Here is a 57671-nt window from a genome sequence, read left to right on the forward strand (position 1 = left end):
AGGCGTCCGCCGGGGACGCCGGGGCCGCGGGCGGACACGTAACATGGGGGTCGTGCCCGCGGCCCGCCGCGGTGATGTGACCTATTTGTGCAGGTGAGAGGGTAGAATGGCCGAGTTCATATACACCATGAAGAAGGTTCGTAAGGCGCACGGGGACAAGGTGATCCTCGACGACGTCACGATGGCCTTCTACCCCGGTGCGAAGATCGGCGTGGTCGGCCCCAACGGCGCCGGTAAGTCCTCGATCCTCAAGATCATGGCCGGCCTGGACCAGCCGTCCAACGGCGAGGCATTCCTCGACCCCGAGGCCACGGTCGGGATCCTCCTGCAGGAGCCCGAGCTCGACCCGGACAAGACCGTCAAGGAGAACGTCGAGGACGGCCTCGGCGAGACCATGGTCAAGCTGCGGCGGTACAACGAGGTCGCCGAGGAGATGGCGACCAACTACACCGATGAGCTCATGGAGGAGATGGGCGTCCTCCAGGAGTACCTGGACGCGGTCGACGCCTGGGAGGTCGACTCGCAGATCGAGCAGGCGATGGACGCGCTCCGCTGCCCGCCGGGTGACGCGCCGGTCACCAACCTGTCCGGTGGCGAGATCCGCCGCGTCGCGCTGTGCAAGCTGCTGCTGAGCAAGCCCGACCTGCTGCTGCTCGACGAGCCCACCAACCACCTCGACGCCGAGAGCGTGCTGTGGCTCGAGCAGCACCTCGCCAGCTACCCCGGCGCCGTCATGGCCGTCACGCACGACCGGTACTTCCTCGACCACGTCGCCCAGTGGATCTGTGAGGTCGACCGCGGCAAGCTGCACCCCTACGAGGGCAACTACTCCACCTACCTGGAGAAGAAGGCCGAGCGGCTCGAGGTCCAGGGCAAGAAGGACCAGAAGCTGCAGAAGCGCCTCAAGGCCGAGCTCGAGTGGGTGCGCTCCGGCGCCAAGGCCCGCCAGTCCAAGTCCAAGGCCCGACTGGCCAAGTACGAGGAGATGGCGGCCGAGGCCGAGAAGCACAGGAAGCTGGACTTCGAGGAGATCCAGATCCCGACCCCGCCGCGCCTCGGCAACGTGGTGGTCGAGGTCAACGACCTCCAGAAGGGCTTCGACGACCGGATCCTCATCAAGGACCTGTCCTTCACGCTGCCCCGCAACGGCATCGTCGGCGTGATCGGCCCCAACGGTGTCGGTAAGACGACGCTGTTCAAGACCATCGTCGGACTGGAGGAGCCGGACGCCGGCAGCGTCCGGATCGGCGACACCGTCAAACTCAGCTACGTCGACCAGAACCGCGCCAACATCGACCCCGAGAAGTCGGTGTGGGAAGTGGTCTCCGACGGCCTGGACTTCATCGAGGTCGGCCAGAACGAGATGCCCTCGCGCGCCTACCTCAGCGCGTTCGGCTTCAAGGGCCCGGACCAGCAGAAGAAGGCCGGAGTCCTCTCCGGTGGTGAGCGCAACCGCCTCAACCTGGCGCTGACCCTCAAGGTCGGCGGTAACCTCATCCTGCTGGACGAGCCCACCAACGACCTCGACACCGAGACCCTCGGCAGCCTGGAGAACGCCCTCGAGGAGTTCCCCGGTTGCGCCGTGGTCATCTCGCACGACCGGTGGTTCCTCGACCGGACCTGTACCCACATCCTCGCCTGGGAGGGCAACGTAGCCGAGGGCCAGTGGTACTGGTACGAGGGCAACTTCGAGGGCTACGAGAAGAACAAGGTCGAGCGCCTCGGCCCCGACGCGGCCCGCCCGAGCCGGGTCACCCACCGCAAGCTCACCCGGGGCTGACGTCCATGGCGACACCGGCCACCCGCGACACGGGCACCGCTCCGGCTCCGGCCGAGAGCGGTGCGCCGGGCGCCGTGCACCGGGTCCGCATCCCGTTGCGCATCTCCGACTTCGTGGGCTCGCACGTCAACAACGTGCGGTTCCAGGAGTTCTCCCAGGACGCCCGGATGATGTTCTTCCGTGAGAAGTTCGACGTCCCGGGATCGCGGGTGCCGATCGCCCTGGCGCGGTGGATGGAGATCGATTTCCGTCGCACTATCGTCATGGGTGTGCCCGAGGTGTGGGTCGAAGTGCGGACACTGCGCGTCGGCCGCACCTCGTACACCATGCGGACCTCGATCGGCACGGAGTCCACGGGCCCCGAGCCGTGCGCGGTCGTCGACACCGTCATGGTGGTGACGGCGGCCGACGAGACCACTACGTTGGAGATCAATCCCGAGGAGCGCGCCGCGCTGCTCGGCCACCGGGAGGATGCGGGATGACGTCACGCGACGCGACGGACGCCGGGACGTTCCGCTGCACCCTGCAGGTGCGGTGGGCGGACTTCGATCAGTACGGGCACGTCAACAACATCAAGTACATCGAGTACGCCCAAGAGGCGCGGATCCTGTTCATCCGCAGCCGCTTCGGGCCGTTCGGCCTCGGGAACCTCCCGCAGGTGGTCCGCCGGACCGAGATCGACCACCTGCGGCCCGTCCTGCGGGACTCCACGACAGTGGACGTGGAGATCGAGGTCGAGCACGTCGGCACCACCTCGTACCAGATCCGGCAGACGATCTACGACGCCGCGGGCGAGGTCTGCTGCACGCTGCGGGTGGTCATGGTCGCCTATGACACCTCCACCTCGTCGGCGGTGGAGATCCCGTCCGGGGTCCGCAACGTGCTGGAGGCCGCCCGTCAGCCGGCCGCGATCACGGACCAGGGGACGGCCGGGTGACAGACCAACTCGTCTACGAGGCCGGCGGCCCGCTGGGCGTGTCGGGGGAGCCGGGACGTCGGGTGTTCACCTCGGCGATGCCCGTCCGCTGGTCGGACCAGGACCTCTACCGCCACGTCAACCACGCGCGGATGATCACCCTCATCGAGGAGGCGCGGATCCCGTGGCTCTTCTCCGAGGGGCTGCCGACCGCCACGCTCACCGCCGGCGCGGTTATGACCGACCTGGCGGTCAGGTACCGCGGCCAGATCCGCCACGCCGACGGGCCCATCCGTGTGCGGATGTGGTGCGAGAAGGTCGGCGGTGCTCTGTTCGTGGCGCGACACGAGGTCCGCGCGCGCACCAGTCCGGATTCTGCGCCACCCGAGGTGGACTGCACCGCCACCATCGCCGCCTTCGACCTCGTCACCCAGCGACCCCGCCGGCTCACGCGCGACGAGCGCGGCTATCTCCTGGAGTTCCGGCACGGGGACGCGGCGTGACGGCGCCGGGGCCGATCCCGGCGCAGGGGGAGAGCGTGATCCGCATTCCGGATCCCGCCGACCGCGATGACGTGCGGACTCTCCTGCGTCGGCTCGTGCGGCTCGACGAGGCGGCCGTCGTCCGGCTCACCTCGAGCGGGGACCGGATGCGGGTGTGGGGCCGCACCCCCTTCGGCGCGCTCGTCGTCCGTGTCCTCGGCGGTTCGTGCCCCGGTGGCGACGTCGTCTGCGGCGCCGACCACCTGCTCACCGAGCTCGACGTCCTGCAGCGCGGCGACCTCGAGGGGCGTATCGATCCCGGCATGCCTCTGGTCTCCGCCTGGCAGGGGCTGCTGCCGCCCACGGACGGGTTCACTCGCGTCGAGGACGTGCCCGCGCAGGTCCTGCTCGATCTCACCGAGTCGGGGCGGGAGGCCGCGCGCGAGAACGCCGGTCCGGCCGGACTTCCGCCCTCGCTGCTCGATCAGGAGGCGTTGACCGTCCGCGCGGACACCGACCACCCGGTCGGCGTGGACATGCGCACGGTGTTCTCCGTGGTGATGTGCGGGTTCGTCCCGGAAAAGGCGGGCCGCGCCCCCGAGGGCGAGCCGGTCCGGGTGAGCGAACGCGGTGCCTGGCTGCGTCTGGACGCCCGCTACGGCACGGCGTTCCGCCGCACGGACGCCCTCACCCTCGAACCGCTGCGGTGACCTCCCCGGGCTTCTCGGTCTCGTGGCCGGGGCGCGGACGCGTCTCGGCCCCCGCGGAGCAGGGGCCGCCCCCACGGATCGAGGCGGTCTTCCCCGGCGAGCACGCCGGTGCCGTCCTCGTCGGCGACGGAGCGCGGATCGTCGAGACCGGGGAAGCCCTGGCCGGGCACGACCTCGCGCCCGTCGGCGCCGCACAGCTCGTCTACCTCGACCCGCCGTACAACCGCGGCGGCCGATTCGACTCTTATCACGACAACATGCCGCGCCTCGAGTGGCTCGACTACATCGAGAGCCGCCTCGTCGTGGCCCGCGATCTGCTCGCCGACACCGGGACCGTGTGGGTCCATCTCGACGACGCCGAGGCCCACCGCGTCCGCTGCCTGCTCGACGACGTCTTCGGCACCGACGCCTTCATCGCCGACCTCACGGTGGAGAGCAACCCCAAGGGCCGCCAGTTGGACCGGTTCTTCGCCGGGTCCCACGACCGACTCATGGTGTACGCTCGCGACCCCGAGCTCGTGCGGCTCGCCGGAGGCGTCGCCTCGGCGGTCGACCCCGCAGACTTCCCGCTCACGGACGGCGACGGCGTCAGCTTCAGGCTCCTGCCGCTGCGCAACACCAACAAGCGCTTCAACCCGCGCACCACGCCCACCATGACCTACCCGCTCTACGGCGATCCCGTGACCGGTGCCGTCTCCGTGGAGCCCGGCCCGGGCCTGGTCGAGATCCTCCCGGTGTTCGGCGACCTCACCCCGGCGGTGTGGCGCTGGTCGCGCGACCGGGCTCGCGAGCGGGTGGGGGACCTGGTGTGCCGCACCGTCCGGGGGCGCAGCGGCCCGCGCGTGGACGTGTACCAGCGCGACAGATTCGAGTTGGGCCGCATCAAGAAGCTCAAGACGATCTGGCTGGCCCAGGAGGTCGGCTCCACCGACACCGCCCGCGCCGAGCTGCGGGCGGCCGGGGTCGACGGGTTCCGCACGCCCAAGCCGGAGGCGCTGATGCGGCGGATCGTCGAGCTGGCCACCGAACCCGGCGAGTTGGTCGTGGATCTGTTCGCCGGATCGGGGACGACAGCGGTGGCCGCCCGCGGGCTGGGCCGACGGTGGGTGGTGGTCGAACGCAACCCCGACACCGTCCGCGACGTCCTGGTACCGAGGCTCCGGGCCGGTGACTAACGGAGCATGAGGCTGCCGCCGTCGACCATCATCGTCTGCCCTGTCATGTAGGACGCGTCGTCGCTGGCCAGGAAGACGAGGACCCGCCCGATGTCGGATTCGGGGTCGCCGAACCGCCGCATGGGGGTGCCCGCGAGCAGCTTCTTCTCGATCCCCGGGTTCGCCTCGATATACGCCTCGACGCCCTCGGTGAGCGCGAGCGGTGAGATGACGTTGACGTTGATCCCGTCGCGCGCCCACTCGTTGGCGGCCACCCGGCTGATCGCGCGGATCGCCTCCTTGGCGGCGGCGTAGGACGCCTGGGTGGGGCTGCCGTCGATCCCGGCGCCGGAGGCGAAGTTGATCACCGAGCCGTCCCGCTCCGCCAGGTGCGGATGCGCGGCCTTCATGAGCCAGAACGTGGGGTAGAAGCCGGTGTTGAACGACAGGTCCATCATGCCGCCGGTGGTCTGCAACAGCGGGGCCTGACGAGAGGCGTGCGCGTTGTTGACCAGCACGTCGAGGTGGCCGAAGGCGTCGACGGCGGCGGCGACGATCTTCTCCGCGTTGGCCTCCACCGAGATGTCGGAGTTCAGATACCGCACCGCGTCTCCGAGTTCGGCAGCGAGCGCCTCCCCGGCCTCGTCGTTGATGTCCACCACCAGGACGCGGGCGCCCTCGGCGACGAACGCGCGCGTGATGCCGCGGCCGATGCCGCCGGCCCCTCCGGTCACGAGGGCTGTCTTACCGGAAAGTCGCATATCCCGAACCCTTCACTGGTCAGCGCTGGAGCCACACGGCGGTGTCCGGTGGCAGTCTCCTCCCGTCGAGGGGGCCCGACGCGAGCACCACGTCACCGTCGGGCAGCTGCACCGCGTGACGCGTTGTATTGATCATGCACAGGACCGGGCCGTCCTCGCGCCAAAACAGTAGACACCCGTCAAGTTTGTCGTCCCACCCGACCGTCGAGGATCCCGCGGGAGGCCACGACCGCCGGATCTCGATCGCTCGCCGGTACAGCGCCAGCGTGGAATGGGGGTCGGCCTCCTGCGCTGCCACCGTCAGCGGCGCCCAGCCGTCGGGCATCGGCAGCCAGGTCCGCGGCGAGTCCGAGAACCCGTACGGCGGCCGGTCGCCGTCCCACGGGATGGGGACGCGGCAGTGGTCACGCCCCGTCTCGGCGTGGGCGGTGCGCTCCCAGGTCGGATCGGTGAGCCGATCGTGGGGGATGGAGTAGTCGCTGGGCAGGCCGAGTTCGGCGCCGTTGTAGACGAACGTGATGCCCGGCAGGGCGAGCGCGACGAGGAGCATGGCGCGGGCGCGCTCGGTGCCGATGGCGCCGTTGCCGTAGCGGGTTACCTCGCGCACGACGTCGTGGTTCGACAACGCCCATGTGGGGGCGGCGCCGGAGACGCGGGCGGCCTCGAGGGTGGAGTCGATCGCCTCCCGGATCGCCGCCGCCTCGAACGGGGCGCCCGTGAGGGCGAAGTGGAACGCGAAGTGCAGCTCGTCGGGCCGGAGGTAGCGCGCGAACCGCTCGACCGAGCCCACCCAGACCTCACCGAAGGCGGCGGTGCCGGGGTGGTCGTCGAGGACGCGCCGGATCCGTCGGTGGACATCGTGGACGCCGGGCTGGTCCCACCGTGCGTCACGGGTGTCGACGACGAGCTGCGCGATCTCCACGTCGTCGGGCAGGTCCGCCAGGTCGGCGGGTTTGGCGAGGCCGTGCGCGACGTCGATCCGGAACCCGTCCACTCCCAGGTCGAGCCAGAACCGCAGGGTGTGCTCGAGATCGTCGGCGACGTCCGGGTGCGACCAGTCGAGGTCCGGTTGTTCGGGGGCGAAGAGGTGGAGGTACCACTGCCCGGGCGTGCCGTCGGGCTCGGTGACGCGGGTCCAGGCGGGGCCGCCGAACACGGACGGCCAGTTATTGGGCGGCTCGGCGCCGTCCTCGCCGCGCCCGTCGCGGAAGTAGTAGCGTGCCCGCTCGGGGCTGCCCGGCCCGGCGGCGACCGCGGCGGCGAACCACGGGTGCTCCGCGCTGGTGTGGTTGGGCACGAGGTCCATGATGAGCACCATGCCCGCGGCGTGCAGTCGCTCCAGTAGCCGCTCGAGGGCGGCGACGTCCCCGAACAGCGGGTCCACGTCCCGTGGGTCCGAGACGTCGTATCCGTGGTCGGCGCCCGGCGAACGCATGATCGGCGAGAGCCAGATCCCGTCCACCCCGAGCGTCTCGAGGTGACCCACGCGGTCGAGGACGCCCTGCAGATCCCCCGTCCCGTCACCGTCGGAGTCGGCGAACGAGCGTGGGTAGATCTGGTACAGGACCATGTCGTCCCATGCTCGCCGGGCGTGCGCGGGGGACGGGGTCACGGCGCGTCGGCGGTGTTGACCATCATCGCGGCGGCGCGGGTGAGGTAGTCCACCAGCGCGGCGCGGTGCTCGTCGCCCAGGGTGTCGCGGTCGATCGTCTCGACCGCCGCGAGCATGTGGGTGAGCCACGCGTCGTGGGCGGCGCGGTCGACGACGTACGGGTTGTGCCGCATCCGCAGTCGCGGGTGGCCGCGTTGCTCGGAGTAGGTGGTGGGGCCTCCCCAGTACTGCTCGAGGAACATCCGCAGGCGGTCCTCGGCGGGGCCCAGGTCCTCCTCGGGGTACATCGGGCGCAGCACGGGGTCGTCCGCCACGCGGCGGTAGAACTCGTGGACGATCTTCCGGAACGTCTCCGCCCCACCGACCTCGTCATAGAACGTGCTGCTGCTCATGCCCTCCATGATGCCTGCGCGGTCACCCGAGGGCCGCCGGGGCGGACACCCGCGGGCCCCCGCGCAGGTGGTGGCGCCGCGCCGAACCCGCGCCCGCCCCGCCCGCCGCGACGCTTGCGGCGATATGGACGTACGCATGGCGGTTTTGGACGTAACCAGGCTGGTGATCCCGGCTCCGGAGCGACATGATTACGTCCAAATCTCGCCCCGCTGGGCTGCGCCTCGACACGCTGGGCCCCGCCCCCGCCGCGACTGGTCCCGGCAGGGCGGCCCGGCGAGCCCGCTCGCCTGTAAACCGCGCGAAGAGTTCACCGAAGGTGCATCATCGTTGCAGGCAAGGTTCACTGCGGGCCCGGTCGAGAATGGTGCACTGGGCTCGGAGCAGACGAGCGGAGACCGACCATGGGCACAGCAGTGCGCGAGAACTCGGAGTACCGACAACGGGGGGCTCGATCCCCGAAGCGACTTGAGCCGGTCCCGGACCGGCCGGTCCCGCTCGCGTCGGCGCCGCGCGTGCTGCTGCTCAACGCCAGCTACGAGGCACTCACCGCGTTGCCGGCCCGCCGAGCCGTGGTGATGCTGCTGGGCGGGAAGGCCGACGTGGTGCACGAGCATCCGGTGGAGGTCGTGGTGCGGTCGGTGGATACCTCGGTGCGCGTGCCCTCCGTCATCCGGCTCCGTGAGTACGTCCGGATCCCGTACCGCTCGCAGGTGCCGATGACCCGCGCCGCGCTCATGCACCGGGACGGGCACCGCTGCGGCTACTGCAACGCCAAGGCCACGACCGTCGACCACGTCGTCCCACGCAGCCGTGGGGGAGCGCACAACTGGGAGAACTGTGTCGCCTCGTGCGCACCGTGCAACCACCGCAAGGCGGACAAGCTCCTCTCCGAGCTGGGCTGGGAGCTCAAGGTGCCGCTCGTCGCCCCGCGTGGTCGAACGTGGAGGCTCGTCTCGCAGTTGCGGGAGATCGGCCCGTACTGGGAGGACTACCTCTACCTCGACGCCGCCTGATCCACGGCTCCGCGTCCCGGGGCCTCGGGTCAGGCGGGCGCGCCGGGACGCCCAGCCGCCCCCGGCGATGACGTCTCGCCCGCCCCGCGGTGCGCGCATGCCGCCATGGCGAGGGGCGGCTGTGGCCCGGTGGGTTAAACGCCGGTCAGTCGGCCTCGGCGGCGTCGACGGCCCGGGCCTTGAGCGCGCGGGTCATGTCCGCGGTCTGCTCGGCGATGATCCGACGCAGCGACGACGGCCGCGACTCGTCGGCGATCACTTGCTCGAACCGCTCCACGGTCTCGCCGTCGACCGCCCAGGAGGGGAAGATCCCCTCGGCGACGGTCTGCGCGAGGTCGCCGGGGCGGGCCTTCCACAACGCGGTGACGTCGTCGAGATAGCGCTCGCACAACCCGGTGAGCAGGTGCTCGTGGCCGGGCAGATCCAGCCCGAGGAGCGTGGCGCGGACGATCGCGTTGGTCGGGGCGTCGGCGCCTGTGGTCAGGATCAACTCCTCCGCTTCCTCCTTCGCGGCGACGGAGGGGCGAGCCGCCCGGGCGGTGGCGGCCCGGCGCGCCCCGCCGGCCGTGTCGTCGGCGGCGAGTTCGGCGTCGATGCGGTCGACGCCCTCGACGCCCGCTGCGACGAGCGCCGTGAGCACGGTCCAGCGAAGATCGGTGTCGACGACGAGGCCGGGCAGCCCCGCGTCCTCGGCACCCGCGTCGAGGAGCGTCCCGAGCACACGCTGCTGATCGATCCCGATCGGGCACGCACACAGCGCGGTGAGGAACGCGAGCTGGTGATCCGAACCCGGTTCCGCGTCGCGGGCCGCGGCGAGCATGGCCCCGGAGAACGTCGCCCACCCGGTCGCGGCCGCCCAGTCCGGGTCGGCGTAGCGCGCCAACGCGGTCTGCGCCTGGGTGAGCACACGCTGGACGACGCCGATCTGGGACTCGCGCGGGACGGCACGCGAGACCACCTCGACGAAGCGGCGGGCCGGGAGCCGCGCCTCCCGCGTCATCTCCCACAGCGCCGACCAGCAGAGCGTCCGCGCGAGCGGGTCGACGATGTTCTCCAGAGAGTCCAGGACGGTGGCCAGCGACCGCTCGTCCAGGCGGACCGAGCAGTACGTCAGGTCCTCGTCGTTGGGCAGGACGAGGTCGGGCACCGGTTGACCGGCCAGGTCGGCGACGACGGTCCGCTCGCCGGTGACGTCGAGTTCGGCGCGGGCCGTCCGCACGAGCGCGCCGGAGTCGTCGCGGTTGTACAGGCCCACGCCCAGACGGTGGGTGCGCAGCTCGCCAGCCCCCGGCGCGGCGGGACCCTGGACCACCGTCAGCTCGGAGATGCGGGCACCCGCACCGCTGCCGGAGACGGCCACGTCGACGGAGATCGGGTTGATGCCGGTGGTACGCAGCCACTGGTCGGCCCAGCCGGACAGGTCCCGACCGGAGGACTCCTCCAGCGCTGACAGCAGGTCGTCGAACTCGGCGTTGCCGAACGCGTGCTCGGCGAAGTACGCGCGCAGACCCGCGAGGAAGGGCTCGCGCCCGACGTAGGCGACGAGCTGCTTGAGCACCGAGGCGCCCTTGGCGTAGGTGATGCCGTCGAAGTTGGCCTCGACCGTCTCCAGATCGGTCATGTCCGCCGCCACGGGGTGCGTCGACGGCAGCTGGTCCTGGCGGTACGCCCACGACTTCTCCACGTTGGCGAACGTCGTCCACGCCTCCGTGTACTGGGTCGCGTCGACCTGGGCGAGCACGGAGGCGAAGGTGGCGAACGACTCGTTGAGCCACAGGTCGTCCCACCACCGCATGGTCACGAGGTCCCCGAACCACATGTGGGCCATCTCGTGGAGGATCGTCTCGTTGCGCCGCTCGTAGCGGTAGCCGGTCACCCGGGAGCGGAACACGTAGTCCTCGAGGAACGTCACCGCGCCGGCGTTCTCCATGGCTCCCGCGTTGAACTCGGGGACGAAGATCTGGTCGTACTTGCCGAACGCGTACGGCAGCCCGAACTCGCGGTGGTAGAAGCCGAACCCCTCCTTGGTCTCCGCGAAGAGGCGGTCGGCGTCGAGGTACTCGGCGAGCGAGGCGCGGCACAGCAGCCGCAGCGGGATGGTGCCGTGCTCGTCGGTGTAGGCGTCCTCCACCACGTGGTACGGGCCCGCGATGAGCGCGACCAGATAGGTGGACATGATCTCGGTCGGCGCGAAGCGGTGGACCACGCCGCCGCCCTCCGCCGGTGACTCCTCGGCCAGCGTGTTGGCCACCACGACCCACTTCTCCGGTGCCGTCACCGTGAGCGTGTACCTCGCCTTGAGATCCGGCTGGTCGAAGCAGGCGAAGACCCGCTTGGCGTCCGCCGTCTCGAACTGGGAGTAGAGATAGACCTCCCCGTCCGCCGGATCGACCATCCGGTGCAGGCCCTCACCGGTCGTGGTGTACGCCAGATCGGCGTCCACCACGAGCTCGTTGGACTCCTGCAGGTCCGGAAGGGTGAGGCCCTCCTCGTCGTCGTACCGGTTCTCCTCCCCGGCCGGGAACAGTTCCCGGCCGTTGAGGACCGCCGACCTGATCACGGCGGACCGCAGGTCGATGAAGGTCTCCGCGCCCGGGCGCGCGCAGGAGAACCGCACCACGGTGCGCGAGCGGAACGTGCCGGTCCCGGGCCCGCCACTGCCGTCGGTGAGGTCGATCTCCACGTCGTATGACTCGACGCTGAGCAGGTCCGACCGCGCGGCGGCGTCGGCGCGGGTGAGGTTGAGCGAGCGCATCAGTGGGACCTCGGTTCCTGGGGGTTCGTCTACCGCACCAGTCCTACCACCCGGACCCGACACGTAAGCGGCAGTGGCGGCACGCGCGCCGGACGGGGAGGATGGGGACATGACCTCCAGTACGCAGTCCACCACCCGTTCCGTCGACTTCTGGTTCGATCCGCTGTGCCCCTTCGCGTGGGTCACCAGCCGCTGGATCCTCGAGGTCGAGAAGGTCCGTGACATCTCCCTGACGTGGAACGTCATGAGCCTGTCCGTGCTCAACGACGGCCGTGACCTGCCCGAGGACTACTTGGAGAAGATGAAGCTCGGGTGGGGCCCTGTGCGCGTGGCCATCGCCGCCGCCAAGCGCCACGGCCAGGAGGTCCTCGGGCCGCTGTACACCGAGATGGGCACCCGCATCCACGACCAGGGTCGTGGCGTCGAGGACCCGACCGTCATCACCGAGGCGCTCCAGGCGGCCGGCCTGGACGCCGACCTCGCCGCGGCAGCTGGGACCGATGAGTACGACGACGAGCTGCGCGCCTCCCACCACCGGGGCATGGACCCGGTGGGCGACGAGGTCGGGACCCCGGTCGTCCACGTCGACGAGGTGGCGTTCTTCGGGCCCGTCCTGACGCGCATCCCGCGTGGCGAGGAGGCCGGCAGGGTGTTCGACGGTGCCGCGCTGCTCGCCGGGTTCCAGTACTTCTTCGAGCTCAAGCGCAGCCGCACGGAGGATCCGCGGTTCGACTGAGCGGCACTGTCGGCACCGGTGCCCCGGGGGTGGGCGCACCCGGGGCGTGGCAGAATCGCCGCCATGCGCATCTACCTGGGAGCGGACCACGCCGGCTTCGAGACCAAGAACGTCATCGCCGAGCATCTGAAGGGCTCCGGCCACGAGGTCGTCGACTGCGGCGCCCACACCTACGACGCCGAGGACGACTACCCGGCGTTCTGCATCGACGCCGCCCGGAAGGTCGTCGCCGATCCGGGCAGCCTCGGGATCGTCCTGGGCGGGTCCGGCAACGGTGAGCAGATCGCCGCGAACAAGGTGCCCGGCGCCCGTTGTGCGCTCGCGTGGAGCGTGGAGACCGCCCGGCTCGCGCGTGAGCACAACAACGCGCAGCTGATCGGCATCGGCGGGCGTATGCACTCGCAGGAGGAGGCGCTGGCGATCGTCGACGCGTTCCTCGACCAGGAGTGGTCGGGTGCCGAGCGGCATCAGCGGCGCATCGACATCCTCGCCGAGTACGAGCGCACCGGCGAGGCCCCCGCGGTCCCCGGGGCCTGAGTTCCACCGCGCTCGAGCACAGCGATGCCTGATTCCGCCGTGCCAGATCCTCACCGTGCCTGAGGGGCACACCCTCCACCGGCTGGCCCGCCTGCACACCGAGTACTTCGCAGGCGGGCCGGTCCGTGTGTCCAGCCCTCAGGGCCGGTTCGCGGACCATGTCGTCGTCGACGGCCGGTACTTCGACCGCGCCACGGCGGTCGGCAAGCACCTCTTCCACCATTACGAGGGCGGCCTCGCCGTCCACGTCCACTTAGGCCTGTACGGCTTCTTCGACACCCACCTGGTCCCCGAGGGGCAGGACCCGCCTGCGCCGGTCGGGCAGGTGCGGATGCGGGTGGGCGCGATCGCCGACGGAGGGCCGGCGCACTGGGTCGACCTTCGCGGACCGACCCGGTGCGAGGTGATCGCCGAGGCGGAGGTCGGCGACGTGCGTGACCGACTGGGCCCCGACCCTCTCGACCCGGACGCGGAGCCCGAACGGGCCTGGGCCCGGATCTCCCGCAGCGCGCGGCCCGTCGGCGCCCTGCTCATGGATCAGAAGATCCTGGCCGGGGTCGGCAACGTCTACCGCGCCGAGGTGCTCTTCCGACACGGGATCGCCCCGTTCCTCACCGGCAGGGAGCTCGACCGCGCCGAGTTCCACGCCGTGTGGAACGACCTCGTCCAGCTGATGGAGGTGGGCGTGGAGACCGGGGCCATCCACACCATCCGTCCCGAGCACGATCACGGAGACGTGCCGAGGCGGGGCGCCGACCGGCCGCGCAATTACGTCTACCAACGCGACGGCTGGGAGTGCCGGGTGTGCGGGGACGAGGTGCGTGCGGAGGCGATGGAGGCGCGGACGCTGTACTGGTGTCCCACCTGCCAACCGGGGCGCCGCGGCGGCTGACCGGGCGGGGTGACGGGATCAGCCCCGAACCCTCGGATGAGACGGGCGGGGCTCTCTGTGGAGCGGGTGACGGGAATCGAACCCGCGTATCCTGCTTGGAAGGCAGGGGCTTTACCATTAAGCTACACCCGCATCGGTGGCCTGACCTGGGGTTTCCTCCCCGGTCCCGCTCACGCTGTGACAACACTACCGGACGCCACGCGGCGCTCCCAACTCCCGGGCCGATAAGTCGGAATCGGCGCCGAGGTGGGCCTGTCGTACACTGGGCGAGTTGGTTTGGCGGCCCGGCGGATTCCCCGTGCGTGACAGCGGGGCGGTCGGCCGCGCGACCCACCGGGATGTGGCGCAGCTTGGTAGCGCATCCGCTTTGGGAGCGGAGGGTCGCAGGTTCGAATCCTGTCATCCCGACCAGCGGAGCCGAAAGACACGAACCCCCAGAAGACTTCCTAGGAGAACATCACCGTGAAGAGCACTGTCGAGCAGCTCAACCCGACCCGGGTCAAGATCACCGTGGAGGTGCCGTTCGCGGAGCTCGAGCCGGACTTCGCCAAGGCCTACAAGTCGCTCGCCGGCCAGGTCAACATCCCGGGCTTCCGTCCCGGTAAGGCCCCGGCCAAGCTCCTCGAGTCGCGGATCGGTCGCCCGGCCGTCCTCGAGCAGGTCATCAACGACATGATCCCCGCGCGCTACAGCCAGGCCGTCGACGAGCACGAGCTCGTGGTCCTGGCCCAGCCCGAGATCGAGGTCACCAAGCTCGAGGACAACGACGTCGTGGAGTTCACGGCCGAGGTCGACGTCCGCCCGGAGATCACCCTGCCGAAGTTCAAGGACCTCGAGGTCACCGTCGAGGCGCCCGAGACCGACGACGCAGCCGTCGACGCCGAGCTCGACAACCTCCGTGCCCGCTTCGGCACCCTCAAGGGCGTCGAGCGTGGCGCCACCAAGGGCGACTTCCTGTCCGTGGACCTGGCCGCGACCGTCGACGGCGAGCCGGTCGAGGACGCCTCCACCGAGGGCCTGTCCTACGAGCTCGGCTCGGGCACCCTCATCGAGGGTCTCGACGAGGCCGCCGAGGGCCTCAAGGCCGGCGAGTCGAAGGAGTTCACCTCCTCGCTCGTCGCCGGTGAGCACGCCGGCAAGGAGGCCGTCATCACGGTGACCGTCCAGTCGGTCAAGGAGCGCGAGCTGCCCGAGGCCGACGACGAGTTCGCCCAGATGGCCAGCGAGTTCGACACCCTCGAGGAGCTGCGCGCCGACCTCACCGAGAAGGTCGCCCAGCAGGCGAAGGCCGGCCTGGCCGGGGAGATCCGCGACAAGGTGCTCGACGCGCTTCTCGAGGCCACCGACGTCCCGACCCCCGACGCCCTCGTCGAGGCCGAGGCGCACCAGCAGCTGCACTCGATCTTCGGCGATGCCGCGCACGACGACGACATGATCAACTCCATGCTCGCCGCGGAGGGCACCGACCGCGAGACCTTCGATGCGGAGACGCTCGAGGCCACCGCCCGTGCCATCCGTAGCCAGCTCCTGCTGGACGCGGTCGCCGAGGAGGCCTCCACCGACGTCTCGCAGGAGGAGCTCACGCAGCACATCCTGTTCCAGGCCCAGCGCTACGGCATGGACCCCAACCAGTTCGTGCAGCAGATCCAGCAGGCCGGTCAGCTCGGCTCGCTGTTCTCCGACGTCCGCCGCTCCAAGGCTCTGGCCGACGTGATCCAGCAGGTCACCGTCAAGGACGCCGAGGGCAACATCGTGGACACCTCCGAGTTCTTCGGCACCCGTGAGGACGCCTCGGACGAGGACGCCGCCGATGAGGCGACCGACTCCGTCGACGAGTCGCGCGAGGACACCGACGCCTGATCGGCACGCCCAGTCGCACCCGGGGGCCGGGGACCACCACGCGTGGTCCCCGGCCCTCTCCTCGTCAGGGGCTGCCCCGGCGGAGAGCGGGGTCGGCCGACGCTGAGAGCGAACACCCGCCCCGGCGGGACGGTTCCGTCCCCGGCGTTGGTTAGTGTTTGACGTAACGGTTCCCCGGCCACCGGTCGGCCGGGCGCCGCGCGAGCGGTGAAGACGATGAGCGAAGGTAGGTTCCCCGTGGCCCAGAACGGTTCAGCGGCTCAGCCCGGTTCGACACAGCCCGCCCTCAACTCGCCGGGGTCCCACGGACTCACTCTCGGCGACTCGGTGTACGAACGTCTCCTCCAGGAACGGATCATCTTCCTGGGGTCCCAGGTCGACGACGACATCGCCAACCGCCTCTGCGCGCAGATGCTCCTGCTCGCCGCGGAGGATCCCTCCCGCGACATCGCGATGTACATCAACTCGCCCGGCGGCTCGGTGACGGCCGGTATGGCCATCTACGACACCATGCAGTTCGTCGAGTGCGACGTGGCCACCTACGGCATGGGTCTGGCCGCCTCGATGGGCCAGTTCCTGCTGGCGGCCGGGACGAAGGGCAAGCGCTACGCCCTGCCGCACGCCAAGATCATGATGCACCAGCCGTCGGCCGGCGTCGGAGGCTCCGCCGCCGACATCGCCATCCAGGCCGAGCAGTTCGCGGCGACCAAGCGTGAGATGGCCGAGCTCATCGCCTTCCACACCGGTCAGTCGTTCGAGCAGGTCACCGAGGACTCCGACCGCGACCGCTGGTTCACGGCCGAGCAGGCCAAGGAGTACGGCTTCGTCGACCACGTTATCTCGCGTGCGTCCCAGTCCGGCGGGTCCTCGCCGTCGTGATCGAGTCCTTCCCCGGCGGGAGCGCTCCCGCCGACCGTCCAGCCCCGCACACGACCACGGAGTCCCCGATGACCTCACTGCCGTCCTCGCGCTACATTCTCCCGTCCTTCGTCGAGCACTCCAGCTACGGCGTCAAGGAATCCAACCCGTACAACAAGCTCTTCGAGGAGCGCATCATCTTCCTGGGCACCCAGGTCGACGACGCCTCGGCGAACGACATCATGGCCCAGCTCCTGGTCCTGGAGGGCCAGGATCCGGACCGCGACATCACCATGTACATCAACTCGCCGGGCGGCTCGTTCACGTCGCTCATGGCGATCTACGACACGATGCAGTACGTGCGCCCGGACGTCGTGACGGTGTGCCTCGGGCAGGCCGCGTCGGCCGCGGCCGTGCTGCTCGCGGCGGGCACGAAGGGCAAGCGCGCCGCGCTTCCCAACGCCCGCATCCTCATCCACCAGCCGGCCACCGGCGGCATCCAGGGCCAGGTCTCGGACCTCGAGATCCAGGCCGCGGAGATCGAGCGGATGCGTCGACTCATGGAGACCACCCTCGCCCGTCACACCGGTCGTGACGCCGACCAGATCCGCAAGGACACGGACCGCGACAAGATCCTCACGGCCGAGGAGGCCAGGGACTACGGCATCATCGACACCGTGTTCGACTACCGCAAGCTGTCGGCGGGCAACTGACGCGGCGGCGGCGCGCCGCTCAGGGGAGCGGTGCGCCGTCGGGTGCAATGAACTGATCGCGCGGGGCGGCTTTTGTGGCCGCTCCCGCGTACCGTCGACTACGGGGCGTGACATCGACGCCCCCGGAATGCGAGGACGTAGAACTCATGGCGCGTGTGGGTGAGAGCGGCGACCTGTTGAAGTGTTCCTTCTGTGGGAAGAGTCAGAAGCAGGTCAAGAAGCTGATCGCCGGTCCCGGGGTCTACATCTGCGACGAGTGCATCGAGCTGTGCAACGAGATCATCGAGTCGGAGGTCGACGAGTCGCAGGAGGCGGGTCTCGACGCGCTGCCCAAGCCGGCCGAGATCCACGCGTTCCTCGACGAGTACGTGGTGGGGCAGGACGCGGCCAAGCGCAATCTCGCGGTGGCGGTCTACAACCACTACAAGCGTATCCGCGTGGGCGCGACCCTCGGACGTGGTGACGGCGTCGAGCTGGCCAAGTCCAACATCCTCATGCTGGGCCCGACCGGCTGCGGCAAGACCTACCTCGCGCAGACCCTCGCCAAGATGCTCAACGTGCCGTTCGCGATCGCGGACGCCACGGCGCTGACCGAGGCCGGGTACGTGGGCGAGGACGTGGAGAACATCCTCCTCAAGCTCATCCAGGCCGCTGACTTCGACACCAAGCGCGCCGAGATGGGCATCATCTACATCGACGAGGTCGACAAGATCGCGCGCAAGGCGGAGAACCCGTCGATCACGCGGGACGTGTCCGGCGAGGGCGTCCAGCAGGCGCTGCTCAAGATCCTCGAGGGGACCCAGGCGTCGGTGCCGCCGCAGGGCGGGCGCAAGCATCCCCACCAGGAGTTCATCCAGATCGACACGTCCAACGTGCTGTTCATCGTGGCCGGCGCGTTCCAGGGCTTGGAGAAGATCGTCGGCGACCGCGTGGGCCGCAAGGGCCTGGGGTTCGGCGCGGAGGTGGCCAGTAAGAACGAGCTGGACACCACGGACAACTTCTCGGAGGTCATGCCCGAGGACCTGGTCAAGTTCGGCCTGATCCCGGAGTTCATCGGGCGCCTGCCCGTGGTGGCGACCGTGACGAGCCTCGACCGCGAGGCCCTGGTGAACATCCTCGCCGAGCCGAAGAACGCGCTGGTCAAGCAGTACGCCCGCCTGTTCGAGATGGACGGCGTGGAGCTCGAGTTCACGCAGGACGCGCTCGAGGCAGTGGCCGATCAGGCGATCCTTCGCGGCACCGGCGCCCGTGGTCTGCGTGCGATCATGGAGGAGGTGCTCCTGCCGGTGATGTACGACATCCCGGGCCGCGACGACGTCGCCCGCGTGGTGGTCACCGGCGAGACGGTGCGCGACAACGTCCTCCCGACGATCGTCCCGGTCTCCGAGGAGGAGCCCCGCGAGCGCTCGGCGTGAGCTGACCGGCCGGCGGGTGGAGGAGATCCCCGCCGTGATCGAGGCGATGGAGGGCGTAGTGGCCCGCGGCCGCTTCGCCAAGGCCGCCCTCGAGATCGCGATGTTCGACGCGTGGGCCCGGTCGTCGGACGTGCCGGTTCGCTCGCTGCTCGGCGGCGCGGTGCGTGATTCGATCGAGTGCACCTGGGCGCTGGGCGTCATGCCGCTCGAGGAGATGGTCGCCGAGATCGACGAGCTGCTGGCGGCGGATCGTCACCGCAGTTTCAAGGTGAAGATGGGCGCGCTGGAGCCGGCGGAGGACGTGGCCCGCATCGCCGCGCTCGCGGATCGGCTGAACGGTCGCGCCGGTCTGCGGGTGGACATCAACGCCCGTTGGGACCGGTTCACCGCCAATGTGCATCTGCCCGCGTTGGTGGAGGCCGGGATCGAGCTCATCGAGCAGCCGACCCCCACCGAGCAGGTCGAGGTGCTCGCCGAGCTCAACCGGTCGCTGCCGGTGCAGTTCATGGCCGATGAGTCGGTCCAGTCGCCGCACGACGCGCTCGAGGTCGCCCGTCGGGACGCGGCCGGGGTAATCGCGGTCAAGACCACCAAGCTCGGTGGGCTCACCCGCGGCAAGGAGGCCGTGGCGGTCGCCCGCGCAGCGGGGATCGCCTGCCACGCGGCGACGTCCTTGGAGGGGCCGATAGGCACGGTCGCCTCACTGCACCTGGCCTGCGCGGAGCCCGGCTTCAACTACGGCTCGGAGCTCTTCGGCCCGCTGCTGCTGGCCGAGACGTACGTCACCGAGCCGATCCGCTACGAGGAGGGCCGCGTACACCTCCCGGAGGGACCGGGCCTGGGCGTGGAGCCCGACCACGACGCGGTGGAGCGGTTCACCCGCCGCTGATGACCGCCCCGACCCACCACTGACAAGCGCCCGACCCACACCACCGACAAGAAGGAGAGGCCGACAATGGCACTGTTCCACGTCCGCATGGACGTCAGGATCCCGCACGACCTGGACCCGGAGGTCCGCGCCGAGACCGTGGCGCGCGAGAAGGCCTACAGCCAGGAGCTGCAACGGTCCGGGAAGTGGCGTGAGCTCTGGCGCATCGTCGGCCAGTACTCGAACATCAGCATCTTCGACGTCGAGTCCGGCGACGAGCTCCACGAGATCCTCCAGGAACTCCCACTGTTCCCGTTCATGGACATCGAGGTCATGGCCCTGACCCGGCACCCGTCCCGGATCGACGGCTGACGGCGACATGTCGGACGCCCCCGGGGCGGAGCGCGGAACACGCGGTCCACCCCCCGGGGCGTCGTCGCTTCCCAGGACGTCCCGGCGGCGGGTGCGTTGTTCCGGGCACCGGGTGAGCCAGTCGGTGCCTCCCCTCCGCGACTACCGCGGGCATAGGCGCAGCGCGACCTCCGCGAGGTGCGCTGGTTCTTCGGCTCACGCTGCCTCTCCGTACGGAAATCCCGGGGGTGCGCTGCGGGAACGGACCTTTCCGCCAGCGCGAGTCGAAGGCGCAGCGCGACCCCCGCGAGGTGCGCTGGCGTAATGCCCGGGCGCGGCCTTCCCGGGGGGCTGCGCGCGGGTGGGCGGTTGCGGTCGCGGCGTCGGCGTCAGACCCGCTCGAACACGGCGGCGAGGCCCTGGCCACCGCCGATGCACATGGTCTCCAGGCCCCACTGCGCGTCCCGGCGGACCATTTCGCGGGAGAGGGTCGCGAGCATCCGGGCACCGGTCGCGCCGACGGGGTGGCCGAGAGAGATGCCGGAACCGTGCGGGTTGAGGTGCTCGGAGGCCGGATCGATGTCCCACTCACGCATGACGGCCAGAGCCTGGGCGGCAAACGCCTCGTTGAGTTCGATGACGTCCATGTCGGCCAGCGTGAGTCCCAACCGGTCGAGTGCTTTGGCGGTCGCGGGGACCGGACCGATGCCCATGGTCTCCGGGGCGACGCCCGCGACGGCCCAGGAGGCCAGACGCACGATCGGGGTCAGGCCGAGAGTTGCCGCCCTGTCGGCGGTGGTCACCACGCACATCGCGGCGCCGTCGTTCTGACCGGAGGCGTTGCCGGCGGTGACTGTGGCTTCGGAGTCCGCACGTCCCATGATCGGGCGCAGCTCAGCAAGCGCCTCCACGCTGGAGTCCGCACGCGGGTGTTCGTCGGTGTCCACGACCAGGTCGTCGCCCTTGCGCTGCGGGACGGTGACCGGGACGATCTCCTCGCCGAATGCGCCGGACCGCTGTGCGGCGACCGCCCGTTGGTGTGACTGGGGCCATGGCCGGCCGGGTCACGATCGTCCAGGCCGAGGAGGTCGTCTGCGAGGGTGAGATCGACCCCGCCGACGTCCACCTGCCCGGCATCTACGTCCAGCGCATCGTCGAGGTCGGACGCCAGGAGACCGGCGTGGAGATCGAGAAGCTCAGCAGCAACGGGGAGGATCAGTCATGAGCTGGACCCATGAGCAGATGGCCGCCCGGATCGCCGCGGACTTCACCGACGGCCAGTACGTCAACCTCGGCATAGGGATGCCGACGCTGATCCCCGACCACCTCCCCGAGGGAGTGCGTGTCACACTCCACTCGGAGAACGGGATCCTGGGCGTTGGCCCCTATCCGACCCGGGAACAGCTGGACCCCGAGATGATCAACGCCGGCAAGGAGACGATCACCGCCGCACCCGGCGCGGCGTTCTTCGGCTCCTCGGACTCGTTCGCCATGATCCGGGGCGGCCACGTCGACGTGGCGGTGCTGGGCGCGATGCAGGTCTCGCAGCACGGCGACCTGAGCAACTGGATGATCCCGGGCGCGATGGTCAAGGGCATGGGCGGTGCGATGGACCTCGTCCACGGTGCCGGCCGTGTGATCGTGATGATGGACCACGTCACTCGCAAGGGCGGTCTCAAGCTCATGGAGGAGAACACCCTCCCGTACACCGGAAAGGCCTGCGTCCAGCGGGTCGTGACCGATCTGTGCGTCCTCGACATCACCGAGGAGGGCTTCCGCCTGGTCGAGCTGGCGCCCGACGTGACGATCGACGAGGTCCGTCAGAAGACGGCTGCGCCGGTCCACGCCTGATCAGCGCCGCCCGCCCGGCAACTCCGCGCGCCGGGGAACTCCGCCCGCCCGCTCGCCCGCCGGGCGGTGCGGACGAGGTCGACGAGCGGGCACACGGTACGGGGTCGGATTCTCACTACTGTAGGGGCCGACCCCGTCGTCGTCCCCGGGAGGCCCTCGGATATGAACACCAACACCCCGGTCACCGTCACCGTCACCGGTGCGGCCGGCAAGATCGCCTATTCGCTGCTGTTCTGGCTCGCGTCCGGCCTGGTCTTCGGGCCGGGCACCCCGGTCCGCCTACGGCTCCTCGACATCCCGTCGGCCGTGGTCGCCGCCGAGGGAGTGGCGATGGAGATCGAGGACTGCGCGTTGCCGTTGGTCGACTCGATCGAGATCACCGACGACGTGACAGAGGCGTTCGACGGCGCGAACGCGGCGTTCCTCGTGGGTGCCCGACCGCGCGGGAAGGGCATGGAGCGGGCCGATCTCCTCACCGCGAACGGGGCGATCTTCCGCGAACAGGGGCGGGCGATCAACGACCACGCCGCCGACGACATCCGCGTGGTCGTCGTGGGTAATCCCGCCAACACGAACGCGTACATCGCCCACCGTCACGCGCCCGACGTCCCGGCCGGACGCTTCACCGCGCTCATGCGTCTCGACCACAACCGCGCGCTGAGCCAGCTGGCAACGCGGCTGGGGGCCCGGGTGTCCGAGCTCGACGGGGTGGTGGTCTGGGGCAACCACTCCGCGACCCAGTTCCCCGACGTCACCTATCTGACGCGCGGGGGCGAACCAGTCACCGCCGGGCTCGACCCCGAGTGGCTGGCCGACACCTTCATCCCGCGCGTCGCGGGCCGCGGCGCCGAGATCATCGCAGTCCGGGGATCGTCGTCGGCCGCCTCCGCGGCCGGTGCGGCGGTCGACCAGATGCGGGACTGGGTGCGTGGCACGTCCGGCGAGAGCTGGACCACCGTCGCGTTGCCGTCGGGTGGCGAGTACGGCACGGTCACCGGTGTGGTGACGGGGTTGCCGTGCCGCAGCCGGGGCGGCGAGTGGGAGGTCGTCGAGGGCCTGGAGATCAGCGATTTCCAGCGGGCCCGCATCGACGCCTCGGTCGCGGAACTGGTCTCCGAGCGGGACGCTGTGCGCGCTCTCGGCCTGGCGGACTGACCCCGCGATCCTCCACCGACCCTCGACACCGTGAAGTCCGACGCCGCGGACAGGTGGGCGTACGCGTGACGCCCGAGTGGCGAGGGGCCCCGAGGTGCCCGGCGCGGTATGCGCACCCACCGTCGGCGCGTGCGGGCACCCGGCCATGCCCGCGGCCCCGGCGGCGGCGCTCACGGCGAAGGCTGCCCGCAGGAACCCGCGCCTCCCCAGTCCGCGTTCCAGCGTCTCCGCCGCGTGATGTCCGGTGTGCTCCATGGTGGGTTCCTTCTGCAGACGATGTTCTCCGACAGCGACGCGCAGAAAGCCACGTGTCCGGTGTGTCGAACCGGTTTCACCGTGTTTCGGGCGAGTTCGGAGGACGGCCTAAGATGGCCGGGTGACCACTCCAGCCGCTTCCCCTCCGAACGCCGACCGCGCGGACGCCCTGCCAGCCTCCTGGAACCCAGGTGAGGTGGAGGCCGAGCTGTATCAGCGCTGGGTGGACGCCGGCTACTTCGAGGCCGACGCATCCAGCGGCAAGCCCGCGTACTCGGTAGTCCTACCCCCGCCAAACGTCACCGGCAGTCTGCACATGGGCCACGCGCTCGACCACACCCTCATGGACGTGCTCACCCGGCGCAGGCGCATGCAGGGGTACGAGGTGCTGTGGCTGCCCGGCATGGATCACGCCGGCATCGCGACGCAGACCCTGGTGGACCGGAAGCTCCGCGACGAGGGGATCGACCGGCACGAGATCGGTCGTGAGGCCTTCATCGAGAAGGTCTGGGAGTGGAAGCGTGAGTCCGGCGGCACGATCGGCGAGCAGATGCGCCGCCTCGGCGACGGCGTGGACTGGTCGCGCGAGCGGTTCACCCTCGACGAGGGCCTGTCCCGGGCCGTCCAGACGATCTTCAAGGAACTCTACGACCAAGGGCTGATCTACCGCGCGGAGCGACTGGTCAACTGGTCGCCCACGCTGCAGACCGCGATCTCCGACATCGAGGTCAAGTACTCCGACGTCGAGGGCGAGCTGGTCAGCTTCCGATACGGCTCGATGGACGACTCCGAGCCGCACCTGGTCGTGGCCACGACCCGTCTCGAGACCATGCTCGGCGACACCGCGATCGCCGTCCACCCGGACGATGAGCGCTACGCGCATCTGGTGGGCACCGAGATCCCGCATCCGTTCCGCGACGGCTGGACCATGCGTGTGGTCGCCGACGACTACGTGGACCCGGAGTTCGGCACGGGTGCCGTCAAGGTCACGCCGGCACACGACCCCAACGACTTCGCCATCGGCCAGCGTCACGGGCTCGAGATGCCCACGATCATGGACGCCACCGGCCACATCACGGGCACCGGCACCCGCTACGACGGCATGGACCGTTTCGAGGCACGTGCGGCGGTCCGCGAGGACCTGGCGGCGCAGGGGCGGATCGTCAAGGAGGTCCGGCCCTACCTGCACTCGGTCGGTCACTCGGAGCGGTCCGGGGAGCCGATCGAGCCGCGCCTGTCGCTGCAGTGGTGGGTCCGCGTCGAGGAACTGGCGAAGATGGCCGGCGACGCGGTCCGCGACGGCGACACGGTGATCCACCCGACGAGCCAGGAACCGCGGTGGTTCGACTGGGTCGACGACATGCACGACTGGTGCATCTCGCGCCAGCTGTGGTGGGGCCACCGGATCCCGATCTGGTACGGGCCCGACGGCGAGGTGGTGTGCGTGGGCCCCGACGAGGAGCCGCCCGCCGGGTACACGCAGGAGGCCGACGTCCTCGACACGTGGTTCTCCTCCGCGCTGTGGCCGTTCTCCACGATGGGCTGGCCCGAGCGCACCGCCGACCTCGAACGCTTCTACCCGACGTCGGTGCTGGTCACCGGCTACGACATCCTGTTCTTCTGGGTGGCGCGGATGATGATGTTCGGCACGTTCGTGGGCCGCCGGCTCGGCGGCGACAAGGCCGCGCCCGGCACGGTCCCGTTCACCGACGTGTTCCTCCACGGGCTGGTCCGTGACGAGCACGGTCAGAAGATGTCCAAGTCCAAGGGCAACGGTATCGACCCGTTGGACTGGGTCGACCGTTTCGGCGCGGACGCACTGCGGTTCACGCTGGCGCGAGGCGCGCACCCCGGCGGCGACCTGTCCGTCGGCGACGACTCCGCGCAGGCCTCGCGCAACTTCGCCACCAAACTCTTCAACGCCACCCGCTTCGCGCTCATGAACGGCGCGAAGGTCGGTCCGGTGCCCGACGCCGCGGATCTCACCGACGCCGACCGGTGGATCCTGCACCGTCTGGGGCAGGTGCGGGAGACCGTCGACGAGGCGTTGGAGCGCTACGAGTTCTCCAAGGCGTGCGAGGCCCTCTACCACTTCGCGTGGGACGAGGTCTGCGACTGGTATCTCGAGCTCGCGAAGGTCCAGTTCGGGAACGACGACGAGTCCCGCGCCTCCGAGCGGGCCGAGCGGACGAGGCTCGTACTGGGCCACGTCCTGGACGTGCTGCTGCGGATGCTGCACCCGGTGATCCCGTTCGTCACCGAGACCCTCTGGACCGCCCTCACCGGCGGTGAATCGCTCGTGATCGCGCCGTGGCCGACCGACGTGGTCCCGGCCGACGACGCCTCGGACGCGGTGCGGCGGGTGGGCGACGCCCAGACGCTGGTCACGGAGATCCGCCGGTTCCGCTCGGATCAGGGCCTCAAGCCCGGTCAGCGCGTGCCGGCGCGTATCGGTGGCGTCGACGGCGCGGACCTGCCGGCCGACCTGCTCGACCAGGTGGCCTCGCTCGCCCGCCTCACGCCGGCCGCGGACGACTTCACCGCCACGGCGTCGCTCGAGGTCCGGCTCGGCCTGTCGACGGTGGACGTCGAGATCGACACGTCGGGGACGATCGACCTCGCCGCCGAGCGGCGTCGCCTGGAGAAGGATCTCGCGGCGGCCCACAAGGAACTCAAGACCACGGGCGCCAAGCTCGGCAACGAGGCGTTCCTGGGCAAGGCGCCTGACCACGTCGTCGACAAGATCCGTGCCAGGCGTGACCTGGCGGAGGCCGAGGTCGCCCGGATCACCGCCCGGCTCGAGACGATGCCGGCGGGGAGTGGCTCCGCGTGAGTGACCGCAAGTGGCTCCCGCCCCACGATCCGGAGGAGGGATGGGACACCCCGACCGAGGAGGACGTCGCCGAGATGCTCGGCGAGGACGGGCTCGTGTCGGGCGTACCACTGGGCGGGCCCATCCCGGGGGACGAGGAGAGCGACGGTGACGACCACCTGCCGCCGCGCCCGATCCCCGAGGTGGGCAGCCCCGAGTGGCAGGCCGACACGGCCGAGCTCGCGGCGGTCGAGGAGAACCTGGCCACCCGCTGGCCCGAGTCCCGCCTCGAGCCGAGCCTGGACCGGATCGCCGAGCTGACCTCGATCCTCGGCGACCCACAGCACGCCTACCCCGTGGTGCACGTCGCCGGGACGAACGGCAAGACGTCGGTCACCCGGATGATCGACGCGCTGCTCCGGGCGCTCCACCAGCGCACCGGGCGCAACTCCAGCCCGCACCTGCAGAGCGTCACCGAGCGCATCGCGATGGACGGCGAGCCGATCACGGCGCGGACCTTCGTCGACACCTACCGTGAGCTGCAGCCCTACTTCGACCTGGTCGACCAGCGGTCCGAGGAGGCGGGCGGCCCGCGGATGAGCTACTTCGAGGTGCTCACAGCGATGGCGTTCGCCGCGTTCGCCGACGCTCCCGTCGACGTCGCGGTGATCGAGACGGGGATGGGCGGGACCTGGGACGCCACCAACGTCGTGCGGCCGGCCGTCTCCGTCATCACCCCCGTCGGCCTGGACCACACCGAGTACCTCGGCGAGGACCTCGCGACGATCGCGGGGGAGAAGGCCGGGATCATCCAGCCGGGACCCTCCGACGACCTGCTGCCGCGGGACCCGGTCGCCGTGATCGGCCGCCAGGAGCCCGAGGCCATGGAGGTGCTGATCCGCCGCGCGGTCGAGGTCGGCGCGGTCGTCGCGCGCCTCGGTTCCGAGTTCGATGTCGTGGAGCGGCGTCTCGCCGTGGGCGGACAGCAGCTAACCCTGCGCGGGCTCGGCGGCGAGTACCCCGAGGTGTTCCTGCCCCTGTTCGGCGAGCACCAGGCCGAGAACGCGGCGACCGCCCTGGCCGCGGTCGAGGCGTTCTTCGGAGCCGGGCCCGACAGGGCGCTAGATCCGGAACTCGTCCGCGCCGGCTTCGCCGCGGTCGACAACCCGGGCCGTCTCGAACGGCTCAGCTCCAGCCCCACCGTCCTGGTGGACGCGGCCCACAACGGCCATGGGGGTCGCGCGCTCGCCGAGGCCGTCACCTCGGAGTTCGACTTCAAGCGGCTGGTCGCCGTGGTCGCCATGCTCGACGGCAAGGACGCCGACGCCTTCCTCGCGGCGCTGGAGCCCGTGGTCGAGGAGGTCGTCGTCACCCGCTCGGCGTCACCGCGCGCGATGGAACTCGACGAGTTGGCCCGGATCGCGGAGGAGCGGTTCACCGCGCAGCGCGTCCACGTGGTGGACACCCTGCCCGACGCGGTCAGCGCCGCCCTGGATCTCGTGGGCGTCCCGGACCCCACCGCGGACGACGACGTCTCCGGAGTCGGCGTCCTCGTCACCGGCTCCGTGGTGACCGCCGGTGCCGCCCGCAGTCTGTTCGGAAAGGACGCACAGTGACCGACCCGACCCCCGGACCCCGGGGCACCGCACACGAGCCGTCGGTGGACCCGTGGAAGGGCCTGCGGGGCATCATGGCGGGGACCCTGGTGCTCGAGGCGATCGTCATCGGCCTGGTGCTCACGGTGATCGCACGGCTCGACGACGGCGCGCACTTCCAACCGTGGAAGGTGTGGTTCGTCAGTCTGCTGGCGATCGCGATGCTCGTGGCCAGCGGACTCCAGCGCAAACCCTGGGCGATCCCGATGAATCTGACCCTCGCGGCCCTGGCCGTGGCGGGATGGGCCGTGCACTGGTCGATGGGCGTCTCCGGCCTGTTGTTCGCGACCGTGTGGGCGTACATCCTGTTCCTGCGCCGCGACCTCGCGGGACGGATGGCCGGGGGATACCTGCCCAGTCAGCACGACTGAGCGGCCCCGCCGGGCGGCCCCTGCCGTGTGTGTGCTTGTAGCATTGCCGCCGTGACCGAGAGAACCTTCTTCCTCATCAAGCCCGACGGAGTCGAGCGCAGCCTGACCGGCACCATCCTGTCCCGTATCGAGGCCAAGGGACTCAGGATCGTGGCCATGGACATGCGGCGGGTGCCGCGGGAGACCGCGGCCGAGCACTACGCGGAGCACGCCGAGCGTCCGTTCTACGGCGACCTGCTCGAGTTCATCACCTCCGGTCCCGTCGTCGCCGGCGTCCTCGAGGGGCCCCGCGCGATCGCGGCGTGGCGGCAACTCGCGGGTGGCACCGATCCCGTCGAGAAGGCTGCCCCGGGCTCCATCCGCGGCGACTTCGGCCTCGAGACCCAGCTGAACCTCGTCCACGGTTCGGACTCCGAGGAGTCGGCGGCGCGCGAGATCGCGCTCTGGTTCCCTGCTCTGTAGTTCCCGTCGCCCCTGCAGCGCCAACGCTGCCCACGCGCCCGTCGGCCCCCGGCCCGACGGGCGCGTCGCCATTTCGTGGTGCCCGGACGGCGACGTGCCCGCGCCCGGTGTGGGAGAATGGTCGAAGCCCATCCTGGCGAGTGGACCACCAGTCCGCCCCGGAACGGGCGCCCGCCACCCGCGGCCCGGTTCGTCCCGGTACCGCGGACCACAAGACGTTGCCCCGCCACGGCGGGGCCGAGACCAGAAGACGCCCGACCCCGTGCGGCGGCGTGGGTCACCGGTTTCCCGGTGACGTGATCGCGCCCGGAGTCCGGCCGGAGGAGACACGTGTCGGATCCGAACCTGACCATCGACGACCTCGCCGCGCTGCCCGAGAGGATGCGCGCGCACGCCGCGGCCAAGGCCGTGGGCATGACCAGCAAGGAGTTCCTGGCCGCCATGGCCGGGATCGGGGTGGAGATCAAGAGCGCCCAGTCCGGCGTGACCCGCGACATGCTGCTGACCTGGTTCAACAGCCGTTCCGACGCGGCGGAGGCTCCAGCCGCGAAGAAGGCCCCGGCCCGCAAGACCGCCGCGAAGAAGGCCGCGGCGAAGAAAGCCCCAGCGCGCGAGGACGCCGCCGAGGCGACGGGAGTGGACGTGGCCCCCGCCGAGGGGGAGACGGCCGATACCCGATCCGCCCGGAAGGCGCCCGCCCGGAAGAGCCCGGCGCGCAAGACCACCGCCGAGAAGACCGCCGAGAAGGCCACCGCGGCGGAGAAGAGCGCCGCGAGGACCGCCGACGACAACGTCCCGGCCGAGGACACCCGCTCGGATGCCGCCCGCACCGGGGGTGGGAAGACCGACGCGAGGAACCGGCCGCCGCTGCCGGAAATCGCGATCGTCACCGGCGAGGTCGGCGCCGCCGAGCCCGGGAACCGCCGCCGTCGCTCCACCGCGACCCCCTCGTTCTCCCCCCTGTTCCTCTCTCCCGAGGACACCGCCGCGGCCACCGAGAGGTCCGACTCGGCAGCGAAGTCGGACTCCACGGCGCCGTCCGACTCGGCCACGCGGTCCGACCCCACTGCCCAGCCCGATTCCACCGAACAGTCCGACTCCGGTGAGGGCGGAACCCGTCGTCGTCGGCGTGGCCGTCGGGGCCGCGGCCGCGGGCGCGGTGAGGGCGGCGACGAGCAGAACGGCCAGGACACCACCTCCGGTCCGGACGCGGGTGCCGCCGGATCCGACGACGCGACCGGTGACGACGCCAACGACGCCGACGACCGCACCGCCGCCGCCACGGCGTCCTCCGGAGACGCCGACGGCGCAGACGCGTCCGACGACGCCGCGACGGCCGCCCGCGGGACCGGCCGCGACCGCTCCGACGACGCCGCGGACCGGACGGCCGACGACGCCGACGGGCAGGACGAGTCCGGAGACGACGACGCGGACGAGTCCGACGACTCCTCGGGCGCCCCGTCGGGCTCGAGGAGGCGTCGCCGTCGTCGTCGTCGTGGTGGGGGTTCCGGCGCCGACGACGCCCAGACCTCCAGCGACGACCCGCCCCACACCGAGGTTCACGAGCGCGACCCACGCCGCCGCACCGGGCGCGCGGGACAGGGCTCCGGCACGTCCTCCGACGAGGTCCAGGGCATCACCGGCTCGACCCGACTCGAGGCCAAGCGCCAGCGTCGACGCGACGGCCGTGAGGCCGGCCGTCGCCGCCAGCCGATCCTGTCCGAGGCCGAATTCCTCGCCCGCCGCGAGGCCGTGGACCGCGTCATGGTGGTCCGCGAGAAGCAGCGCACCGACGGCAAGGGCCTCATGACCCAGGTCGGCGTCCTCGAGGACAAGGTGCTCGTCGAGCACTTCGTCACCACCGAGTCCGCCCGCTCGATGGTCGGCAACGTCTACCTCGGCCGCGTGCAGAACGTCCTGCCCAGCATGGAGGCGGCGTTCGTCGACATCGGACGCGGCCGCAACGGCGTGCTCTACGCCGGCGAGGTCAACTGGGAGGCCGCCGGCCTCGGCGGAAAGGCCCGGCGGATCGAGCAGGCCCTCAAGTCCGGCGACATGGTGTTGGTCCAGGTGACCAAGGACCCCGTCGGGCAGAAGGGCGCCCGCTTGTCGACCCAGATCTCGCTGGCCGGCCGGTTCCTCGTCTACGTCCCCGACGGCAACTCCACCGGCATCTCGCGCAAGCTGCCCGACACCGAGCGGCGCCGCCTGAAGGGGATCCTCAAGGAGGTCGTCCCCGAGGGCTCCGGCGTCATCATCCGCACCGCGGCCGAGGGCGTCAGCGCCGAGGAGATCGGTCGCGACGTCGAGCGGCTCGCCGCGCAGTGGACCGAGATCTCCGAGGCGGCCGCCAAGCGCACCGAGTCCGGTTCCGGCACGCCCGTCGCGCTGTACGAGGAGCCCGATCTGCTGGTCAAGGTCGTCCGCGACCTGTTCAACGAGGACTTCTCCAAGCTCGTCATCCAGGGCGAGACGTCCTGGAACACGGTCCACGGCTACGTCTCACGTGTGGCGCCCGAGATGGTCGACCGGCTCGAACGCCACGACAACCCCGACGTGGACGTGTTCGCCACCCACCGGGTCGACGAGCAGCTGGCCAAGGCGCTCGACCGCAAGGTGTGGCTGCCCTCCGGTGGCTCCCTGGTGATCGACCGCACCGAGGCCATGACCGTCATCGACGTCAACACCGGCAAGTACACCGGCTCCGGCGGCAACCTCGAGGAGACCGTCACCAAGAACAACCTCGAGGCCGCCGAGGAGATCGTCCGCCAGCTGCGCCTGCGGGACGTGGGCGGCATGGTGATCATCGACTTCATCGACATGGTCCTCGAGGCGAACCGCGACCTCGTGCTGCGCCGCCTCACCGAGGCCCTCGGCCGCGACCGCACCCGCCATCAGGTCTCCGAGGTCACCTCGCTCGGCCTTGTCCAGCTCACCCGGAAGAAGCTGGGCACCGGTCTGGTCGAGGCGTTCTCCACGCCGTGTGAGCACTGCCAGGGTCGCGGTCTGATCGTCCACGCCGACCCCCTCCACACCGAGTCGCACAACGCCGACGAGCCGGGCGCCAAGCGCGGCCGTCGTCGTGGCGGCAACGGCAACGGTAAGGGCAACGGCGAGTCCGACAGCGCCTCGCCCAAGCAGGCACCGCGCAAGGACGGCCCCGCGCCGGCCGCGCACCCGGCCGCGCTGGCGATCGCCCGGCAGAACGCCGAGGCCGGCGCCGGCGGGACCGATTCGGCGGATTCGAAGACCGTCGAAGCCGCCGAGGCCGCCGCGCCCGTCGTGGTGGCCGCCCCGCCGGCCGAGGCCGGTACAGACGAGTCCGATGCCCCGGCGGCGACGTCGGCGGCAGAGGCCGCGGCCCCGTCGGCGGCAGAGGCCGCGGCCCCGTCGGCGGCGGACGCGGCGACGACGGCGGTGGCGACCTCTGCTGCGGACGAGGGCGAGACCGCTCCCGCAGCGGCCCCCGAGGCGGGGGTGGCGGACTCCGCCGACGCCGCCGGGGTCACCCGGCCCGCGCGTCGGCGCCGCGCGTCGCGACGGGCGGCGAGCAACGCTCCAGCCCCGGAGACCGCCGCCGCGGACTCCGCCGCGAAGGAGGTCGTCGAGACGCCACAGGCCGAGTCCGCAACGGTGGCCGAGGCGGAGGAGATCGTGGACGAGGTCGAGTCCGCGACGTCGGGGGGTGGGGCCTCAGCCAGCACGTCCGCCGACGCCACGTCCGCCGACGCGGCGACCACCGGTGCCACGTCCGGCCGGCGGCCCCGTCGCCGGTCGACCCGTCGCGAGGCGGGTGCCGCCACAGCGGACTCCGCGGCGGCCACGAGCGCGGCCGGCGCCGCCACGGCCGCCACGGAGATCCCTGCGGCTCCGGCGGCATCGGTCGAACCCCCGGCCGGGGTCGAGGCCGCGCCGCTCGCGCAGACGCCGACCGCCGTGGTCGCCGAGCCGCGCAGGCGCCCCGCGAGGCGACGCGCGACCCGGTCGACGACGGCTCCCACGAGCGACTGAGAGACCGGGCCGCGTGTCCGGCGGCACGGTCGGTTTGACCTGCTGCGCCGCCGGACCGTAACCTTGACAGGTCGCTCGTCGCGGCGCTATGTCGCCGCGCGAGGAGTCGCGGGCCCGGTCCACACGGACCGGCGTGGCCGACGACCTCCGACCGGCGTGAGCCGGCGAGCATGAGAGAACACCGCACACCAGGTGCGGTCGCCCCGGCGGCCGCACACCCGAGAAGCAAGGGGAAGCCCTCGATGTACGCGATCGTCAAGACCGGCGGCAAGCAGTACAAGGTCGCCGAAGGGGACCAGGTCAAGGTCGAGAAGATCGAGGGCGAGGCCGGAACCTCCGTGTCGCTGTCCCCGATCCTCGTGGTGGACGGCTCGGCCGTCACCTCCGACGCCGACGCCCTGGCCAAGGTCACCGTCTCCGGCGAGATCGTCGAGCAGACCAAGGGTCCGAAGATCCGGATCCACAAGTTCAAGAACAAGACCGGGTACCACAAGCGTCAGGGCCACCGTCAGAAGCTGACGGTCGTCAAGATCACCGGTATCAAGTAATCCGTCACCGGCCGCCAAGGCCACCAGCTCAGCGCCCTCGGGCGTGCTCCCTGAAGGAGGGACTCGGACATGGCAAGCAAGAAGGGCGCGTCCAGCACCCGTAACGGTCGTGACTCCAACGCGCAGCGTCTCGGCGTCAAGCGCTTCGGTGGCCAGGAGGTCAACGCCGGCGAGATCCTGGTGCGCCAGCGCGGCACCAAGTTCCACCCGGGCGTGAACGTCGGCCGCGGCGGCGACGACACCCTGTTCGCCCTCTCCGCCGGTGCGGTGGAGTTCGGCACCAAGCGCGGCCGCAAGACCGTGAACATCGTGCCGGCCGGCGCCGAGGCCTGAGCCTCCCAGCCGACCGAACCACACGTGAATCGCCCTCGGGGGCCGGGCGGGGTCTGATCGACCCCACACCCGGCCCCCGAGAGTATTTGCGGCAGCACCACCCGATCCACCGTCGTCCGTCACCAGGAGGAGTCCCCACCATGTCGAGATTCGTCGACCGCGTCGTCCTCCACCTCGCGGCGGGGGACGGCGGCCGCGGCTGCACCTCCGTGCACCGCGAGAAGTTCAAACCGCTCGGCGGCCCCGACGGCGGCAACGGCGGCGACGGCGGTGACGTCGTGCTCGTCGTGGACCCGCAGGTCCACACCCTGCTCGACTTCCACTTCCGGCCCCACGCCCGCGCCGGCAAGGGCCAGCCCGGCATGGGTTCCCACCGCAACGGCGCCCAGGGCGCCGACCTCGTGCTCCCGGTCCCGCCCGGCACGGTCGTGCTGGACGAGAACGGTGAGGTCCTCGCGGACCTCGTCGGCGCCGGCACCCGGTTCGTCGCAGCCGAGGGCGGAAAGGGCGGTCTCGGCAACGCGGCCCTGGCGTCCCGTGCGCGTAAGGCGCCCGGCTTCGCCCTGCTGGGCGAGCCCGGCGAGGTCCGCGACGTCACGCTCGAGCTCAAGTCGATGGCCGACGTCGGACTCGTGGGCTTCCCGTCCGCCGGCAAGTCCTCCCTCGTCTCGGTGCTCTCCGCGGCCAAGCCCAAGATCGCCGACTACCCGTTCACGACCCTGGTGCCCAACCTAGGGGTGGTCTCGGTCGGCGACGACACCTTCACGATCGCCGATGTACCCGGCCTCATCCCCGGTGCCAGCGAGGGCCGCGGTCTCGGCCTGGACTTCCTACGCCACATCGAACGCACCGCCGTCCTGGCCCACGTCGTCGACTGCGCCAACCTTGAGTCCGACCGCGACCCTGTCTCCGACGTGGACGCCCTCGAGGCGGAGCTCGCCGCGTACCGGTCAGAACTGTCCGACGCCGGGATCGGCGACCTGTCCGACCGGCCCCGCGTGGTGGTGCTCAACAAGATCGACGTCCCCGCCGCGGCCGACATGGCCGAGATGGTCCGCGAGCAGTTCGAGGCCCGGGGGTGGCCCGTGTACGCCATCTCCGCGGTCGCCCACAAGGGCCTCGACGAACTCCGCTTCGGGCTCTACGAGCTGGTGAAGGCTCACCGGAAGGCCAACCCGCCCGCCGCGCCCGAGCGGATCGTCATCCGGCCCAAGGCCGTGGACGCGGGCGAGTTCGACGTCCGCCCCGACCCCGCCTCTCCCGGCGACTTCGTCGTCACCGGCACCAAGCCCGAGCGGTGGATCCGTCAGACCGACTTCGAGAACGACGAGGCCGTGGGCTTCCTCGCCGACCGCCTCGCCCGGATCGGCGTGGAGGACGCGCTCATCAAGGCCGGCGCCGAGGAGGGCTGCACGGTCACGATCGGCGACGTCTCGTTCGAGTGGGAGCCGCAGACCCCGGCCGGCGTCGACCTCATGCGCACCGGCCGCGGCACGGACATCCGACTCGAGTCCGACGAGCGTGTGGGCGCCGCCGAGCGCAAGTACCGCAAGCGCGTGCGCCGCGGCCTCATCGACCCGGACGAGGAGATCCTGGAGTGACCACCGAGCGCGAGCTGCGCCGTCGCATCGGCACGGCCCGCCGCGTGGTGGTCAAGATCGGTTCGTCCGCGATCACCAGCTTCCACGGCGGGATCCGGCGCGCCGAACTCGACACCCTGGCGGACGTCTGCCAGACGCGCATGACCGGCGGATCGGACGTGTTCGTGGTGTCCTCGGGCGCGATCGGCGCCGGGATGGCCCCGTTGGGCATGACCACCCGGCCCGCCACATTGTCGGCCAAGCAGGCCGCCGCGAGCGTCGGGCAACTCGAACTGGCGCGCGCGTGGGGTGACTCGTTCGCCCGCTACGACCGGGTGGTGGGACAGGTGCTGCTCACCGCCGCCGACATCGGCCGCCGGGACAGCGCCGCCAACGCGCAACGCACCCTCGACCGCCTGCGCACCCTGCGGGCGGTGCCGGTCATCAACGAGAACGACACCGTCGCGACCAACGAGATCCGCTTCGGCGACAACGACCGGCTGGCGGCCCTGGTCGCCCACCTCATCAGCGCCGACGCGCTCATCCTGCTCTCGGACGTCGACGCCCTCTACGACTCCGACCCCCGCAAGGGCGATGCGACCGCGGTGACGATGGTCGGCGGCGAGGGGGACCTCGACGGCGTGGTGGCCGGCGCCGGGGGATCGCTCGGGACCGGCGGCATGGCCTCCAAGCTCGCGGCCGCCCGCCTGGCCGCCGACGCGGGGATCCCGGTCCTGCTCACCTCCGCGGAGCGGGCGGCCGAGGCGCTCGCCGCCGAGCCGACCGTGGGGACGGTCTTCGCGGCCCGCCCCGAGCGGATGACCGCCCGCCGTTTCTGGGTCCGCCATGCCGCCGATGCGCGGGGCGCGGTGCTGCTCGACGACGGCGCCGTGCGCGCGGTGACGGGCTCGCGTCGGTCGCTGCTGCTCGCCGGGGTCACGGGCGTTGACGGGCTGTTCCACTTCGGCGACGTCATCGAGCTCCACGACTCCGACGGGCGGGTCGTGGCCCGGGGCATCGCGCAGTACGACTCGATCGAGGTCCGATCCCGGCTCGCCGAGCGGCAGTCCGGGACGGGCGCCGCCGGCCAGGGGCGGCCGCTGGTGCACGCGGACGATCTCGTCGCCGTCTGAGCGCGGACCCCACCGCGCCGGGCTGCCGAGCCGCCGCGAGCCGGGCCGCCGGTCCGCGCGCGCCGCGGAGGGATCAGCCCCCGTTGACCGCGCCCTCGGTGTGGACCGGTGTGACGGTCCCCGCCTCGAGGTTGTAGATCGCGCCGACGATCGCCGTGCGGCCCTCGGTGATCGCGCGGTCGACGGCCGCGGACTTCTCGCGGATCGCGGTGACCGTCTGCCGGACGTTCTCGATCACCACGTCGTCGTACCCGGCATCCGGGTCGCGCCGCGCCTCGAACACGGCCGGGGCGATGCGCTCGACCACGTCGCGCAGGTAGCCCGACGGGGTCGAGTGGGAGTCGACCGCGGTGATGGTGGCGCCGACCGCGCCGCACGAGGTGTGCCCCAGCACGAGGGTCAGCGGGATGCCGAGCACGTCGACGCCGAACTCGATCGAGCCCAGGACGGAGGGGTCGACGATGTGGCCGGCGTTGCGGATGACGAACAGGTCACCCAGGCCCTGGTCGAACACGACCTCGGCGGGCACGCGCGAGTCGGCGCAGCCGAAGACCATGCCGAACGGGTGCTGCTCGCCTGTGAGCTCGGCGCGGCGGGCGGGATCCTGGTGTGCGTGGAGGCTGGCGCCGTCGACGTAGCGACGGTTGCCGGTGAGGAGTCGGTCCAGCGCGGCGGCGGGGCTCAGATCTGTGCTCATGGTTCCAGTGTGCGCCTGTGGCGGCCCGCACAGCGACCGCACCCCGGGGTCCGGGCGGGCGGTGCTGGCCGTCGCCCGCGGTCTACGCGCCCAGCGCCCGGTCGACGCGGGTGAGGACCTCGACGCAGTCGCCGTCGATCGTGAGGGTGGCCTCGTCGTGCGCGCGGGTGCGGCCGCGGTTGACCACCGCGACGGGCGTACCGGTGGTCACCGCGCGCCGCACGAACCGGTAGCCGGAGCGCACCGTGAGTGACGAGCCGACGACGACGACGAGGTCGGACCCGTCCACCAGGGAGTTGGCCTCCTGCACGCGGTGCGCGGGGACGTTCTCGCCGAAGTAGACGATGTCGGGCTTGAGCACCCAGGAGCAGCGCGGGCAGTCCACCATCCGGAAGTCGGCGGTGTCGGTGAGGACGGCGTCGGCGTCCGGCGCGACCTCGATCGCACCGCGGGTCGCGACGCGTTCGGCGAAGCCGGGGTTGAGCCGGTCCAGCTGCTCGTGCAGGGCCCACCGGCTCTGGCGGAGCCCGCAGTCGAGGCACGTGACCACCGCGTAGGTTCCGTGCAGGTCGACCAGCCGCCGGCTGCCGGCCTTGAGGTGCAGCAGGTCCACGTTCTGCGTGATGACGCCCGTGACGGTGCCGCGCCGTTCCCACTCGGCGAGCAGCAGGTGCGCGGCATTGGGGCGGGCGGCCTCCATGTGCCGCCAGCCCAGGTGGTTGCGGGCCCAGTAGTGACGGCGGAACGCGGGGTCACCGACGAACTGCTGGTAGGTCATCGGCGTGCGACCCGGTGAGTCGGGCCCGCGGTAGTCGGGGATGCCCGAGGGCGTGGAAATGCCCGCGCCGGTGAGGACGACAGCGCGGCGGCCGCGCATCAGGTCCGCCAGGGCGTCGGCGCGCTCGGGCAGGTCGGCGTCCGGCCGGGTGCGCTCGGCCGGTGTCCAGGCGGTGTCGCGGACGCGGACCATCTACAGGCCCCCGGGTCCCGAGGGGTCGTGCGCGCACACCACGTCCAGGGTGTCGGCGCGGCGAGCGGCCAACCCGGCGAGTCGGGCGTGAGTGACCGTGACCGCGGCCGGCTCCAGGGCCATGGCGCGTTCGGCGACCGGGACCCACGCCGGCACCCGGCCCGCCGAGCCGACCTGGCCCCGGTGGTAGAAGGCATCACCGGCGTGGAGGACGTCCTTGTCGTCGTCGACACCGCCGTCTCCGGGCGCGGACGGGCCCCCGCCGCGCCCCGGCACGAACACCCCCCCGTGCCCGACGGCGTGACCCGGCAGGTCCACGAGCAGCATCCCCTCGGCGACATGGTCCAGGGGGTGCACCCGGAAGCCCTCCCACCGGTCGGTGCCGAACGAGTACTCGGTGAAGCGCGGTCCGTGCGCCCACTGGCGGCGGCGGTACCGCCGACGCTCCAGGAAGCGCGGCGTGCGCACCGCCCACGTGAGGGCCTGCGCCGAGACGTGCACCTGCGCGTCGGGGAAGTCGGCGAGGCCGCCGATGTGGTCGAGATCCAGGTGGGTGAGCACGATGTGCCGCACGTCCCGCGGATCCAGGCCCATGGCCTCGATGCGGCGGACCGCCGTCTCGCGCTCGCGCAGCGCCGGGCGCAGGACGTGGCGCGCGGCGCCGAGGCGACCGGCCGGGTCGGCGATGTCCGCCGACCCGATCCCCGAGTCCACCAACACGAGACCGCCCGGCGCCTCGAGCAGCAGCACGCGCGTGGGGGCCAGACCCGCGAACGTCCCGCAGTTCATCTGGTGGATCCGCATGAGGGCAACGGTACCGTGGCCGGGTGAGCCGAGACCGTGTCCTGGACCCGCGCCCCGTGGTCCGCGTGACCGCCGACCCCGAGGTGGCGGCCGCGGTGGTCGGGCCCGGGGCGGAGGAGTCCCCGTGGCCGTACTCGATCCCGGCGGTCGCGCAGCTCCTGCGCGACGGGCTCGAGCTGGACGATCTCACCGTGCTGGTCGGCGAGAACGGCGCCGGCAAGTCGACGGTCGTCGAGGCCGTCGCCATGGCGTTCGGTCTGGGAGCCGAGGGCGGGTCCGTCCACGGCCGGGACGTCACATGGCGGTCGGAGTCGCCCTTGAACTCGGACCTGCGCCTGGTCCGCGGGGGAGCCGCGTCCCGGTGGGGCTACTTCCTGCGCGCCGAGACCATGCACGGCATGTTCACCTACCTGCAGTCCTCGGGCCCCGAGCGGGATTTTCACTCGCGCAGCCACGGCGAGGCGTTCTGGGACATCCTCACCACCTCCCGGTTCGACGGCGGCGGCCTGTTCGTCCTGGACGAACCGGAGGCGGGCCTGTCGTTCGACGCGCAGCTCCGACTGGTGGCGCTGCTGCTCGAACTGGCCGACCGACACGGCGCGCAGGTGCTCATGGCGACCCACTCGCCGATCCTCGCCTCGGTCCCCGGCGCCGCGGTGTACGAGCTCTCCGACGAGGGGATGCACCGGGCGCGATGGGAGGACCTGGCGATGGTCGACCACTACCGGCGTTACCTCGACGCGCCCGAGCGATACCTGCGCCACCTGCTGGAGTGACCGGGCACACTGGACCCATGACCAGTTCCGCGTCCCGTTCCGCACGCACCACCGGCGAGGCCCGGCCCGTCCGCCCCGTCTACCCGTCGTGGCAGCCGCCGTCGACGTCCCGCGCCGCCAACGCCGGACCTCTGCCCGCGCCCGAGCCGGGCTTCGCCCCGGACGTCATCGTGGTGGGGCACGGCCTGGCCGGCCTCGTGGCGACCTACGAGGCGACGCGCGCGGGCAAGAAGGTGCTGGTGGTGGACCAGGAGAGCGAGAAGAACCTCGGCGGGCAGGCGTTCTGGTCCCTCGGCGGGCTCTTCCTCGTGGACACCCCGGAGCAGCGGCGGATCGGCATCAAGGACTCGCTCGAACTCGCGTGGCGGGACTGGCTCGGCTCGGCCGCGTTCGACCGCCCCGAGGACCACTGGCCACGGCAGTGGGCGCGTGCGTACGTCGAGTTCGCCGCGGGGGAGAAGCGGCGGTACCTGCACGACCTGGGGTTGCGGATCATCCCCACCGTCGGCTGGGCCGAGCGTGGCGGCGGCGACGTGAACGGGCACGGCAACTCCGTCCCTCGCTTCCACGTGGCGTGGGGGACCGGGCCCGAGGTGGTCCGCGTCTTCGAGGAACCCGTCCGCGATGCCGCCCGCGCCGGCCTGGTCCGCTTCGCGGTGCGCCACCGGGTGGACGAGATCGTGGTGGAGGACGGCCGCGCCGTGGGCGTGCGGGGCGCGACACTGGCGCCCTGCGACTACGACCGCGGCGTCGCGTCCCCCCGGGAGGAGACCGGGGAGTTCGAGTTCCGGGCGAAGGCCGTGCTGCTGGCCTCCGGGGGCATCGGCGGCAACCCCGACCTGGTGCGGAAGTACTGGCCCGCCGACCGGCTCGGCGACGTGCCGAAGGACCTCATCGTGGGTGTGCCCGAGCACGTGGACGGGCGGGTGCTGGAGATCTCCGCACGGTCCGGTGCGAACCTCATCAACCGGGACCGCATGTGGCACTACACCGAGGGCGTGGCCCACTTCGCGCCCGTGTGGCCCTCGCACGCGATCCGCATCATCCCGGGACCGTCCACCCTGTGGCTCGACGCGAACGGCGACCGGATGCCCGTGCCGTTGTTCCCGGGCTTCCACACCACGGCGTCCATCGAGGCGATCCGCCGAGCCGGCCAGGACTACTCGTGGTTCATCCTCGACTCGGCGATCGCCGGCAAGGAGTTCATCCTCTCCGGCTCCGAGCAGAACCCCGAGCTGACCGACAAGAGCATCCGGAAGTTCGCGTCCAAGGCGGGCAGCGGCCTTCCCCCGTCGATCGCCGACTTCACCGAGAAGGGCGTCGACTGGGTGGTGGCGGACACGCTCGAGGAGATGGTCGCCGGCATGAACTCGCTGCTGCGGGATGGCGAGCCGGAGCTGGACGTGGAGAAGGTGCGGGAGTTCGTCCTGGCGATGGACGGGCAGATGGACAATCCGTTCGCCAAGGACGCCCAGGTGCAGGCGATCCACAACTCGCGGCGCGTGCTCACCGACAAGCTCACCCGCCTGGCCAAGCCGCACCGCCTGCTCGCCGACTCCGGCCCGGGCAAGGGCTCGGCCGCCGGCTCGGGTGGCCCGCTGATCGCGGTGAAGGCGCACCTCATGACGCGCAAGACCCTCGGCGGGATCGAGACGACGCTCGACTCGCAGTGCCTCACTCCCGCCGGCGAGCCGTTCCCGGGGCTGTACGCCGCCGGCGAGGTCGCGGGATTCGGCGGTGGCGGCGTCCACGGCTACAACTCGCTCGAGGGCACGTTCCTCGGCGGGTGCATCTTCTCCGGCCTGAGGGCCGGCCGGGCGATGGCGCGGGAGGTCTGAGCCGTCCGGCGGCCGATGCGGGGCCGCCTCCCCTCAACCGCCCTCGCGGCCGCCGTCGTCTCTCGCGACGGGCCGGCCGCGGGCCTGACCGCGTCCCCGCCGGACACCGAGTTCGTAGGTGGCCAATACGATCAGCCACAGCGCGGTGACGGGGATGACGAACCAGAGCATGGCGGCGCTGAACGGATCCAACGCGTCGTGGTCGGCGGCCTGCAGCACCACGTAGGCGACGTACGCGGCGTAGAACCCCGCGAAGAGCAGTCCCTCCCACCGCTTGATCGCCATCCCGGTGAAGGCGATCGGAAGCAGAGCCATCGAGACGGCGAGCATGATCGGCAGGTCGAAGCGGATGGCCCCTTGGGCGACCCCGATCGGCGTGATGAGCGAGGTCATTCCGAGAACCGCGCCGATGTTGAACATGTTGCTTCCGACGATGTTGCCGATGGCGAGGTCGCGTTCGCCGCGGATCGCCGCCACGAGGCTCGTGGCGAGTTCCGGGAGGGAGGTGCCGATGGCCACCACCGTGAGACCGATGACCAGGTCACTCATCCCCCAGGCCGACGCGAGATCACTGGCCGCGGTGACGAGTAGCCGTGCCCCGATCACGAGCAGCGCCACCCCGGCGATCACGAGAGCGCTGTTGAGGAGGACCGGGTGCGAGGTGTCGCCGCCGGTAGGCGTCGTCTCGCCCGCGCTGTCACCGGCCGGGGCGTCCAATGCCTCGGTGGCGCGGTCTCCATCCTGTTTGCGCGCGATGACGATCGTCGCGGTCGTATAGGTCACGAGGCCGGCGAACAGCAGCAGACCGTCGAGGAAGCTGATCGTGCCGTCGAGAGCCACCAGAAGCACGACCAGAGAGAACAGCACCATGATGGGGATGTCGACTCGCACGATCCGGGACGTCGCCACGAGAGGGGCGACGATCGCGGTCATCCCCAGGATGAGCAGAATGTTCGCGATATTGCTGCCCACGACGTTGCCGACGGCCAATCCCGGGTATCCACTCAGCGCGGCATCGACGCTCACCGCGAGTTCCGGCGCCGAGGTGGCGAACGCGACAACGGTGAGTCCCACCACCAGCGGGGAGATCTTGAAAACGGCGGCCAGACCGCCAGCGCCCCGCACCAGCACTTCACCGCCGCCGATGAGCAGCACGAAACCTAGCGCCAGGGCGGCCACCGTCAGGACGCTCATGACTGGTCAGACCGGGTCGTGGAGGAGTCCGGCCGAGCCGTAGGAGACAGTCTCGTCGAAGTGACCATGCTTCGACGATTCCATGCCGGCGCCCACCCTGTCGACCACCGGCGGTCGCCTAACCCGCGGTGACGACGGCCAGGGGCAGGACCGCGGAGGCCCCGGACTCCCGCAGGTGGCGCGCCGCCTCGGTGACCGTCCAGCCCGTGCCGAGCACGTCGGTGACCAGCAGGACCGGCCCGTTCGGGGGCGTGGCAGGGCCGGAGAACGTGCCCCATAGCTGCGCCACGCGGTAGGCCGAGTTCTGCGCGGTCACCGGCGGCAGCGCCGGGTCGCGGGTGAGCTCGCCGAGCGGCTCCATGCGCCCCATCCGCGCCAGCGCGTCGGCGAGGCCCCCGACGAGCTGCGGGTGCTCCCCGGTGACCAGGGCGACGACCCCGGTGGGCCGCTCGGTCCAGCCCCACTCGCGCAGGACCGGCACGCAGGCGCGGGCCAGCCACTCGGGCGCGTCCTGATCGGGCTCGGCGAGCAGCGCCCGCAGCTTCTGTCCCAGACCGAGGTCGGTGAGACGCGCGAGGGCCCGGCCCTCGGCGGGACCGTCGGTGATCTTGCCCTTGAGCGGCACGTCGAGCTTGGCCAGGCCCGTGGGCCACTGCCGGCGGGGCGGCAGTACCACGCCGGGCCGCTCCAGCGCCTCGCGGGCCCGGGTCAGCGCGCCGGAATCGACGTCCGAGGTGCGGCGCTCGCCGGTGCAGTTGTCGCAGCGCCCGCAACCGGGCGACGCCGGGTCGAGGGTGGGGTCGTCGAGCTGCGCGCGCAGGAACTCCATGCGGCAGGAGTCGGTGCGCTCGTAGGCGATCATCGCCTGCTGCTCGGCCTGCCGCGCCTCCGCCAGACCCGCGTAGCGCTCGGCGTCGTAGTGCCACGGCCGCCCGGTGGAGACCCAGCCGCCGCGCACCCGTTGGACCGCGCCGTCCACGTCGAGGACCTTGAGCACCATCTCCAGCCGCGTCCGGCCGAGATCCACGGCCGGCTCCAGAGCCTGCGTCGACTGCGGACGGTCGGGCTCCAGCGCGTCGAGGACCCGCCGCACGACGTCCTCCGGCGGGAAGGCCAGCGACGCGAAGTGGTTCCAGATCGCGCGGTCCTCCGGCCCCGGGAGCAGGACGACCTCGGCTCTGTCGGCCGCGCGCCCTGCGCGGCCGATCTGCTGGTAGTAGGAGATGGGGGAGGGCGGCGCCCCCAGGTGGACGACGAAGCCCAGGTCCGGCTTATCGAAACCCATACCCAGCGCGGAGGTGGCGACCAGCGCCTTGACCTCGTTGTCCAGGAGGGCGCGCTCGAGTTCCTCCCGCTCGCCGGAGTCGGTACGCCCCGTGTACGCGCTGACGCGGTGCCCGGCCGAGGTGAGCAGCTCGGACATGTCCTCGGCGGCGGCGACGGTGAGGCAGTAGACGATCCCGCTGCCGGGCAGCGCGTCGAGATTCTCCACCAGCCACGCCGCGCGCGTCTCGGAGTCGTCGATCGCCACCACCGACAGTCGGAGCGACTCACGGTCCAGCCCGCCGCGGAGGACGAGGGTGTCCGTGGCGGCGGAGTCGTCAGCGGCCGGAGCCTGCTCCGCGAGGCCGCTCACGCCGACGCCGAGCTGCTGGGCGACGTCGCGCACCACGCGGTCGTTGGCCGTGGCCGTGGTGGCAAGGACCGGCACCCCCTCCGGCAGGTCGGCGAGGAGGGTGCGGATCCGGCGGTAGTCGGGCCGGAAATCGTGCCCCCAGTCGGAGACGCAGTGGGCCTCGTCGACCACGACCAGCCCGGCGTCCGCCGCGAGCGCCGGCAGCACGGTGTCGCGGAAATCCGGGTTGTTCAGCCGCTCGGGGCTCACCAACAGCACGTCCACCTCGCCGGCCCGGACGGACGCGCGCACCTCGTCCCACTCGGTCATGTTGGCCGAGTTGATGGTCGCCGCCCGCACCCCGGCCCGGGCCGCCGCCTCGACCTGGTTGCGCATGAGCGCCAACAGCGGCGAGACGATCACCGTGGGACCGGAGCCGAGCTCGCGGAGCAGCCGCGCGGCGATGAAGTACACCGCGGACTTGCCCCAGCCGGTGCGTTGGACCACCAGTGCGCGCCGACGGTCGGCCACCAGCGCCTCGATCGCCGTCCACTGGTCCTCGCGCAGTCGCGCACCCGGGCCCGCGAGGGCCCCGAGCAGCTCGTCGGCGCGCGCCCGCAGGGACGCGGGATCCGCTGCGGTCGGGCTGTCGGGATGGGGACGGTCCGCCGGCGAGGTCATGGGCCCATCGTGCACCACCACTACGACACGAGGGTGCGGCGCCGACCCCGACCGGCGTTAACTGGTGGCCGTGACGAGCGACGGGCGGGGCATAGCGGGACAGGTCGAGCAGGCGGCGGAGCAGCTGGCACACCGGCGGGTGGGGGTGATCGTCGCCGCCGGGCCGCCCGGGGACACTCACGTCGCCGCGCGCGGTGACACTGGTCGGGGAGAGGTCCCCGACGACCACACGCTGTTCGAGATCGGCTCCATCACCAAGACCTTCACCGCCCTGCTGCTCGCCGACGGTGTCGTGTGCGGCCGGTGGCGACTCGATACCCCCGTCCGCGACCTGCTCCCCACCGGCGTCGACGTCCCGGACCACGACGGACGGCAGATCACCCTCCAGCATCTGGCGACCCACACCGCCGGGCTCCCGCGGTCGCCCTCCCGTATCGGCCTCCGCGAGAACCTCTCCTACCTGCGCCGCGGCACGGACCCGTACGCCGACCTCACCGAGCAGGCCGTGCTGGACGGCCTCGGCGGCGTCCGACTCCGCCGCGCCCCGGGGCACGGTAAACCGTCGTACTCGAACCTCGACGCCGGGCTTCTCGGCATCGCGCTGACCACCGCGACCGGCACCGACTTCGGCACGCTCGTCCGCGACCGGATCTGCGCGCCGCTCGGAATGCCCGACACGGTCACCGACGACCTGCTCACCGAGGAGCAGCGGTGCCGCTCCGCGGTGGGTCACCGCAGCCGCGGGCGCCCGGCCGACCCCTGGCCCCTGCCCGGCATCCCCGGCGCAGGCGCACTGCGATCCACGGCCGCCGACCTCACGCGCTACCTCGCCGCGCAGCTCGACCCGTCGCGCACCGCCCTGGCCGACGCCATCCGGCTCACCCACGCGACCCCACCGGGCGGGCCCACGCAGATGGGTCTCGGGTGGCACCGGGCCGGGTCCGGGGTGCTCTGGCACAACGGCGGGACGGGCGGGTTCCGGTCGATCGCCGTCGTCGACCACCTCGGCGGGGTCGCGGCGGCCACCCTCGTGAACCAGACCAGGGGCGCCGACATGACCACCTTCCGACTCCTGCGCCGACTGGGCTCCTGACCCGGCCCGCCCGCCGGCCGCGCGGACCACGTCCTCGTCGTCGTCACCGCCCTCGGCAGCGCCGCACCGCGGCGGCCATACTGGACCGCATGGCGCAGACATGGAAGAAGATCGTGGAGGCCGACCCCGAGCACTCGCGGCGATACGCGCGGCGCTGGGATGACATGATCGCCGAGGGCGTCGACATCGACGGCGAGGCGCGGCTCGCCGACGCCATGGCGCCGCGCGGCGCGCGCATCCTCGACGTGGGCTGCGGCCAGGGACGGATGGGCGTCTACCTCCACGCCCGCGGCCACCGCGTCACCGGCGTCGACATCGACCCCTACCTCGTCGACCGGGCGCGCGAACAGTGCCCCGACGCCACCTGGGAGGTCGCCGACCTCGCCGTCGACGGCTGGGCCGCCGGCCCCTTCGACCTGGCGGTGTCGGCCGGCAACGTCCTCGCCTTCGTCGACCCGGCCGACCGCGGAGCCGTCCTGGCCAACCTCGCCGCCCGCCTGGCGCCGGCGTCGGAGTCCACCGACGGACGACCCGGCAGGCTCGTCGTGGGATTCGGGCTCGACCGCGGTTGGACGCGGGAGGAGTTCGACCTCGACGCCGAGCGAGCCGGACTGCGGGTCGAGCAGCGGTGGTCGACCTGGGATCTGCGGCCCTTCGACGACGACAGCGGCTTCATGGTCGCGGTACTCGTACGTGCGTAGGGGCCCGTGCAGGTGCGCGCGTCGACCACGGGACCCTGGCTGCTCCCGGCGGCGCTCGTGAAGATCCAGGTCATGACCAGGTTGAAGCCGAGGCAGAACAGCAGGAACGACGTCGCGCGGGTCCAGCTCGCGTCCGGATAGCCGCCCCATGCGGTGAAGAACAGCGGGACGTGCCACAGCGCCCAGATCGGCCCCAGGATCATCGACGCGGCCAGCGGGCTGAACCGGTCCTGCAACCGGGGTAGCGCGAAGTCAAGCCAGCGCGGCTCCTCCGCGAGCCCCGTGGTGACGAACTGGAAGAGCAGGAGCGGCACGTACATGCTCAGCGCCATGAGCGACGGCGCGTGGATCTCGCCGCCGGAGAACGCGAAGCCCGTGAGCAGCATCCCGCCCGGCACCCCGAGCAGCGCCACCGCGTACCACCGCCCCGGGACCCGCCAGCGCAGTAGTCGCCCGACCCAGCTGCGCACCCCGGCGCGCCCCTCGGTGACGGCGGTGATGAGGAAGGCCGAGGAGATCGGGCCGAGGTACGCGCCGGGGAGGACGCCGACGATCGAGTTGAGCGTCACGGGCAGGACGCCGAGCGCGGTCTCGGAGAGGACGTAGGGCGTCCAGGCGATCCAGCTGAGCAGGTTGGCGAGGACGAAGAACGTCGGCAACGGGTGGCGGCGGATGAAGTCCAGCGGCCGCGGCCGCTGCCGACGCGTGATGGCGGTGGCGGTGTCGGTGGGGGTTTCGCTGGGGGTTTCGGCGACGGTCATGACCGGCTGCTTCGGTGAGGTGCTCGCGCGGTGGCGGCGAGTGCGTTCACGGTAAGAAGCGGCGCCCCCGGCTCTCGAGAGGCGAAAGTGGTCACTTCGGGCGGCTGCATCGAAAGGTGCCAGTGGGACCTGCCGCCCGGCGAGGTGCTCGGCTCCGTCCGGCATCGTCCAGCACATCGCGGCAGGTAGATAGCCTAATGGGGTTATTGAACCGGGACCTGGTGTTCGAACACATGTGTGATAGCGGCGGTAGGATGGGGACATGATCTCGGACCTGGTGGAGTCGACGACGACGAGCGTTGAGCAGCTCGCGTCGGTGTGCTGGTCGGAGGTGTCCGAGTCGGAGTTGCCTGTGGTGTTGCGGCGGCTGGAGGAGGTGTCCCGGCGTGTAGAGGCCATCAGTGCTGCGGGGGCTGCGGAGGCGGCCGGCCGCGCGGAACGTGCGGGCCGGTCGGTGTCTTCGGCGGCGACGTCGCTGGGCAGGGATCTGGGGTTGACGGCGGGGCAGTGCCGGGCCCGGATCGACGCCGGGCGCCGTCAAGGATCTCCCGCGATGGAGGCGCATCGACGGGGACGGATCACCGCCGGGCAGGAGCGGGCGATCGGTGAGGCGGTCGCCGAACTGCCCGAGGGTGCCCCCGATGAGGCGCGGGAGGATTTCTCCCGCCATCTGACGGGGTTGGCGCAGGCGGGGGCCAGCGTGCGGGCACTGACCGCGGCGGCGGCGAGGGAGTTGGCCAAGGCGGATCCGGGCCGGTTGGAGCGGCTGGAGGAGATGCAGCAGAAGCGGCGGGAGTTGCGGGCGCACCGGCCGGGTCTGGATGGGCTGGCGAGCATGGGGATCACGGCCGAGCCGCGCCTGCAAGCGCTGCTCGCGGCGGTGATCGCCCGGTTCGGCGGCCCGGGTCAGTGCATCGCCGCACCGGCGGATCCGGAGTCTGGTGGGCAGGCCGGCCCGGAGGCGTTGGCCGCGGACGACACGCGTACTGCGGGCCAGCGGGCCTATGACGCGCTGTGCCACGTGCTGGCTCTGGGCTTGGCGGTGGAGCCGGGGGCGAGCCGAGGGGTGGCGGCGATCGTGGTGCGCCTGACGCCGGAGCACATCGACGCGGTGGAGGCCGGTGAGCCCGGCGGGCTGGTCGACACGGACGGCGGGGTGCAGCTGAGCGCCGGGCAGGCGGTGTCGTTGGCGGGACGACGCTCCTGGTTTCTGTCAGCACTGCGCGACGGGCGCGAGGAGCTGCGCCGAATCGATGTGGACCGGGGTCGGGATCGTCGGTTGGCCTCGGCGATGCAGCGGCTGGTGCTGTATGCCGCGCACGGTGGGTGTACCCATCCGGGGTGCGAGCAGCCGGCGGCACAGTGTCAGGGCCACCACGTGACGGACTGGTCGCGGGGCGGTCCCACGACGGTGTCGAACCTGGCGCTGGTGTGTCCTGTCCACCACGGGTGGATCGGTGACGGGCCCGGCCAGTGGCGCACGGTCCCGGACCCGGCACGCCCCGGTATGCCCCGATGGATCCCACCCGGGATTCCGGCGAGGGCGGCGTGACCTCCTCACAGTTGGCAGGTGACCTGGCCGGGTCGGGCGCTGCGTGCCCGGGCCCCCGGCTGGCCAGCCGACTCGCGATCCCCCCGCGAGCGTCCGGTCACGCTGTCACCTGCGCCGTCGGCGAGCCACCGATCGGTAAGCTGGCCCGCATGACCACCAGCCACGTCGACGCCCCCGACCTCGCCGGCCAGACGGACGCTGATCGGCCGGCCGCAGACCCGGTGCGCGACGCCGTCCACGGCGCCGCCCGTCGTGCCCGCGCCGCCTCGCGCGAGCTGGCGCTGCTGACTGCCGACCGGAAGAACGCGATGCTGCTCGCCGCGGCCGATGCTCTCGTGGCGGCGGAGTCGACGATCCTCGAGGCCAACGCGGCGGACATCGCCGAGCAGATCGAGGCCGGTACCGGAGAGGCCATGCTCGACCGGCTCCGCCTGACCGGCGACCGAATCGAGGGCATTGCCGGCGGCCTGCGTCAGGTCGCCGGTCTGGCGGACCCGATTGGGACCGTCACCCGCGGGTCGACCCGGCCCAACGGACTCCAGCTCCGTCAGGTCCGCGTGCCGCTGGGCGTAGTGGGGATGATCTACGAAGGGCGTCCCAACGTGACCGTCGACGCGTTCGGTCTGGCCTTCAAGTCGGGCAACGCGGCGCTCCTCCGCGGCTCCCGCTCGGCACGCAACTCCAATGAGGCGCTCGTCGAGGTGCTGCGCGGGGTGCTCGCCGAGCACGACCTGCCCGTCGACGCCGCGCAACTGCTCCCCTCGGAGGACCGCTCGTCGGTCACCCACCTCATCCAGGCGCGCGGCCTCGTCGACGTCGTGATCCCCCGGGGAGGCGCGGGCCTCATCCAGGCCGTGGTGGAGAACTCCAAGGTCCCCGCCATCGAGACCGGCACCGGCAACTGCCACCTCTACATCCACGGGGACGCCGACCTCGACGAGGCGATCAGCCTCCTGCTCAACGGCAAGACCCGCCGCTGCAGCGTCTGCAACGCCACCGAGACGGTGCTGCTCGACGCCGCCCTGGGCGACGCCGCCGTGGACCGCGTCGTCGGCGCCCTCCGAACGGCCGGGGTCACCGTTCACGGGGACCGCGAGGGCCTCGTCCCCGCCGATGACGTTGACTGGGGCGAGGAGTACCTCAGCATGGACATCGCCCTCAAGGTCGTCGACGGCGTCGAGGAGGCGATCGAGCACATCGCCCGCTGGTCGTCGGGCCACACCGAGGCCATCTCCACCCGCAGCATCGACGTGGCCGACGAGTTCTGCGCCCGCGTCGACGCGGCGGCGGTGATGGTCAACGCCTCCACCGCCTGGACCGACGGGGAGATGTTCGGCTTCGGGGCCGAGATCGGTATCTCCACGCAGAAGCTCCACGCCCGCGGCCCCATGGGGCTCGAGGAGCTCACCAGCACGAAGTGGATCGCCCACGGCAAGGGGCACGTGCGGCCGTAAGGCACCCGCGCCCGAGCAGGCCGCACCCGCGCGGTTCGCACCAGATCACCCCACCGAGAGGACCCGCCCCATGGACCGAGCCCGCACCGGACAACGACCTGCGTTCGAGAGCATCGACCACGTCATCGACGCCCTCGGCGAGCAGGGGTACCTGGCCGACCGGTCGACCGCGACGGTCGTCTACCTCGCCGACCGGCTGGGCAAGCCGCTGCTCATCGAGGGCCCGGCGGGCGTCGGCAAGACGGAGCTGGCCAAGGCCGTCGCCGCCGCCACCGAGGCCGAACTCATCCGGCTGCAGTGCTACGAGGGCGTCGACGAGGCCCGTGCGCTCTACGAATGGAACCACGCCAAGCAGATCCTGCGGATACAGGCCGGGCAGGGCGAGGGCTGGGATTCCACGCGCGATGACGTGTTCTCCGAGGAATTCCTCCTGTCGCGACCGCTGCTCACCGCGATCCGGCGCAGTGAGCCCACCGTGCTGCTGGTCGACGAGGTGGACAAGGCGGACATCGAGATCGAGGGCCTGCTGCTGGAGGTGCTCAGTGACTTCGCGGTGACCATCCCCGAGCTGGGGACGATCGAGGCGACCCGCCGGCCCTTCGCCGTGCTGACCTCCAACGCCGCCCGCGAGCTGTCCGAGGCGCTCAAGCGTCGCTGCCTCTACCTGCACCTGGACTTCCCGACGCCGGAGCTCGAGCGAAAGATCCTCGCGTCCCGGGTTCCCGAGCTGGACGACCGGCTGGCCGAACAGCTCGTGCGCGTCGTGGGGGTGCTGCGCGCCATGGCGCTGAAGAAGGTGCCGAGCGTGTCGGAGACGATCGACTGGGGCCGCACGCTCGTGGCGCTGGGCCTGGACACGATCGACGACGAGACCGTCCTGCAGACCCTCGGCGTGGTCCTCAAGCACCAGTCCGACCAGCTGCGTGCGGCCGCCGAGCTGCGGCTGAACTAGCGTGCGGACGCTCGAGATGATCGGGGGGCGGGGGCGATGACCCAGAAGAGTCCGGGCGGTCTGTCCGGCCACCTCGTCGACTTCGTCGACGCACTGCGCCGCAAGGGCATCCCTGTCGGGCCCAGCGAGGCGGTCGACGCGGCCTCGGCGATGGTGCACGTCGACCTGCTCGACCGCGCCGCTCTGCGCGAGGCGCTGGCCTCGACGATCCTGCACAAGCCCACGCACCGCGGGGTGTTCGACCAGCTCTTCGATCTGTGGTTCCCGACCGCCGTCGGGGGTCACGCCGCGGGCGACGCGGTGACGCTCGAGGTGGAGATCCCGACCGACGATGACGGCAAGGTGGATCCCGACGCCCTCGACGAGCTCATCGCCTCGCTGCTTCTCGAGGACACCGACGAGTCGCGCGCCAAGGCCCGGGCGCTCGCCGAACTCCTCGTGGAACAGCTGGGCTCGTACGACTCGGTGAACGGCCCGCGCTACTCCGCCTACCAGGCATTGAGCCCGCTGGACACGAACTCGATCATGCAGAGGATCCTCGACGGGCTGCTCGGCGCGGATCCCTTCGACCCCGACGGTTCCAAGCGGCACGCGGAGAAGAGCGCGGCCGCCAACGCCGCGGCGGACCTGGTGCGTGGCTTCCTGCGCGAGGTCGCCGACGAGACGCGTCGCCGCACCGCTGAGACCGTGGGGCGGGATCGGGTGGCCCAGTACGCGGTCGGCCCGGCGGCCGAGCAGGTCGACTTCCTGCGCGCCAACGACCAGGATCTGCAGGCGCTCCGTCGGAGGGTCGGGCCACTGGCGCGCCAGCTCGGGAGTCGCCTGGCCGCGCGGCGGCGCCGCCACCGGCACGGTGCTATCGACATGCGCAAGACCATGCGTCGGTCGATGTCCACGGGAGGGGTCCCGGTCGAGCTGGTTCTGCGCAAGCCACGCCCGGCCCGCCCCGAGCTGGTGGTGCTGTGCGACGTGTCCGGGTCGGTCGCTGGTTTCAGCCACTTCACCCTCCAGCTGGTGCACTCGCTCCGCGAGCAGTTCTCCCGGGTGCGTGTCTTCGCCTTCGTCGACACCACCGACGAGGTGACCTCGTTCTTCGAATCGGGTTCCGACCTCGGCACGGCGATGAGCAGGATGGTGCGCGAGGCCGAGATCATCACCTATGACGGGCACTCCGACTACGGGCACGCTCTCGAGGGATTCGCCGACCGGTACGCCCATACGCTGACGAGGACGGGTTCGCTGCTCATCCTGGGGGATGGCCGCAACAACTACCGCGATCCCGCGGTCGAGGCGCTGGAGTTCGTCAGCGAGCGGGTCGGACACACCCACTGGCTGAACCCGGAACCACGGCGGCAGTGGGGGACCGGCGACTCGGCCGCCAAGTTGTACTCCCAGTACGTGCCGATGCACGAGTGCCGCAACGTCGAGCAGCTCACGGCGGTCGTATCCAGCCTGCTGCCCGTGTGAGCGTCCGGGGCGGCGGGGAGCGGCAGACGAGTACGCGGCACCCCGGCCCGATAGACTCGGTGACCATGACCACGACGGGAACCGCCGACGGCTCGCGGCGCCGCATCGGAGTGATGGGCGGAACCTTCGACCCGATCCATCACGGTCACCTCGTGGCGGCCAGCGAGGTGGCTCATCGGTTCGATCTCGACGACGTCGTGTTCGTCCCCACGGGTGAGCCGTGGCAGAAGCGCACTCGGGAGGTGTCCCCGGCCGAGGACCGCTATCTCATGACCGTCATCGCGACGGCCTCTAATCCGCGCTTCTCTGTCAGCCGCGTGGACATCGACCGCCGGGGGCCGACCTACACGGTCGACACCCTCAAGGATCTGCTCCGTCAGCACCCGGAGACCGAGCTGTTCTTCATCACCGGCGCTGACGCGTTGGAGAAGATTCTGACCTGGCGCGGCTGGGAGGAGATGTTCGAACTCGCCACGTTCGTCGGCGTCTCCCGTCCCGGTTTCGAGTTGTCCGACACCCATCTCACCGAGATCGAGAACGGGCGGGTCTACCTGCTCGAGATCCCCGCCCTGGCGATCTCGTCCACCGAGTGCCGCCGCCGTGCGGCCGACGGCGCCCCCGTCTGGTACCTCGTACCCGACGGCGTCGTGCAGTACATCGCCAAGCGCAACCTCTACCGGCCGGAGGGCTCCACCCGCCTGGACGGCACCCCAGTAGCGACGGCCCCGGTGCACCGGGTCCCCGTCCCCATCGATTCGCACCCCGAGGAGAACCCCCTGTGACCGCAAGCCCCGAGGCCGTGGAGATGGCCGCCGTCGCCGCCCGCGCCGCAGATGACAAGCTGGCGACCGACATCGTCGTCATCGACGTCTCCGACCAACTCGTCATCACCGACTGCTTCGTCCTGGCGTCCGCGGACAACGAGCGTCAGGTGAACTCCGTCGTCGAGGAGATCGAGGACAAGCTCCGCGAGGCCGGACACAAGCCACTGCGCCGTGAGGGCACCCGCGAGGGTCGGTGGGCCCTGCTCGACTACAACGAGCTCGTCGTGCACGTCCAGCATGTCGACGAGCGCGACTACTACTCGCTCGACCGGTTGTGGAAGGACTGCCCCGTCGTGGAGATCGAGGGCGTCGAGACGTCGCGGCGCTCGGATACCGCCGCCGGCGGGGCCGATGACTCGCTCGCCCCGGAGGAGCCACAGCGGGATCAGGAGCTCTGAACTCCTCGGTGACCCGACGTCTCATCCTGCTGCGTCACGGCCAGACGCATTACAACGCCTCGCTGCGGATGCAGGGGCAGTTGGACACCGAACTCAGTGAGCTCGGGGTCCGGCAGGCGCACGCCGTCGGCCGGGCGTTGGCGCCCCGACGGCCGTGGACGATCTTGTCCTCGGATCTTCAGCGTGCGCACGAGACGGCGAAGGCGCTGGCGTCCGAGGTGGGACTGGACGTCGTCACCGACCCGCGGCTGCGCGAGACGAACCTGGGGACCTGGCAGGGGATGAGCCACTCCGAGGTCGACGAGCAGTGGCCGGGCGCGCGACTGCGCTGGCGCAGCAGTCCGCGCTGGTCACCGCCGAACGGGGAGAGCCGCATCGAGGTGGCGCGTCGTACCCGCGAGGTCGTCGACGAGCTCGTCGAGTCGTCGCCGGAGTGGGGGGAGCACCCGGCCGTGATCGTCGCGCACGGAGGCGCCATCGCGGCGCTGACCGGGGCACTGCTCGAACTGCCCGTGGAGCACTACCCGATGTTCAACGGGCTCGGCAACACCTGCTGGGTGCAGTTGTCCGCCCACCCGCGCACCGCGAATCCGGACGAGTCGCACGCCGAACCGGAGGTCGCGCCCACCACTGACGCGGCTCGGGCCCTGCTGTGGCGCCTGGACCAGTGGAACGCGGGGATCACACCGCCGGTGGACGCCCCGTGACGGTCCGACTGGTCACCGACTCCTGCGCGGACCTGCCAGCCGCGTGGGTCCGCGACTTCGGCATCACGGTCGTGCCGCTGCACGTCGTGCAGGAGGACGACAAGGCCGTCTCCACCGCAGCGGTGACCCCAGACGAACTCGCGGCCAACTATGCCGACCTCCTCGCCGACCCGGACTGCACGGGCGTCGTCTCGGTGCACCTGTCCAAGGAACTGTCGCGGACCTGGCAGTCGGCCAGCGACGCCGCCACCCGCTTCGGCGGCCGTGTCCTCGTCTCCGACTCCCGGGGGGCGGGGATGGCCTTCGGCGCCGCGGTCGCCCAGTGCGCGTGGGCCGCGAACAACGGGCTCGGGCTGTCGGCGACCTACGACCTCGCCGCGCGTCTGTGCCGGGGCGCCTCGACCTACGCCGCCCTCGAGTCGCTCGAATACCTACGGCGGGGCGGCCGGATCAGCGCCCTGGCCGCGATCTTCGGCAGCGCGCTGGCGATGCGTCCGGTGATCGTCCTGCGGTCGGGATCGGTTGACCTCGCCGCGAAGGCGCGCACCACCACGAAGGCCCATGAACGCCTCCGCGCGCTGCTTCGCGACGACCTCGCCCGCGGTGACGTCCTGGTCGTCATCCACCACCATGAGGCGGCGGAACGGGCCGGGGAGATGGCCTCGGAGATCCGCAAGCAGACCCCGTTCCCGGAACGCGTCATCATCGTCGAATTCGACGAGGTCCTCGCGTGGCATCTGGGCCCGGGAACAGTGGGGGTGTCGGTGACAGACCTCGTGGACACCGAATTCCCCATCCCGTCCCCCTCTCCACAGGACGCGGACTGAGGACCGCGTTCCGGAGCGGATGGGGGCGGGTGCCGGTCTAGCGTCGCGCCCATGCGAACCGAGACCCGGGCCCGTCCCGCCGATCCCGAGCGGGACCCGGCGCGGGCGGCCGCGTTACAGCGACTGGCCGGTGCGCTCGCGCCAGAGCCGGTCGGTCGGAATTGTGAGCCGGCGGTCGCGGAGTCGGCCCGGGTTCCGTGGGCGGAACCCGATCCGGACGGAGCCCGGCCGGAGCGCTTCCCCGCCGAGGACCCGGACATCGCCGCATGGGCCGACCCGCCGTGGTGGGCCCGCATCAGATGGGCACCCGATCGTCTCGCGGGAGTCGCGCTGGTGGTCGTGGTCCTCGCCCTCGGGGCGTTCTCCGTGCACCGGCTGCTCGCCGCCGTCCCCGCGGGTCCGCCCGTTCCCGAGCTGCCGCTGGCGGCGTCGGACGCGAAGTCGGTGGGCGGCGGCCCGGCCCCCACGCCGTCCGCGCCGACCACGTCCGCGACGGCGGCCGCGACGGCGGCCGCGGGGGCGGCCGCGGGAGCCGGCCCGGACGCCGCGGAAGGCCCACTCGTCGTCTCCGTGGTCGGCCTGGTCGGGCGCAGTGGGCTGGTCACCCTCACGCCCGGCGCCCGGGTCGCCGACGCACTCGACAGTGCCGGCGGTGTCCTCGAGGGCGGGGACCGGGAGGGGCTCAACCTCGCGCGCAGGGTCGCCGACGGCGAGCAGATCCTCGTCGGTCTGGCCCCCGGGCCCGACGGGCCGAGGGGGCCGCGGAGCGACATCGTCGGTCCCGGCCCCGCCCAACCCCCCGCCGCCCCGGGCGCCCCGGCGGCCGGAGCTCCCGCGCCGGCACCCGCCGGAGCGGGTGCCGGGCCGGTCGATCTCAACACCGCTGACGCCGCCGCCCTGGAGTCCCTGCCCGGGGTCGGGCCGGTCACCGCCTCGGCGATCCTCGCGTGGCGGTCGGCCAACGGCGTGTTCACCAGCGTCGACCAGTTGGTCGAGGTCGACGGGATAGGCCCGGCGACGCTGGCGAAGTTGCGCCCCCTGGTGACGGTGTGACCGATCCGCAGCCTCGGGCGCCGGCCCACGCGGCGCCTGGGATGCCGGCGGCCCGCGACCTGCGGCTGGTGGTGCCCACGCTCGCGGTGTTCGTCGCCACCGCTGCGACTGTCGCCCTCCGCCCCGCTGTCGCGGCCGCCCTCGCGGTGGTGCTGCTGGCCGCCGCCGTGGTGTCCGCGGCGTGGTCGACGGGCGCGGGCGGCCGATCGAGGACCGACCGCGTCGCACTCGGGGTGGTGGCGTTGGCGTGCGCGGTCGGTGCGGTCGCGGCGGGGGCCCAGGCGGCGCGGACGTACGCGCTGGCCGCGCACCCGCTGGTCGATCTGGTGGGTGCCCGCACCGGCGTGGAGGCGGTGGTGACCGGGTTCGACAGGCCGGTCCGCAGCGGCGGGGTCATGGTGCCCGTGCGGGTCGAGGCCACCGGGACGGGCACCGCGGCGCGCCGCGGCGAGCTCGACGTGGTGCTCCTCGCGCGGGAGGGCTGGCGGGGCCTGCCGCCGGGGACCCGGGTCACCACTTCGGTGACGGTGCTGGAGCCCCGATCGGTCGGCGAGCCGCCGGGCCTCCGGGCTCTCGCGCCACCCCGGATCACCGGTCCTCCGGGCTGGAGCGGGCGGGTCCCGGCGGCGGTACGGCACCGTTTCCGCGAGGTGTCCGACCGGGCCCTGCCCGCCGGGTCCGCGGGCCTGCTGCCCTCGTTCGTACTCGGCGACGAGAGCGGCGTGTCGGTCGAGACACGGGACGAGTTCCGCGCGTCCGGGCTCGCGCATCTCGCCGCCGTCTCGGGCGCCAACACGACCTACGTCGTCGGAGCGGTGCTGCTCGCGGCCGCCGCGGCAGGTGTCGGTCGTCGTGGTCGCCTCCTGGCCGCGGCCCTCGCATTGGCCGGGTTCGTCGCGGTGGTCGGCCCGGAGCCGGCCGTGCTGCGCGCGGCGGGGACGGGGGCGATCGGCCTGGCCGCACTGGGCGCGCGCCGCACAGGTAGGCCCCTGGCGGCGCTGGCGGCGATCGTCCTCCTCGTCGCACTCCTCGACCCCGCGACGGCGACGGGGGCGGGTTTCGTTCTGTCGGTGTCCGCGACGGCCGCGCTGGTGGTGGCCGCGAGACCAGTGGCCCAGCGGCTCCGCCGACCGTGGATTCCCGGCCCCGCCGCCGACGTCCTGGCGGTCTGCCTGGTCGCGCACGTGGCCACGCTCCCGATCCTCGTGGCCTCCGGGCTCGGGTCCGGGCCGTGGGCGCTACCCGCGAACATCGCGGTCGCCCCCGCGGTGCCGGTCGTGACGGTGCTGGGCACCGCGGCCGCCGCGCTCGGCCCGCTGTGGCAGGGCGGGGCCG

Annotated in this window: 50 protein-coding genes, 2 tRNA genes and 4 pseudogenes (1 of these 56 running past the window's edge); 44 read left to right on the plus strand and 12 right to left on the minus strand. The window is 71.6% G+C overall.

Translation table 11 applies throughout. The annotated features are described in order from the left end of the window. Positions 1-106 precede the first annotated feature (106 nt). Genes ettA through DCI01S_RS06480 form a run of 6 tightly spaced genes read left to right on the plus strand, consistent with a single transcriptional unit; the run spans position 107 to position 5063 of the window. A complete protein-coding gene (gene ettA / locus DCI01S_RS06455) occupies positions 107-1780 on the plus strand; it encodes an energy-dependent translational throttle protein EttA (RefSeq protein ID WP_061228462.1) in 1674 nt (557 codons plus the stop codon). A 5-nt stretch (positions 1781-1785) separates the two neighbouring features. Continuing rightward, complete coding sequence (locus tag DCI01S_RS06460; RefSeq protein ID WP_061228463.1) at positions 1786-2262, plus strand: acyl-CoA thioesterase; 477 nt, start codon at positions 1786-1788, stop codon at positions 2260-2262. Then, a complete protein-coding gene (locus DCI01S_RS06465) occupies positions 2259-2717 on the plus strand; it encodes an acyl-CoA thioesterase (protein ID WP_007626689.1) in 459 nt (152 codons plus the stop codon). Before DCI01S_RS06460 ends, DCI01S_RS06465 begins: the two co-directional genes overlap by 4 nt. Continuing rightward, positions 2714-3199, plus strand: a complete 486-nt coding sequence (locus DCI01S_RS06470; protein WP_082767673.1) for an acyl-CoA thioesterase — start codon at positions 2714-2716, stop codon at positions 3197-3199. The genes DCI01S_RS06465 and DCI01S_RS06470 overlap by 4 nt, the downstream gene beginning before the upstream one ends. A gap of 35 nt (positions 3200-3234) precedes the next feature. Further along, positions 3235-3888 (plus strand): DUF8185 domain-containing protein, encoded by a 654-nt coding sequence (locus DCI01S_RS06475; protein ID WP_244881666.1) that lies wholly within the window; start codon positions 3235-3237, stop codon positions 3886-3888. Continuing rightward, on the plus strand, positions 3885-5063 hold the full coding sequence (locus DCI01S_RS06480) for a site-specific DNA-methyltransferase (protein ID WP_061228465.1): 1179 nt from the start codon (positions 3885-3887) through the stop codon (positions 5061-5063). The genes DCI01S_RS06475 and DCI01S_RS06480 overlap by 4 nt, the downstream gene beginning before the upstream one ends. Here the strand turns inward: DCI01S_RS06480 and DCI01S_RS06485 are convergent. The 3 genes from DCI01S_RS06485 to DCI01S_RS06495 are packed head-to-tail and all read right to left on the minus strand — an operon-like array spanning position 5060 to position 7807. After that, positions 5060-5803 (minus strand): SDR family NAD(P)-dependent oxidoreductase, encoded by a 744-nt coding sequence (locus tag DCI01S_RS06485; RefSeq protein WP_061228466.1) that lies wholly within the window; start codon positions 5801-5803, stop codon positions 5060-5062. The two genes, DCI01S_RS06480 and DCI01S_RS06485, sit on opposite strands and share 4 nt — an antisense overlap. Positions 5804-5822: 19 nt before the next feature. Next, entirely contained in the window at positions 5823-7373 is a 1551-nt protein-coding gene (locus DCI01S_RS06490) for a glycoside hydrolase family 13 protein (protein ID WP_061228467.1), read from the minus strand. Between the two features lie 38 nt (positions 7374-7411). Further along, on the minus strand, positions 7412-7807 hold the full coding sequence (locus DCI01S_RS06495; protein ID WP_061228510.1) for a globin: 396 nt from the start codon (positions 7805-7807) through the stop codon (positions 7412-7414). 402 nt (positions 7808-8209) lie between these two features. Between DCI01S_RS06495 and DCI01S_RS06500 the strand changes: the two genes are divergently transcribed. After that, positions 8210-8821 carry an HNH endonuclease gene (locus tag DCI01S_RS06500; protein WP_061228468.1) on the plus strand — a complete coding sequence of 204 codons (612 nt, stop codon included), beginning with the start codon at positions 8210-8212 and terminating at the stop codon, positions 8819-8821. A gap of 145 nt (positions 8822-8966) precedes the next feature. Here DCI01S_RS06500 and pepN read toward each other — a convergent pair whose 3' ends face one another. Continuing rightward, entirely contained in the window at positions 8967-11576 is a 2610-nt protein-coding gene (gene pepN, locus DCI01S_RS06505) for an aminopeptidase N (RefSeq protein WP_061228469.1), read from the minus strand. Between the two features lie 109 nt (positions 11577-11685). Between pepN and DCI01S_RS06510 the strand changes: the two genes are divergently transcribed. From DCI01S_RS06510 to DCI01S_RS06520, 3 genes are all read left to right on the plus strand, one after another. Beyond that, complete coding sequence (locus DCI01S_RS06510; RefSeq protein WP_061228470.1) at positions 11686-12312, plus strand: mycothiol-dependent nitroreductase Rv2466c family protein; 627 nt, start codon at positions 11686-11688, stop codon at positions 12310-12312. Positions 12313-12375: 63 nt separating this feature from the next. After that, complete coding sequence (locus DCI01S_RS06515; RefSeq protein ID WP_007626676.1) at positions 12376-12849, plus strand: ribose-5-phosphate isomerase; 474 nt, start codon at positions 12376-12378, stop codon at positions 12847-12849. 55 nt (positions 12850-12904) lie between these two features. Beyond that, entirely contained in the window at positions 12905-13741 is an 837-nt protein-coding gene (locus tag DCI01S_RS06520) for an Fpg/Nei family DNA glycosylase (protein ID WP_061228471.1), read from the plus strand. Positions 13742-13799: 58 nt separating this feature from the next. On the opposite strand, the gene DCI01S_RS06525 is transcribed toward DCI01S_RS06520, so the two are convergent. Beyond that, positions 13800-13873 (minus strand) — tRNA-Gly (locus tag DCI01S_RS06525). 202 nt (positions 13874-14075) lie between these two features. On the opposite strand from DCI01S_RS06525, the gene DCI01S_RS06530 reads away from it, so the two are divergent. From DCI01S_RS06530 to catC, 7 genes and pseudogenes are all read left to right on the plus strand, one after another. Then, a tRNA-Pro gene (locus DCI01S_RS06530) sits at positions 14076-14152 on the plus strand. Positions 14153-14203: 51 nt separating this feature from the next. Next, positions 14204-15601 carry a trigger factor gene (gene tig, locus DCI01S_RS06535; protein WP_061228472.1) on the plus strand — a complete coding sequence of 466 codons (1398 nt, stop codon included), beginning with the start codon at positions 14204-14206 and terminating at the stop codon, positions 15599-15601. A 237-nt stretch (positions 15602-15838) separates the two neighbouring features. After that, positions 15839-16480 (plus strand): ATP-dependent Clp protease proteolytic subunit, encoded by a 642-nt coding sequence (locus tag DCI01S_RS06540; RefSeq protein ID WP_007626671.1) that lies wholly within the window; start codon positions 15839-15841, stop codon positions 16478-16480. A 68-nt stretch (positions 16481-16548) separates the two neighbouring features. Then, entirely contained in the window at positions 16549-17172 is a 624-nt protein-coding gene (locus DCI01S_RS06545; RefSeq protein WP_061228473.1) for an ATP-dependent Clp protease proteolytic subunit, read from the plus strand. Positions 17173-17318: 146 nt separating this feature from the next. Next, positions 17319-18587 (plus strand): ATP-dependent Clp protease ATP-binding subunit ClpX, encoded by a 1269-nt coding sequence (gene clpX / locus DCI01S_RS06550; protein WP_061228474.1) that lies wholly within the window; start codon positions 17319-17321, stop codon positions 18585-18587. Between the two features lies 1 nt (position 18588). Continuing rightward, positions 18589-19476, plus strand: a pseudogene (locus DCI01S_RS06555) (muconate/chloromuconate family cycloisomerase); the annotation flags it as partial. Between the two features lie 66 nt (positions 19477-19542). Further along, positions 19543-19827: a muconolactone Delta-isomerase gene (gene catC / locus DCI01S_RS06560; protein WP_061228475.1), complete on the plus strand. Its 285-nt coding sequence runs from the start codon at positions 19543-19545 to the stop codon at positions 19825-19827. Positions 19828-20195: 368 nt separating this feature from the next. Here catC and DCI01S_RS06565 read toward each other — a convergent pair. Beyond that, positions 20196-20852: pseudogene (locus DCI01S_RS06565) on the minus strand (acetyl-CoA C-acyltransferase); the annotation flags it as partial. A 2-nt stretch (positions 20853-20854) separates the two neighbouring features. Here DCI01S_RS06565 and DCI01S_RS16740 point away from each other — a divergent pair. The 12 genes and pseudogenes from DCI01S_RS16740 to proB form a co-directional block, all read left to right on the plus strand. Then, positions 20855-21031: pseudogene (locus DCI01S_RS16740) on the plus strand (CoA-transferase); the annotation flags it as partial. Then, the gene (locus DCI01S_RS06570) at positions 21028-21657 is read left to right on the plus strand and encodes a 3-oxoacid CoA-transferase subunit B (RefSeq protein WP_061228476.1); all 630 of its coding nucleotides are present in this window, start codon (positions 21028-21030) and stop codon (positions 21655-21657) included. The pseudogene DCI01S_RS16740 and the gene DCI01S_RS06570, both read left to right, overlap by 4 nt. 162 nt (positions 21658-21819) lie before the next feature. After that, complete coding sequence (locus DCI01S_RS06575) at positions 21820-22812, plus strand: malate dehydrogenase (protein WP_061228477.1); 993 nt, start codon at positions 21820-21822, stop codon at positions 22810-22812. Between the two features lie 376 nt (positions 22813-23188). Further along, on the plus strand, positions 23189-25900 hold the full coding sequence (locus tag DCI01S_RS06580; RefSeq protein ID WP_061228478.1) for a valine--tRNA ligase: 2712 nt from the start codon (positions 23189-23191) through the stop codon (positions 25898-25900). Continuing rightward, on the plus strand, positions 25897-27495 hold the full coding sequence (folC, locus tag DCI01S_RS06585; RefSeq protein ID WP_174521534.1) for a bifunctional tetrahydrofolate synthase/dihydrofolate synthase: 1599 nt from the start codon (positions 25897-25899) through the stop codon (positions 27493-27495). The genes DCI01S_RS06580 and folC overlap by 4 nt, the downstream gene beginning before the upstream one ends. Beyond that, positions 27492-27905 (plus strand): DUF4233 domain-containing protein, encoded by a 414-nt coding sequence (locus DCI01S_RS06590; protein WP_007628951.1) that lies wholly within the window; start codon positions 27492-27494, stop codon positions 27903-27905. The genes folC and DCI01S_RS06590 overlap by 4 nt, the downstream gene beginning before the upstream one ends. Before the next feature lie 51 nt (positions 27906-27956). Further along, positions 27957-28367 (plus strand): nucleoside-diphosphate kinase, encoded by a 411-nt coding sequence (gene ndk, locus DCI01S_RS06595; RefSeq protein ID WP_061228479.1) that lies wholly within the window; start codon positions 27957-27959, stop codon positions 28365-28367. 330 nt (positions 28368-28697) lie between these two features. After that, positions 28698-32378: an Rne/Rng family ribonuclease gene (locus DCI01S_RS06600; RefSeq protein WP_061228480.1), complete on the plus strand. Its 3681-nt coding sequence runs from the start codon at positions 28698-28700 to the stop codon at positions 32376-32378. A 242-nt stretch (positions 32379-32620) separates the two neighbouring features. Beyond that, complete coding sequence (gene rplU, locus DCI01S_RS06605) at positions 32621-32926, plus strand: 50S ribosomal protein L21 (RefSeq protein ID WP_007626967.1); 306 nt, start codon at positions 32621-32623, stop codon at positions 32924-32926. 69 nt (positions 32927-32995) lie between these two features. Beyond that, a complete protein-coding gene (gene rpmA / locus DCI01S_RS06610; RefSeq protein ID WP_007626965.1) occupies positions 32996-33259 on the plus strand; it encodes a 50S ribosomal protein L27 in 264 nt (87 codons plus the stop codon). A gap of 140 nt (positions 33260-33399) precedes the next feature. Then, positions 33400-34860: a GTPase ObgE gene (gene obgE, locus DCI01S_RS06615; RefSeq protein ID WP_061228481.1), complete on the plus strand. Its 1461-nt coding sequence runs from the start codon at positions 33400-33402 to the stop codon at positions 34858-34860. Continuing rightward, a complete protein-coding gene (gene proB, locus DCI01S_RS06620; RefSeq protein ID WP_061228482.1) occupies positions 34857-35972 on the plus strand; it encodes a glutamate 5-kinase in 1116 nt (371 codons plus the stop codon). The genes obgE and proB overlap by 4 nt, the downstream gene beginning before the upstream one ends. 73 nt (positions 35973-36045) lie before the next feature. On the opposite strand, the gene DCI01S_RS06625 is transcribed toward proB, so the two are convergent. From DCI01S_RS06625 to DCI01S_RS06635, 3 genes are all read right to left on the minus strand, one after another. Beyond that, positions 36046-36669, minus strand: coding sequence for a carbonic anhydrase (locus DCI01S_RS06625; RefSeq protein WP_061228483.1), 624 nt, complete (start codon positions 36667-36669; stop codon positions 36046-36048). Between the two features lie 82 nt (positions 36670-36751). Beyond that, positions 36752-37639 (minus strand): Sir2 family NAD-dependent protein deacetylase, encoded by an 888-nt coding sequence (locus DCI01S_RS06630; RefSeq protein ID WP_174521535.1) that lies wholly within the window; start codon positions 37637-37639, stop codon positions 36752-36754. Beyond that, complete coding sequence (locus DCI01S_RS06635; RefSeq protein ID WP_061228484.1) at positions 37640-38443, minus strand: MBL fold metallo-hydrolase; 804 nt, start codon at positions 38441-38443, stop codon at positions 37640-37642. It lies immediately after the preceding gene. A gap of 23 nt (positions 38444-38466) precedes the next feature. Between DCI01S_RS06635 and DCI01S_RS06640 the strand changes: the two genes are divergently transcribed. Both DCI01S_RS06640 and DCI01S_RS06645 read left to right on the plus strand, forming a co-directional pair. After that, complete coding sequence (locus tag DCI01S_RS06640; protein WP_244881668.1) at positions 38467-39219, plus strand: AAA family ATPase; 753 nt, start codon at positions 38467-38469, stop codon at positions 39217-39219. A 17-nt stretch (positions 39220-39236) separates the two neighbouring features. After that, complete coding sequence (locus DCI01S_RS06645) at positions 39237-41057, plus strand: FAD-binding dehydrogenase (protein ID WP_156482551.1); 1821 nt, start codon at positions 39237-39239, stop codon at positions 41055-41057. A gap of 33 nt (positions 41058-41090) precedes the next feature. Here DCI01S_RS06645 and DCI01S_RS06650 read toward each other — a convergent pair whose 3' ends face one another. Both DCI01S_RS06650 and DCI01S_RS06655 read right to left on the minus strand, forming a co-directional pair. Further along, positions 41091-42251: a calcium/sodium antiporter gene (locus tag DCI01S_RS06650; RefSeq protein WP_061228486.1), complete on the minus strand. Its 1161-nt coding sequence runs from the start codon at positions 42249-42251 to the stop codon at positions 41091-41093. 118 nt (positions 42252-42369) lie between these two features. Then, the gene (locus DCI01S_RS06655) at positions 42370-44547 is read right to left on the minus strand and encodes a RecQ family ATP-dependent DNA helicase (RefSeq protein ID WP_061228487.1); all 2178 of its coding nucleotides are present in this window, start codon (positions 44545-44547) and stop codon (positions 42370-42372) included. 70 nt (positions 44548-44617) lie between these two features. Here DCI01S_RS06655 and DCI01S_RS06660 point away from each other — a divergent pair, with 70 nt between their 5' ends. Together DCI01S_RS06660 and DCI01S_RS06665 are read left to right on the plus strand one after the other, a co-directional pair. Continuing rightward, on the plus strand, positions 44618-45640 hold the full coding sequence (locus DCI01S_RS06660) for a serine hydrolase domain-containing protein (protein ID WP_167349549.1): 1023 nt from the start codon (positions 44618-44620) through the stop codon (positions 45638-45640). 89 nt (positions 45641-45729) lie between these two features. After that, complete coding sequence (locus DCI01S_RS06665) at positions 45730-46341, plus strand: class I SAM-dependent DNA methyltransferase (protein ID WP_061228489.1); 612 nt, start codon at positions 45730-45732, stop codon at positions 46339-46341. A 65-nt stretch (positions 46342-46406) separates the two neighbouring features. Here DCI01S_RS06665 and DCI01S_RS18140 read toward each other — a convergent pair. After that, positions 46407-46727: pseudogene (locus tag DCI01S_RS18140) on the minus strand (CPBP family glutamic-type intramembrane protease); the annotation flags it as partial. On the opposite strand from DCI01S_RS18140, the gene DCI01S_RS17720 reads away from it, so the two are divergent. The 11 genes from DCI01S_RS17720 to DCI01S_RS06720 all read left to right on the plus strand — a co-directional run. Next, positions 46672-46947, plus strand: a complete 276-nt coding sequence (locus tag DCI01S_RS17720; RefSeq protein WP_218001313.1) for a hypothetical protein — start codon at positions 46672-46674, stop codon at positions 46945-46947. The pseudogene DCI01S_RS18140 and the gene DCI01S_RS17720 overlap by 56 nt on opposite strands. Positions 46948-47364: 417 nt before the next feature. Then, a complete protein-coding gene (locus tag DCI01S_RS06675; RefSeq protein ID WP_061228491.1) occupies positions 47365-48654 on the plus strand; it encodes an HNH endonuclease signature motif containing protein in 1290 nt (429 codons plus the stop codon). A 149-nt stretch (positions 48655-48803) separates the two neighbouring features. Further along, complete coding sequence (locus tag DCI01S_RS06680) at positions 48804-50108, plus strand: glutamate-5-semialdehyde dehydrogenase (protein WP_106386471.1); 1305 nt, start codon at positions 48804-48806, stop codon at positions 50106-50108. A gap of 70 nt (positions 50109-50178) precedes the next feature. Beyond that, positions 50179-51060 carry an AAA family ATPase gene (locus DCI01S_RS06685; protein WP_007626940.1) on the plus strand — a complete coding sequence of 294 codons (882 nt, stop codon included), beginning with the start codon at positions 50179-50181 and terminating at the stop codon, positions 51058-51060. Between the two features lie 36 nt (positions 51061-51096). Beyond that, on the plus strand, positions 51097-52527 hold the full coding sequence (locus DCI01S_RS06690) for a vWA domain-containing protein (RefSeq protein ID WP_061228492.1): 1431 nt from the start codon (positions 51097-51099) through the stop codon (positions 52525-52527). A gap of 65 nt (positions 52528-52592) precedes the next feature. Further along, positions 52593-53309: a nicotinate-nucleotide adenylyltransferase gene (gene nadD / locus DCI01S_RS06695; protein ID WP_061228515.1), complete on the plus strand. Its 717-nt coding sequence runs from the start codon at positions 52593-52595 to the stop codon at positions 53307-53309. After that, positions 53306-53749, plus strand: coding sequence for a ribosome silencing factor (rsfS, locus tag DCI01S_RS06700; protein ID WP_061228493.1), 444 nt, complete (start codon positions 53306-53308; stop codon positions 53747-53749). The genes nadD and rsfS overlap by 4 nt, the downstream gene beginning before the upstream one ends. An 8-nt stretch (positions 53750-53757) precedes the next feature. Next, entirely contained in the window at positions 53758-54456 is a 699-nt protein-coding gene (locus tag DCI01S_RS06705; protein WP_061228494.1) for a histidine phosphatase family protein, read from the plus strand. Further along, positions 54453-55283 (plus strand): DegV family protein, encoded by an 831-nt coding sequence (locus DCI01S_RS06710; RefSeq protein WP_061228495.1) that lies wholly within the window; start codon positions 54453-54455, stop codon positions 55281-55283. The genes DCI01S_RS06705 and DCI01S_RS06710 overlap by 4 nt, the downstream gene beginning before the upstream one ends. Before the next feature lie 51 nt (positions 55284-55334). Beyond that, entirely contained in the window at positions 55335-56336 is a 1002-nt protein-coding gene (locus tag DCI01S_RS06715) for a ComEA family DNA-binding protein (RefSeq protein ID WP_061228496.1), read from the plus strand. Next, positions 56333-57671, plus strand: the 5' portion of a protein-coding gene (locus DCI01S_RS06720; protein ID WP_244881669.1) for a ComEC/Rec2 family competence protein. Its footprint extends 101 nt past the window's final position; the window shows 1339 of its 1440 coding nt (coding positions 1-1339); it begins with the start codon at positions 56333-56335; the stop codon falls past the right edge of the window. Before DCI01S_RS06715 ends, DCI01S_RS06720 begins: the two co-directional genes overlap by 4 nt.

Origin of the sequence: Dietzia cinnamea NBRC 102147 (assembly GCF_001571065.1) — a bacterium.
GTDB lineage: Bacteria > Actinomycetota > Actinomycetes > Mycobacteriales > Mycobacteriaceae > Dietzia > Dietzia cinnamea.

Coding starts and splice junctions, on each gene's coding strand:
- DCI01S_RS06690 (WP_061228492.1), top strand. CDS start 51,097: ATGACCCAGAAGAGTCCGGGCGGTCTGTCCGGCCACCTCGTCGACTTC.
- DCI01S_RS06680 (WP_106386471.1), top strand. CDS start 48,804: ATGACCACCAGCCACGTCGACGCCCCCGACCTCGCCGGCCAGACGGAC.
- DCI01S_RS17720 (WP_218001313.1), top strand. CDS start 46,672: ATGAGCGACGGCGCGTGGATCTCGCCGCCGGAGAACGCGAAGCCCGTG.
- DCI01S_RS06645 (WP_156482551.1), top strand. CDS start 39,237: ATGACCAGTTCCGCGTCCCGTTCCGCACGCACCACCGGCGAGGCCCGG.
- DCI01S_RS06495 (WP_061228510.1), bottom strand. CDS start 7,807: ATGAGCAGCAGCACGTTCTATGACGAGGTCGGTGGGGCGGAGACGTTC.
- DCI01S_RS06650 (WP_061228486.1), bottom strand. CDS start 42,251: ATGAGCGTCCTGACGGTGGCCGCCCTGGCGCTAGGTTTCGTGCTGCTC.
- DCI01S_RS06490 (WP_061228467.1), bottom strand. CDS start 7,373: ATGGTCCTGTACCAGATCTACCCACGCTCGTTCGCCGACTCCGACGGT.
- DCI01S_RS06460 (WP_061228463.1), top strand. CDS start 1,786: ATGGCGACACCGGCCACCCGCGACACGGGCACCGCTCCGGCTCCGGCC.
- nadD (WP_061228515.1), top strand. CDS start 52,593: ATGACCACGACGGGAACCGCCGACGGCTCGCGGCGCCGCATCGGAGTG.
- DCI01S_RS06625 (WP_061228483.1), bottom strand. CDS start 36,669: ATGAGCACAGATCTGAGCCCCGCCGCCGCGCTGGACCGACTCCTCACC.
- DCI01S_RS06685 (WP_007626940.1), top strand. CDS start 50,179: ATGGACCGAGCCCGCACCGGACAACGACCTGCGTTCGAGAGCATCGAC.
- rplU (WP_007626967.1), top strand. CDS start 32,621: ATGTACGCGATCGTCAAGACCGGCGGCAAGCAGTACAAGGTCGCCGAA.
- DCI01S_RS06575 (WP_061228477.1), top strand. CDS start 21,820: ATGAACACCAACACCCCGGTCACCGTCACCGTCACCGGTGCGGCCGGC.
- DCI01S_RS06510 (WP_061228470.1), top strand. CDS start 11,686: ATGACCTCCAGTACGCAGTCCACCACCCGTTCCGTCGACTTCTGGTTC.
- rpmA (WP_007626965.1), top strand. CDS start 32,996: ATGGCAAGCAAGAAGGGCGCGTCCAGCACCCGTAACGGTCGTGACTCC.
- catC (WP_061228475.1), top strand. CDS start 19,543: ATGGCACTGTTCCACGTCCGCATGGACGTCAGGATCCCGCACGACCTG.
- DCI01S_RS06570 (WP_061228476.1), top strand. CDS start 21,028: ATGAGCTGGACCCATGAGCAGATGGCCGCCCGGATCGCCGCGGACTTC.
- clpX (WP_061228474.1), top strand. CDS start 17,319: ATGGCGCGTGTGGGTGAGAGCGGCGACCTGTTGAAGTGTTCCTTCTGT.
- DCI01S_RS06655 (WP_061228487.1), bottom strand. CDS start 44,547: ATGACCTCGCCGGCGGACCGTCCCCATCCCGACAGCCCGACCGCAGCG.
- DCI01S_RS06545 (WP_061228473.1), top strand. CDS start 16,549: ATGACCTCACTGCCGTCCTCGCGCTACATTCTCCCGTCCTTCGTCGAG.
- DCI01S_RS06485 (WP_061228466.1), bottom strand. CDS start 5,803: ATGCGACTTTCCGGTAAGACAGCCCTCGTGACCGGAGGGGCCGGCGGC.
- obgE (WP_061228481.1), top strand. CDS start 33,400: ATGTCGAGATTCGTCGACCGCGTCGTCCTCCACCTCGCGGCGGGGGAC.
- DCI01S_RS06675 (WP_061228491.1), top strand. CDS start 47,365: ATGATCTCGGACCTGGTGGAGTCGACGACGACGAGCGTTGAGCAGCTC.
- DCI01S_RS06630 (WP_174521535.1), bottom strand. CDS start 37,639: ATGGTCCGCGTCCGCGACACCGCCTGGACACCGGCCGAGCGCACCCGG.
- DCI01S_RS06665 (WP_061228489.1), top strand. CDS start 45,730: ATGGCGCAGACATGGAAGAAGATCGTGGAGGCCGACCCCGAGCACTCG.
- ettA (WP_061228462.1), top strand. CDS start 107: ATGGCCGAGTTCATATACACCATGAAGAAGGTTCGTAAGGCGCACGGG.
- DCI01S_RS06465 (WP_007626689.1), top strand. CDS start 2,259: ATGACGTCACGCGACGCGACGGACGCCGGGACGTTCCGCTGCACCCTG.
- DCI01S_RS06635 (WP_061228484.1), bottom strand. CDS start 38,443: ATGCGGATCCACCAGATGAACTGCGGGACGTTCGCGGGTCTGGCCCCC.
- DCI01S_RS06715 (WP_061228496.1), top strand. CDS start 55,335: ATGCGAACCGAGACCCGGGCCCGTCCCGCCGATCCCGAGCGGGACCCG.
- DCI01S_RS06515 (WP_007626676.1), top strand. CDS start 12,376: ATGCGCATCTACCTGGGAGCGGACCACGCCGGCTTCGAGACCAAGAAC.
- DCI01S_RS06500 (WP_061228468.1), top strand. CDS start 8,210: ATGGGCACAGCAGTGCGCGAGAACTCGGAGTACCGACAACGGGGGGCT.
- pepN (WP_061228469.1), bottom strand. CDS start 11,576: ATGCGCTCGCTCAACCTCACCCGCGCCGACGCCGCCGCGCGGTCGGAC.